This window comes from Nonomuraea sp. NPDC049129 (genome assembly GCF_040648495.1).
GTDB lineage: Bacteria > Actinomycetota > Actinomycetes > Streptosporangiales > Streptosporangiaceae > Nonomuraea.
Window position 1 is genome coordinate 1 of record NZ_JBEZDU010000048.1, and the last position, 43084, is coordinate 43084.

Here is a 43084-nt window from a genome sequence, read left to right on the forward strand (position 1 = left end):
CGCATGATCGAGGCGGGCACGGTGATGCGCGACCTGTCGCTGGAGAACCCGATCAGGGCCATCCGCGAGGTGTCGCACGACATGACCGGGCGGCGGCGGGTGCGGCTGGCCAACGGCCGTGAGGCGTCGAGCCTGGAGATCCAGCAGGAATACCTGTCCAAGGCCAAGGACTTCGTCGAGCGCCGCGGCGGCGACGCGATCGCGCGCCGGGTGCTGGAGCTGTGGGAGCGGACGCTGCACGCGGTCGGCACCGGCGACCTCGACCTGGTGGCGCGCGAGATCGACTGGGTGACGAAATACCAGCTCATCGAGCGTTATCGCAAGAAGTACGATCTGCCGCTGTCGTCGCCGAGGGTGGCGCAGCTCGACCTGGCCTACCACGACGTGCACCGCAAGCGCGGCCTGTTCTACCTGCTACAGCGCCGCGGCTTGGTGGAGCGGGTGGCCTCCGACATCAAGATCTTCGAGGCCAAGTCTGTGCCGCCGCAGACCACCCGGGCGCGACTGCGCGGCGAGTTCATCCGCAAGGCGCAGGAGAAGCGGCGCGACTTCACCGTCGACTGGGTGCATCTCAAGCTGAACGACCAAGCCCAGCGCACCGTCCTGTGCAAGGACCCGTTCCGCAGCGTCGACGAGCGGGTGGACAAGCTCATCGCCGACATGTGAGTCAGCGGCGCCGCTGACCACCATCATCGTGCGGGATAACCAGTCGACGGGTACGCGGTCCTGTCCGAGTTCGATGGGCGGCAAACATGGTCGCCGCAGATTGGCGAGATGGGTGTCACCGAAGGCTGTCGTTCCGGCGCGCACTCCACACTGCCAGACCGGCCGCCAGGACGAGAACGCCGGCGAGCCAGAGGATGCCCTGCAGCGGCAAGGCATCGACGATTGTGCCGCCGGCCAGCGCGCCGAGACCGATCGAGAGGTTGAACACCGCCACCCACAGAGCGGAGGCTTCCTCGACCGCTTGTGGCGCGGACTTGATCATCCATGTCTGGAGGCTCGTGGAGACCCCGCCGTACACCAGGCCCCAGACGACGAGCAGCGTTACCCCGCCCGCGGCGGTGAGCCCTGCCAGGGGGTAGAGCAGCACGGTAACCCCCAAGGCGGCGGAGATGGACAGGACCGTCCGATGGAGCCGTTTCGCCACGGCGGCACCCGCGACGAAGTTCCCTGCGACGCCTGCCAGGCCGAATCCGAACAGCAGTGGCCCGACGAGTTGCGCGTCGATGCCGGACAGATCCTGCAGCACGGGGCTGATGAACGTGTAGGCCGCGAAGTGGCCGGTCACGATCAGGAAGGTTGCCAGAATGCCGATCCGGACGCCCTGGTTGCGGAACTGGTCGGCCAGCCGGCGCAGGCCGACGGGTTGAGCAGCGGTCAACGGTGGCAGCACAGCCAGCAAGGAGACCAGCACGACCAGTGCGAGGGCGCTCAAGGCGCCGAACGCGATCCGCCAACTCGCCAGCCCGCCGATCACCGTGCCGATAGGGACGCCGAAGACGTTCGCGGCCCCGACACCGCCGAAGATGATCGCCGTGGCCCGCGGCACGAGCGGGGCGGGGACGAGCCGGACGGCCAGACCGCCGGCGATGGCCCAGAATCCGCCGATCGCCACCCCGACCAGCACGCGGGCGGTGATCAGAAGTGGATAGTTCGGGGCCAGGGCGGAGGCCAGGTTGGCGAGCGTCATGAGTCCCATCAAGGCGACGAGCAAGAGCCGGCGATCCATCCTGCCGACGAGTACCGGGACCGATGGTGCCGCGACGGCGGCGACGATGCTGGGGACCGTGACCATCAAGCCCGCCGCACCCTCAGAGACCGACAGCGCCGAGCCGACGGGGGTGAGCAGTCCGATGGGGAGCTGCTCGGCCGTCACCAGGAGAAATGTGCCGAAGGCCACGGCGGACACCGCGATCCAATGATTCTTCGCTGACGCGTCTCGCCGAGCCGTCGTAGAGTCCGTTGCCGTCACGTCGTGTCTCCCCTCTTATTCGGGAGCGATCGCTCCCATATGACGGCACACCCTAATACGGGAGCGATCGCTCCACAACCTTGGTAGAGTGGCGAGCATGGCACGGCCCAGGGAGTTCGACGAGCAAGACGTGATCGCCAAGGCGACCGACCTGTTCTGGCGTCGCGGCTACAACGCCACGTCCGTCCGCGACCTGGGCGCCGAGCTCAGACTCAAGCAAAGCAGCCTGTATCGGACCTTCAACGACAAGCGCACACTGTTCTTGCGGACGCTGGACCACTATCGGGCGACGGAGTCCACGCAAGCCGAAGAGCAGCTCAACGCCGCCGGTCCCAGCCTCGAAGTCCTGCGAGAGTGGTTGATCTGGATGATCAGCCACGAGGCCGGTCGCGGCTGCTTCGTGGTCAATACGGCTGCCGAACTCGGCACCACCGACCCCGAGGTCCAGCAGAGGACCGAGGCCGCGTTCGAAGTCACCAGGAAAACCCTGGCGTCACTGCTCCGCCGCGGCATCCGCGACGGCGACCTGCCCGCCGCATTGGACGTCGACGCCGCAGTGGAGCTGCTGTTCACGACGGTGCTCGGACTACGCGTACGCGAACGCACCGGACACGACGTCAAACGACTCGCCACAGCAATCGACTTCACCATCAAAACGCTCGCGACATCTGCGACCTGACCGGCAGAAGGGCACCTCGGCCGAGATCTCCGTGCAGGTCGCTGCGTGCCGCCACCGCTACGCCGGCGTCTCTAATTCGGTACCCCTGCGAGGGGTGCTGTGCCAAGGTTCTGCAGAAGATCAGGCGAACCGAGGGCTTCGATGTGGAATGGGCGCAGTGCGGTCGGAGGAATGGGATGAGCGAGAAATGACCGAGCTGGACCTGCCCCCGGCCGACCACCCCGCGCGCCTTGAGCAGGGGCACCCGTTCCGGCAGTGGAAGACCTGGCGGATGCCCGGCAGCGAGTTGACCCTCACCGGCTACTCTCGCGCGAACGACAAGACGTTCTTTCACATCCCCGAGCTGCGGTGCAGCCTCGACGCGGGGTTGTGCGAGGGGCGACAGGTGGACACGGTCTTCCTGACCCACACCCACCATGACCATGCCAAGGACCTTGATTACCTGGCCGCCAATCCCGCCGGGACGGACATCTACCTGCCCGCCGAGGCGGTGCCGTACGTGGAGTCCTACTTACGCGCGTCCGCGGAGCTCAATCACGGAGCGGGGTTCGATCCCGCTCTGGCGGCAGGACACCGCTTGCACGGGGTGCGGCGCGGCGACGAGTTCGGCTTCGGACGCCGGGGACATCACGTGCGGGTGGTGGAGTGTGAACACAAGGTGCCCTGTGTGGGGTACGCCTTCTCGGAGCGGAGCAAGGCGCTACGGCCGGAGTTCGAGCAGTTGCGACTGTCCCTGATGGAGCAGGGCAGGGGCGGTGAGTTCGGCCGGATCATGGCGCGGAACCGCAAAGAGGGGGTCGCAGTCGACCACGAGGTCCGGCGACCGCTGTTCGCCTTTCTTGGCGACACTCATGTGAATGTGTTCGCCCGCAACCCGTGGTTGTTTGAATACCCGGTCATCATCACCGAGTGCACGTTTCTGGATGACACCGAGTTGGAGCGCGCGGACCGGATCGGGCATACGGTCTGGAGCCGGCTGCGGCCCGTGGTCGAGGCCCATCCGCAGACGCTGTTCGTTCTGACCCACTTCAGCCTGCGCCACTCCGACCAGCAGGTCCTCGCGTTCTTCCGGCAGCAGTGGGAGCAGGCGTCGCGGCCGGACAACAACGTTTTCCTGTGGGTTCACCCGGACAGCCACCTGCCCGAGCAGCACCAGCACCGCACTTCCTAAACCCTGACACTCAAATGCCCACGGGTCCGCCCCCGGGATAAGGGGCGGACCCGTTCGTATCAGGGACCCGTTCGCATCAGTAGGGGAAGACCGGGTAGCCGTTGTAACCGCCGCCGACGCACGTGCGCCCGGTCGGGCTCAGCCAGTCAGGGACGACCACCCCGCCCGCGAACACGCACTGGGTGACGGTGATGTACTCGCGGGCGGCGGCCTGAGCGGTTGCGGCAGGGGCGAGTGTCAGCGCACCTGCCGCGGCCGCGGAGACGAGGGTGAGGGTGAGGAGCAGACGACGCATAGGACTCCTATCACGGAGGGTTATTGAGCCACTACCTATGGTTACCTACGCGCCCGCCCGCCAAACTGCGACAAGGCCGCTAACAGTTGCCGAAGGCCGGGAGGCCGAGGATGCGGAGTGCGAGCCATTCGATGGCCAGCGGCCCGCCCTCGATGGCCCCCGTCACATGGTTCGGAGCCGGGAGCGATGTCCAGCGGAGGTTGACGCCCGCCCGGCAGTACTCCGAGCGCAACGTGGCCGAGATCGCCTGCGGGATGATCTCGTCGCCCTGGGCGTGGTAGATGAACATCGGGACACGCGGCGCGATCGCCCCGAGGCGGTTCTCGGCGAGCCGGGCCAGCCACTTGGGCTGGTTCATCAGGTCAACGGGGCTCAGGTCGGAGAAGCGCAGGCCGGCGAGCTTGTCCAGGTCGCCCACGCAGTCGTCCGCCGCGTCCGCGAGCAGGGCGCGCCCGCGGTCGTTGAGGTCGGCGTTGAGATCGAGTTCCGGGTAGGCGGCGTCGAAGCCGACCCCGGCCGCGGCGGCCAGCCCGAAGTTGGCATCGCCGTCGAGGTGGTCCGCCACCGCGTGCAGGTCCGCCGGGACTCCGCCCGCGGCCACGCCCTTGAGCCGCAGCTCCGACGCGTACGACGGCTGGAGCTGGGCCGCCCAGGCGGCCGACGCGCCGCCCTGCGAGTAGCCCATGACCGCGACCGGCCCGCCCGTGGACAGGCCCGAGCCCGACACGCGCGTGGCGGCCCTGATCGAGTCCAGTACGGCGTGACCCTGTGAGATTCCCGCCATGTACGTATGCACGCCGGGTGTGCCGAGGCCCTCGTAGTCGGTGATGGCCACCGCGAACCCCTTGAGCAGGAACAGGCTGACCAGCGCGAGCTCCGCCTCGCCGCCCCGGCTCATGCTGGCCGAGGGCGCGCACTGGTCGCCGAGTCCGTGGGTGCCGACGGCGTACCCGATGATCGGGCGCTTGCCCAGCGGGTAGCTCGCCTTGGGCACGAGCAGGGTGCCGGACACGGCGTTCAGCGAGCCGGTGGCGGAGGTCGAGCGGTAGAGCAGGTGCCAGGCGTTCACCGGGACTTCGAGCAGCTTGCCCGGCAGCAGGTAGACGGTGGTGGGCTGGGCGGTGACCACGTCCCCCGCCGCGGCCGCGCGGGCAGGCGGCGCCGCGACGAAGGAAGCGATCAGTAAGAGGATCATGGTCATGCTGACGCGGACACGTAACCTCATGTGCCACCCCTCTCCGTGGGGTTCGCTCAGGGGAAGGCGGCGCCGCGAGCCGATCGTTACCCGGCAGTAACCTCGTGTCAAGGCCCGAAACGACGGCGAATCCGAGCCGTTGTCAGACTGCCTCCCGCGCCACATAACACTGGCCACGACCGCATCACCGGGCCGCCCCGAAACGGTGAACTCCACTGCGACGGTCGGGCACCATGGACGGATGGATGCTGGTTCGGTGACCTTTCTGCGCGAACTACTCGCCGAGACCGGCTGGGTGGAGCGCACCCGCGAGCTCGGCCTGGCGCTGCGGACCACCCGCTCGCCCGGCGGCCTGATGCTGGTGGGCACGCCCGACGACGAGCCGTGGCATCTGACTGCGCATCTCGCCGACGAGGCCCGGCTCTCCGAGCTGCCGCAGCTAGCCCCCACTCTGGTCCGTTGGAAGCCGCCCGCCGACGCCCCGGCCCACCTGCGCGTCGGCCTCGACCGGATTCAGCGGGCGGGGCGCGGCGAGACGCTGTTCGTGGTGGCCGAGCAGGACGCGCCCGTGCCGCTGCTCGAACGGGTCAACGACGCCCGCCGTACGGGGGCGACGATCCTGGCGCTCGAAGGCGGCGACACGGCGCTGGAGGGGCTGGCGCACGACGCGATCGCCGTGCCACGGCTCGGGCCGGTGACCTTCGACGGCGCCCAGCACCTGGTCAGCATGGCCGCGGGCGAGCTGCCGGCGCGCCCGGGGCTGCGCGAGCGCCTGGCCCGCCTGCTGGAGAAGGTCAACGGTCCCCAGGTCGCCGACTGAGGCTCATACCCCGGCGTTGGTGAGCCTTCTGGCGAGTGCCCGTACATGGTCCTTGAGCTCGGGCGGGTCAAGGACCTGGAAGTCGATGCCCTTGAGCGCGACATAGAGGGCGATGGTGTCGAGGGAGTCGCCGCCGGCGTAGAAGAGGCAGCTGTCCGCGTCGCGGTGTTCGAGACGGCCCGCGGTAGGTGAGGTGTGTTCGGCGACGACGTCGAGCGGCGCGTGGAACAGGATGGTCGCTCGATACCGGTACGGGGAACTCGTGAGGGCGTTGGAGACATAGGCGTGTACGCCCTCGGCGGGTTCGGCCCGAGGCGTGAAACGTGGCCCGGGCTGTGGAGCCGAGTCCATACGGTCGACGCGGAAGGTACGCCAGTCGTCGCGGTCGAGGTCGAAGGCGAGCAGGTACCACCGCCGGCCGGTGTGGACGACGCGGTACGGCTCGACGCGGCGGGTGCGCTGCTGGTACCCGAAGCGGATGCCTTCGTGGGCGCGGCAGGCGGCGGCCAGGGCGGTGAGCAGATCGGGATCCACCGTCGGGCCGGGGCCGGTCAGCGGCAGGATGGCCGACTGCATCGCACCGACGCGGTGGCGCAGCCGGGAGGGCAGAACCTGTTCGAGCTTGGCGAGGGCGCGGAGCGAGGTCTCCTCGATCCCGGTGACCGTGCCCGTGGCGGCGGCGCGCAGGCCGACCGCGACGGCGACGGCTTCGTCGTCATCGAGCAGCAGCGGCGGTAGGGCCGCGCCGACCCCCAGCCGATAGCCGCCGGTGATGCCGGTGGCGGACTCCACCGGGTAGCCGAGGTCGCGGAGCCGGTCGACGTCGCGGCGGACGGTACGGGTGGTGACACCGAGGCGTTCGGCCAGCTCCGCGCCTGACCAGTCGGGGCGGGACTGGAGCAGGGACAGCAGCCGCAGCAGCCGCGCCGAGGTTTCCAACATCCGCGCGCAACTCCCTCCGAGGGTATGAGGACCGGACCTGTCCTCAATGGTTCCTAGTGTTCCTCGTACCGGGGTCGCCCGGGAACCCTCGAAACCAAGGAGAGCTTCATGATCCTCGTCACCGGCGCCACCGGAAACGTCGGCCGCCACGTACTCGACGTGCTGGTCGCCAACGGCCACGCCGTACGTGCCCTGAGCCGGTCCCCGCAGCAGGCGGTGTGGCCGGCCGAGGTCGACGTCGTCGCCGGCGACCTGGCCGACCCGGCGTCGCTGAACGCGGCCCTGACCGGTGTGGAGTCGGTCTTCCTGTTCGCCGTACCGGGCTGTGGGCCCGCGTTCGTCGCCGCCGCCCAGCGGGCCGGCGTGCGCCAGGTCGTGCTGCTGTCCTCCGGCGGGGTCGACGACGACGCGGAGGTCCAGGACGGGCCGATCGCCGCCTACCACGCCGAGATCGAGCACGCCCTGCGCGGCTCCGGCCTGGCGTGGACCTTCCTGCGCCCGGACGTGTTCGCCGCCAACAGCCTCATGTGGGCCGGGCAGACCAGGTCCGGCGACGTGATCCGCGGCGCCTACGCCGACGCGGCGTCCGCCCCGGTGCACGAAGCCGACATCGCCGCGGTCGCCGTGGCCGCCCTCACCGAGGACGGGCACGCCGGTCAGGTCTACCGGCTGACCGGGCCTCAGTCCCTCAGCCACGCCGACCAGGCCGCCATCCTCGGTCAGGCGCTCGGCCGACCCATCAGCTACGCCGAACTACCCGCCGAGACCGTACGCCAGGCGATGAGCGCCCACGTGCCGGGCCCGATCCTGGACAGCATTCTCGCCACCTGGGCCGCCTCCGTCGGCCGCGTCGCGCCCACCACCACCGACATCGAGAAGGTCACCGGTCGTCCCGCGCGCGGCTACCACGAGTGGGTCCTCGACCACGCTGCCGCGTTCTAGCCACGAGACATCATTCAAGGAGACCTTGCGTGTCAGACATGAGCGAAACGATCATGCCGTTCCGGATCGACGTCCCCCAGTGCGATCTCGATGACCTGCACCGCCGGCTGTCCGCCGTGCGGTGGCCGAGCGAGCTGCCCGACGTCGGCTGGAGCCGCGGCGTTCCCCTGGCCTACCTCAAGGAGCTGGCCGAGTATTGGCGCACCTCGTACGACTGGCGTGGGCACGAGGCCGCGTTGAACGACATCCCGCAGTTCACCACCGAGATCGACGGGCAACGGGTGCACTTCATGCACGTACGTTCCCCGCACCCGGATGCCCTGCCCCTGATCCTCACCCACGGCTGGCCTGGATCGGTGGTCGAGTTTCTCAAGGTCATCGGCCCGCTGACCGATCCGGCCGCGCACGGCGGAGACCCGGCCGACGCCTTCCACCTGGTCATCCCGTCGCTGCCCGGCTTCGGATTCTCCGGCCCCACGCGAGAGACCGGGTGGAACAGCGGCCGGATCGCGCGGGCGTGGGCGCGGCTGATGAGCCGGCTCGGCTACGACCGGTACGGCGCGCAGGGCGGCGACCTCGGCGCCCTGGTCACCCCGGAACTCGGCCGCACCGCCACCGGGCAGGTCATCGGTGTCCATGTCAACGCGGCCTCCTTCGGGTTCATCCCGTTCGGGGAGGTCTCGGACGAGGAGCGGGCCACGCTGACCGACGCCGAGCGGGCCCGGCTCGGACGGGTGAAGGAGTTCATGGACGACCAGAGCGGCTACTTCAAGATCTCGGCCACCTGGCCGCAGACGGTGGCGTACGCCCTCACCGACTCACCGGTCGGCCAGCTCGCCTGGCTCGTCGAGAAGTTCAAGGAGTGGAGTTTCCCCGCCGCCGACCTGCCCGAGGCCGCCATCGACCGGGACCTGCTGCTGACCGACGTGATGCTCTACTGGCTCACCGGCACCGCCGGTTCCGTCGCCAACCTGTACTACGAGAACATGCACGCCAGCACCTGGCACACCAAGCCGGCCACCACACCCACCGGCGTCGCCGTGTTCGCCCACGACCTGCCCATCCGCCGCTACGCCGAATACGGCAACAACATCACCCACTGGTCGGAATTCGACCGCGGCGGCCACTTCGCCGCCGTGGAAGCACCCGACCTGCTCACCGCCGACATCCGGACCTTCTTCCGCCCGCTCCGCTAGCGGCGCCCGGCTACCCACCCCTTGAGGACCCTTCGTGCCACGCCTCACCACCCGCGCGACGCGACCCGGCCGCGCTGGCCCACGCGGCCCGCGCCTGGGTGCCGCTGGTACAGGTCCCGCCGCGGCGGCCACGCCTGGTCACCTTCCGGGACGAGCGGGGCCGTGAACTGTTCGACCTTCCCGACGCGCCGCGGCCGGATCCGGACACCCCGGCCCCGGTGCGTTTTCTCTACGACTTCGACAACCTGCTGCTCTCCCACGACGACCGCAGCCGCGTGGTCACTGTCAACTACGCCGACCAGGGCTTCGGCAGGACGAACGAACAGCCCCGGTCCGTACTGGTCGACGGCTACGTAGCCGCCACCTGGAAACTCGCCACCAACCGCGACACCGCGACCTTGACCGTGCGCCCATTCCGGAAACTGACCGCGGCCGAGCACGAACAACTCGACGCCGAAGGCGCCCGGCTACTCGCCTTCCTCACGCCCAGCACCACAGTCCACGACATCGTGCTCCATTGGCATTAAACCCGACAAATCGGACGCCAATGGTATTGCTGAACGAAGTGATTTCCTTACACATAGTTGACTAAACCAGCCAAACGGGAATACTAGATTTCCCGTTTGGCCGTCGTTCCACTGAGACCGAGGATGCCCATGTCGCCCGGCACCGCCATGCCTCCGGCAGAACCGCACCAGGCACGTAGCGGTACCGGCGTCGCGGAAGGGCTTGTACCACGCCGACCCGGCCCCCGTCGGCCGCCGCGTGAGACCGGCACGCGCCGCTAACGGGCCCTTCGGCGGTCGACACCCTCCCCGCCTGCTCTCCCCGACCCCAGGACTGTCATGCCGCCAGACTCTTTCAGCGTCCCGATAACGATCGGCGCCGCCGTTCTCGCCATCGCCCTCGCGGGCGTCGTCATCTTCCACATACGCCTACGCCGCGACCTCGCCCAGGTCCGTGGGGAGCTCGTTCAGGCCCGTCAGGCTCACGAGCACCTGACGCGCGAGACCAGCGCCAGGAACCAGTGGCAGGCGCAGGTGGAGCGCCAAGCTCAGGAGAGCGCGGAGCAGACCCGCGAGGCGCGCGCCCAGCAGGACCTCCTGCACGCCGAGACCGAGCACCTGATCTCGAAGCGGATACCCGCCCTGCTGTCCCACCTGCGTGCCCCGCACGTGATCGTGCCCGGCGTGCAGAACCCGGCGCTGGCCGGCACGGACATCGACAGACAGCACCGCGCCATCCTCGAAGCGCTCACCCGCGGCGTCCGCGAGGAAGGCGAGCGCATCGACGAGGCGGCCCAGGCCGTCGTCAGGGGCGCGATGTCCCGCGTGCAGACCCAGGCGCTGCGCGCCCAGGACCTGCTGGCCGGCGTGCAACAGCGCTACAGCGGTGACGAGCACACGGCGCTGCTGCGCGAGGTGCTGGGGCTCGACATGTTCAACGAACTGATGATCCGTCGCGTGCAGGTCACCGGCATCGCCTGCGGCGCCACGCCCGGCCTGTCACGTGACGACACCTACCTGGTGGACCTGATGGTGGGCGCCATCTCCCGCGTGGAGAACTTCGAGCAGCGCGTCGAGGGCCCGGCCAACCACCTGCGACGCCGGATCGGGGTCGCCGCCCGCGCCGCGGAGTCGATCCTGCTCATCACGGCCGAGCTGCTGGCCAACGCGGTCCACCACTCCCACGGCACGCTCAAGGTGACCATCGCCGTGCACGAGACCAACACCGGCGCCGCCATCGTCATCGACGACGCCGGTGTCGGCCTCAACGAGGACCAGTACGCCCGCGCGACCCGCCTGCTGAGCGGCACCCACCCGGTCCGCCTGGTCGACCTGGGCAACCCGCCCCACACCGGCTGGGCCGCGATCGGCCGTCAGGCCGCGCACTACGGCATGCAGGTCACGGTCAAGAAGAGCGCCTTCGGCGGCGTCCAGGCCGTGCTGAACATCCCCACCGCCCTGCTGGTGGAGATGCCGGAGGACAGCCGTCCGTCGGTGCTGGCGCCCGAGCCGATCCGCGCCGCCGTCCCGGCCGCCGCCACCGCCCTCCGGTCGGCGCACGTGGCAGCCGTCCCGGCCCCAGCACCGGCCCCGACCCCGGCCATCCGGCTGGAGCCCGTCACCTCCTCCGTACGACCCGAGCCCGCGGCGACGCCCCGTACGGAACCCGCGACGACCCCCGAGCAGCGACTGACCCCTGCGGGGGATCTCGCGCCACTGCCACAGCGCCGCCGCCAATCGCCGACCGGGCCGAGGCCCAGCAGAAGCCAGGGCGGCTCGGACGACAGGTTGCTCACCACCCCGGAGGAGGCCCAGAAGCGGTGGGGAGACTTCCAGGTCGGAGCCGAAGCGGGCCGCCGCGAAGCGCTCCCGCCGCAACAGCAGCATGACATCACCGAAGGGATTTGACCGCTCCATGGATGCTCACAGCGCTTCCAGCCGTGTTCAGACCAAGGGTCGCCCGTTGTCCCTCGACGTGTCCTGGGTCCTGTCGCCGCTGCTGGCAGTGCCCGGTGTCGCCCGCGGCGTGGTGCTGAGCCGTGACGGGCTCATCCTCGGCGGCTCCGCTGACGTGACCGCCGAGACCGGCGAGCGCGCCGCCGCCATGACGAGCTCCGTGCTGGGGGCGGCCCGCGCCCTGTGCGACGGCCTCAGCAACGGCGCCGACGGCGAGGTGGTGGACATCGTCATCTCCGCCGGCAGCGGCGGCTACTACTACATCGCCCCGGCCGGCGACCGCGCGGCCATCGTCGTCGCCGCCACCGGCACGGTCAACATCGGCGCGCTCGCCTTCGAGGTGCAGCTGCAGGTGCAGAAGCTGGTCAAGGCTCTCGACGAGGCCAGCGCGGCCAGGGTGCCGGGCGTCCGGACATGACCTCCGGACGGCGGCGGCGTGTCGTCCCGGACTACATGGCCGCCGCGAGGCTGACCGTGCCCGAGCACATCAACGTCGAGCGCACGACCCTGGTCTACATCGCGCCCGACGCCGCCACCAACGGGCTGGACCCGCCGGGGTCGCATCTGCTCGCCCTGCTGCGGGATGGGCCGTTGTCGGTGTACGAGTGCGCCGCGCACCTGGGCCTGCCGTACTGCGTGGTGCGGTTGCTGGTCGCCGGGCTGGTCGGGGGCGGAACGCTGCTGACCCGCGATCCGCCGGCCGCCGACCTGCCCGACATCGAGATCTTGGAGTTGGTGCTCAGTGGCCTCCGCGCTCTTTGACAGCGGCATCAGTACCGAACACATCCCGGTCAAGCTGGTCATCGCCGGGCCGTTCGGCGTGGGCAAGACGACCATCGTGAGCGCGCTATCGGAGATCGAGCCCCTCAACACCGAGGAGGTGCTCACCCAGGCGGGCACGCTGGTCGACGACCTCACCGGCGTGAACGAGAAGACGACCACGACCACCGCGATCGACTTCGGCCGCCTCACCCTGCCGGGCGTGGTGCTCTACCTGTTCGGAGCACCGGGACAGACCCGGTTCCAGGTCCTGTGGAACGAGCTGGTCCGCGGCGCGCTGGGGGTGCTGGTGCTGGCCGACACCCGCCGCATCGACGACAGCTTCGCCGTCCTCGACCTGGTGGAGAACGCCGGCATCCGCTACGCGGTGGCCGTCAACCACTTCCCCGACTCGCCGGACTACCCGCCGGAGGCCTTGCGCGAGGCGCTCGACCTGGGCCCGCGCACGCCACTGGTGGTGTGCGACGCCCGCGACCCCGCCTCCGCCCGCGCCTCGCTGATCGCGCTGGTGGAGCACATCAGAGAGCTGGTGCTGTCATGACTCTGCGCTATATGCCCGACGCCGGGCGCCTGTACGGAACTGAGTACGCCGGCGACCCGCAGGCGGTCTACGCGGATCTCCGCCGGCGGCACGGCGCGGTCGCCCCCGTGGAGATCGCCCCGGGCATCGAGGCCCACCTGGTGATCGACTACCAGGCCGCCCTGGACGTCCTCACCAATGTCGGCGGCGTCTGGAGCAAGAACCCCAGCGCCTGGCAGACGCGACTCCCCGACACCCCCGAGGCCGCGGGCATGATAGCCATGCTCGGCCACCGGCCCAACGCGCTGTTCTCCGACGGGGCCGAGCATGCCCGCTACCGCAAGGTGATCTCCGACTGCTTCCAGCTGGTCCAGCCGCACAAGCTGCGCCAGATGGTGATCGAGGTGTCGGACTCGCTCATCAGTCAGTTCGCCGCGAAGGGCGAGGCCGACCTGGTCGCCGACTTCGCCCGGCTCATCCCGGCCCGCATCTTCAACCTGCTCTTCGGGCGGCCCGACTCCGACAGCGCCGGCTTGATCCAGGCCCTGGCGGACATGATGGAGGCTGACGGCGAGACGGGCGCGCGGGGCAGCGAAGCGTTCGGCCGCTACATCGGCGAGCTGATCCAGGGCAAGTACGCCCAGCGGGGCGACGACCTGACCTCCTGGTTCATCGACCATCCGGCCGCGCTGCAGACCGACGAGCTGGCGCAGAACATCGTGCTCGTGATGGCCGCCAGCTACGAGCCCACGGCCAACCTGATCTCCAACACGATCTCCCGGATGGTCAGCGACGACCGCTACTACAGCTCGCTCACCAACGGCGCGCTCAGCACGTACGACGCCCTCATGGAAGCCCTGCGCGCCGAGCCTGCCATGGCGAACTACGGCCCGTACTTCGTACGCCAGCCGGTGCACTTCCACGGCACCTGGATCCAGCCGGCCGAGCTGGTCCTCGTCTCCTACGCCGCGGCCAACACCGAGCCTGCCAACATTCCCGAAGAGCTGCGCTCGGACGGCGGCGCGTACCTGGGCTTCGGCGCGGGGCCGCACCGCTGCCCGGCCAGCGACCCGGCCGTGCTCATCGCCATGACCGCGATCGAACGCCTGACCTCTCACCTGTGCGACCTGGAACTGACCGTGCCGCGCGAGGAGCTCCTGTGGCGGCCCGGCCCGTTCCACCGCGCGCTGGCGCACCTACCGGTGCGCTTCACCCCCATCCGTCCAGATCAGCCTGGAGAATCCCCTTGGGTAGTACAGCCTCCGTCGTCCTTGACCCCTTCGGAGCAGACCTCCCCGGTGAGGTCCGTCGGCTACGTGACCTCGGCCCCCTGGTCCTCGTAGAGCTCGCGGGAGGCATCCCGGCCTGGGCCGTGACCCGGCACGACCTGCTCAAGCAGCTGATCCTCGATCCGCGGGTGAGCAAGGACAAGCGGCACTGGCGGCTGCTGCCTCAGGCGCTCACCGAGCCGGGCTGGACCTGGATCATGACCTGGATCGGCGTGTCGAACATGCTCAGCGCCTATGGCGAGGAGCACCGGCGGCTGCGCAAGCTGATCGCCCCGAGCTTCACCGCGCGCCGTACCAAGGCCATGCAGCCGATCGTCGAGGGGATCGTCACGGAGCTGCTGGACGCCATGGCCGCGGTGCCGCCGGGCCAGGTCGTCGACCTGCGCGGCGCCTACGCCCACCCGCTGCCGATGCGGGTGATCTGCGAGCTGTTCGGTGTCCCGGCGGACATGCGGGTGGCGATGGCCCAAGTGATGGAGGCCATCATGGACACCACCGCCACCCCGGAGCAGGCGGCGGCCACGGCGGCCCAGATCGGCACCGTGCTGCCCGCCCTCGTCTCCTACAAGCGCGAGCACCCGGGCGACGACCTGACCACGGAGCTGATCAACGTCCGCGACAGCGGCGACTCGCTCAGCGACGACGAGCTGCGCGACACCCTGCTGCTCCTCATCGCGGCCGGGCACGAGACCACCGTCAACCTGATCGGCAATGCCGTACACGCCCTGCTCACCCATCCCGACCACCTTCGGCGGGTCCTGGCGGGAGAGATCTCCTGGGAGGCGGTGATCGAGGAGACGCTGCGCTGGGCGCCGTCGATCGCCAACCTGCCGCTGCGGTTCGCCATCGAACCGATCGAGATCGGTGGCGTACGAATCGAGGCGGGCGACGCGATCATCACCAGCTACCTGGCGGCCGGGCACGACCCCGACCAGCACGGCCCGGACGCCGACCGGTTCGACCCGACCCAGGATCGCGACGAAAATCTGGCCTTCGGCATCGGCGTGCATCGCTGCATTGGCGCTCCGCTGGCCCGCCAGGAGGCGCTCACCGCCCTGCCCGCGCTGTTCGCCCGGTTCCCGGACCTCCGGCTGGCCGTGGACGAGAGCGAGTTGCCGCACGTCCCGTCCTTCATCGCGCACGGCTGGAGCAGGCTACCGCTGCTGCACCGCTGATCCGCCTCGGCGACGCCCGGCCGGGACCGATTCGCCGGCCGGGCTAGGGGTCGATGGGCTCGGGGGTGTGCAGGTGGCCGACGAGGGTGGCGTCCAGCGCGGCGGTGGCGTCCTCGATCGCGCTGATCACGACCGACTGCACCGGGTCCGGCTCCCCCGATCTCGTACGGCTGACCCGCGTAACGGCGTCCAGCCGCCGCGCCCCCACATCCCGGATCTCACTGACCCGCACCTCCCCCTCCGGCACGTCCAGCAGGGCGAGCGACGGCACGATCGCCACCCCATACCCGGCCGCCACCAGCGCCAGCGTGGGATCGAACTCGGTGATGACGTGCACCTTGCGCGGCTCGAACCCGTGCAGCCCGGCCAGCCGATCGAGCGCCTGCCCGCACGCCTGGTCGGGCTCGCTGGCCACCCACGGCAGCTCCGCCAGGTCGGCGACCGTACGCGGGTCGGGCCCGTCGGGCGGCACCACGATGCGGTACTCGTCCACGTACAGGGGGCGGACGGCCAGCGACGGCTGCGCCGGCACCGGCAGGCTCATGTCCTGCTCGGTGATCAGCACGTCCACGGCCCCCAGCCGCAGCTCCTGGAGCGCGGGCTGGCCGTACACCTCATGGATGACCGGAACGATCTTGGGGTGGCGGACGGCGAGGTCGCGCATGGCGGGCACCAGAATGTGCTTGATCACCGTCGGGAAGGCGGCGATCCGCACCGGCCCGGCCAGCCGTTCGGTGAAGCGGGTGAGCTCGCGCCTGGCCTCGGCCAGCTCGTCCTCGACCCGCTCGGCGTATCCGGCGAGCACCCGGCCCGCCGGAGTGAGCGAGACGCGGCGCTGTGAGCGGTCGATGAGGGCCAAGCCCACCTCGCGTTCGAGCTGGGCGAGTTGCTGGGACACCGCCGACGGCGTCAGGAACAGGGCCTCGGCCGCGCGCATGACGCCGCCGCGGCGGGCGACCTCGTGCAGGACACGCAGGCGGCGGGGGTCGATGTCCATGCAGATCAGCTTACGTCAACCTTTAGCAATCTTTATTTGCGCTTCAGCACAATAAGTCCGGACAATTGCGCGCATGAGCTTCCTCGTTGACGCCCTCGGCTGGCTGGGCGCCGCGTTATTGCTGTTCGGGTACGCCATGGTCTCCTCCTCACGGATGTCCGGCGACGGCGCCCACTACCAGTTGCTCAACCTGGCCGGCTCGATCGGCCTGATGGTCAACAGCGCCGCGAACGCGGCCTGGCCCTCGGCGGGCCTGAACCTCGTCTGGGCCCTCATCGGCGTCACGGCCATCTACAAGCTCACCAGGATCGGATTCGCTCAATGATCGTCGAACTCAGCCACCGCATCACCGACGGCATGGTGACGTACCCGGGCATCCCCGGGCCGGTGATCGGCACGCACCTCAGCAGAGAGGCCTCGCGCGAGGTCTACGCGCCGGGTACGGAGTTCCACATCGGCACGATCGCGCTGGCCGCCAATACCGGCACCTATCTGGACACCCCCTACCACCGCTACCCCGACGGCCAGGACCTGTCGCAGGTGCCGCTGAGCAAGCTGGCCGATCTGCCGGGGCTGGTCGTACGGGCCGAGGGCGTCAGGCAGGTCGTCCTGGAGGAGGACCTGGACGTGCGCGGCCGGGCCGTACTGATCCAGACGGGCTGGGACCGGCACTTCGGCACCGACAAGTATCAGCGCGAGCACCCGTATCTGGCGCCGGAGTCGGCGGCCTGGCTGGCGGAGCAGGGTGCGGCGCTGGTCGGCATCGACTCGCTGAACATCGACGACACCCCGTCGCGCGGCCCGCGCCCGGCGCACTCGGTGCTGCTCCAGGCGGGCATCCCGCTGGTCGAGCACCTGACCGGGCTCGCGGCGCTGCCGGACGAGGGCTTCCGCTTCCACGCCGCGCCGCCCATGGTGGCGGGCATGGGGACGTTCCCCGTCAGGGCCTATGCGGTGGTTCCTTAACAGCGGCCCATTCACTAACGCATTCATTCATAAATGCCCACTATGACGGGCCACCGCCCGGTCAGCGGCCCGCCATAGCTTTACCATCCCCTGCTTCCTATCCCGTCCAGGCTCTCAGCGGAGCCCGCCGCGCATTACTTGCAGACGGACGCGATGCAGACGTTGATGTCCTTGATGATGACCGTCGGACTGAACGTGGCGTAGGTTTTGACGACCGAGTTCTTGATGGCCGCGACGTTCACCGCGGTCCCGTTGAGGTTGTTCTGCAGGACGCCGATCTCGTTACCAGTGAGAGTCCGGTTGCCCGTGATGTTGAGCTTCACCGGGACGCCCGCGACGACGTTGTTGCAGGTGACGACGTTGGCGAGGCCGTTGGAGCAGGAGTAGCCACCGGTGGCCTGAGCCATCGAGGCACCCCCCACCAGCGCGGAACCGAAGAGGCCGAGCATGAGTGCGACCGAGGCCACGCGCGTGTTCGTCTTCATGGAATTAGCCATCCCCTCTTTTGTGGTTTCTGACGGCCCATGCCTCCATGACCGGATGCCGTGGACCGCCGGCGTACGATGCGAGAACACTTCAATTTTTTACATCGGCGTCGTGCCCCCCTTTTTCGGTGACGTGGAATTTATATCCCACGCCCTTCGCGAACAACAAGTCCAGAGTTTCGCCCGCGGCCTTTTCGGCTAATCGCCTTCGGCGTTTCAACCGATGGCCTTATGCAAGCCGTACAAGTATTTTGAGAGCGCTTGTCCGCTAAGGGGATGGTTTGTTTTGGGGGCGTTTGTCAGCTGAAGCGAAATGGGAGTCCCAGGGAATCGGTCTTGCCCGTGGCAGCGGGCGACTCAGAAGACGACCACGACCTTCAGGCCGCCCCCTGGGTTGGGGCGTGCCCGCACGCCCGCCTCATGCGCCTTCGCGATCGACGCGACGATCGACAACCCGAGTCCGGCACCCTGCTCACGGGTCGTGTGGAGGCGCCGGAAGGGCTCGAAGAGATCGCCCATACGCTCACTCGGCACTTCCGGGCCGGTGTTCCGGACGGTCAGAGCACTGTGGGAGAGCGTCACCTCGACGCTTCCGCCGGGATGGTTGTAGCGGACCGCGTTATCGACGAGGTTGGTGACGAGCCGGTTCAGCAGGATCGGATCCCCATCGACGGTGAACGGCTCGATCCGTGTGGTCACGGCGACGCCGTCCGGGTCTCCTTCGGCCAGGACGACTCTCACCACCTCGTCCAGGGCCACCGGGATCCGCTTCTCGAGGCCGTGTTCCGCCTGGGCGAGGACCAGGAGGGCGTCGATGAGGTTCTCGGTGCGGTGGTTGTGGAACAGGAGCTTGTCGCGGATCGCGCCGACGTCCTCGGGCAGGCCGATCTCGATCGCCGCTCGCTGGACGGCCAGCGGGGTCCGCAGCTCGTGGGACGCGTTCGCGATGAAGCGCCGCTGCGCCTCGACGGAGAGTTCGAGGCGGTCGAGCATCGCGTCGAACGTGTCGGCCAGTTCCTTCAGCTCGTCCTTCGGCCCGCTGAGCGCGATGCGTTCGTGCAGGGTCGACATGGACAGTCGCTGCGCGGTCGCGGTGATCCGGTGGACGGGTCGCAGGATCCGCCCGGCGACCAGCCAGCCGACGATCACTGACACCACCGTCAGGAGTCCGACCGTCAGCTCGGTCACCCCCCACTGGTAGTCGATCACGTCGTCCACCAGATCGGGCAGCACCGGCGGCAGATCGGCCGGCACTCCCCGTATCGGCGCCTGTGGCGCCAGTGGCGCCCCCTGGATCCGCGAGACCCCCCTGTGCAGCGCCTGGCTCAGCAGCAGGTTGACCGTGATCAGCAGAACGGTCGAGGTCAGCAGGAACAGTCCGGAGTAGATCAGCGTGAGCCGCACCCGGATCGTCGTCACAACACGTATCCCGCGCCGGGAACCGTCTGGATGCAGGCCGGGTCGCCCAGCTTGGCGCGTAAGCGGCTGACCACGACCCGAACCACCGTGGTGAACGGGTCGACGTTCTCGTCCCATGCCTCGTCGAGCAGCCGTTCAGAGCTCACGACCGCGCCGTCCGCTCTCATCAGCACCTCAAGGACGGCGAACTCCTTGAGCGACAGGTGCAGATGCCGCCCGTCCCGCGACGCCTGCAGCCGGTGGGCGTCGAGCACGATCCCGTGCCGCGTCAGCACCGGCGGCACCTGCGCCTGGCTGCGCCTCCCCAGCGCCTGGACCCGGGCGACCAGCTCGGCGTAGTCGAACGGCTTGGGCAGGTAGTCGTCGGCCCCCATCCCGAGGCCGGCCACCCGCTCCGGCACCGCAGCGGCGGCCGTCATCATCAGGATCCGGGTACGGCTCCCGCGCGCCACCAGATCACGGCACACGAGGTCGCCGTGCTTCCCGGGCAGGTCCCGGTCCAGTACGAGGACGTCGTAGTCGCTCACCGCCAGCCGCTCCGCCGCGGCGGCCCCGTCGTAGACCACGTCGACGGCCATGGCGTGGCGGCGCAACCCCACCGCCACGAGATCGGCCAGATCGCGTTCGTCTTCGGCCACCAAGACCCGCATGCTGACGTTCGTACCCGAATCGGGGTAACAGCGGCGTTAACGGATCCGTTCACGGCCGTGCAACCCGCTTCCGGCCACCATGACAGCCATGATCAAAAACCTCTGCGCCGCCGTGCTGACGGCGGCCTGCGCCCTGTCCGCACCCGCGTCCTCGCCGGCCGCCTCAGACGACCGCTGCACCGCCGCCACGGCGCCGCCGCCGCAATCGGCGCCGCCCACCTCGGTGAACACACTCCGGCAGGCGTACTTCTGCGTGCTGGACAACTACTACAGCGGTCCGGTCATGGACCCGAAGGCCCTGCTGAAGAGCGCTTTCGCCGCCTACACCCAGGACCTGATGCGGCGCGACGCCGATCGGGCCGACCTCCGGTTGCCCGAGCTGACCGGGAACCGCGACACAGACTGGGCCGCCTTCGCGCAGGTCCTCGGCGCGGGTGACGTGTCCGCGCTGCGCGCCGCGATCACCGGAATGGTCGCCGGGCTGCACGACAACCACGCCCGCGCGGTCAGGCCGACTCCCCCGCCGGAAGGGGGGCCGACCGGAACGGGCATCGTGGGCGTGTCGGCCGAGCACGGCCCGGAACTCGACCCGGCGGCCAAGCCGCCGTTGTTCATCACCCGTGTCCTGCCCGGCAGCCCCGCCGCCAAGGCCGACATCAGACCCGGCGACATCATCGTCAAGGTCAACGGCGTGCCGGCGTTCATCGGGAACACCGTGAACCAGAGCATCGTCGACGCCTTCACCACCTCCGGCCCGGTGAAGCTCACGCTCAAGCGCCCCACGACGGGACGGATCCGCACCGTCGACCTCAAGGAGGGCCCCATCACGAGGCAGCCTCCGGTGGTGACATCGAAGACGCTTCCCGGCGGCGTCGCGTACGTCCAGCTGCCCGGTTTCTTCGAAGGGGCCGCCGATCAGGTCATCGCCAAGCTCCAGGGCGCACCGAAGGCGGTGGTCCTCGACCTGCGCGGCAACGGCGGCGGGTCGCCTCGTGAGGTGACCCGGCTGCTCGGCGCGTTCGCCCACGGCAAGATCACCAGCTACTTCTGCCCGCTCCAGGGAGACTGCGTGCCCAACCGGACCGACGACACCGTCCCGCTGCTCGGCCTGCGCCTCGTCGTCCTCACCGACCGGGGCTGCGCCTCGGCCTGCGAGGACTTCAGCGCGGCCGTCAAGGACAACAACCTGGGCCCCCTCATCGGGACCCGCACCGCGGGTGCCATCTCCGGCCCCGCCGAAGGTTATCTCCTCGACGACGGCAGCCTTCTGCTGCTGCCCAAGGTGCGGCACCTCGGGCCGGCCCGGGAGATCATCGACACGATCGGTGTGCCGGTCGATCACTACGCCCCGATGACCGCCCTTGACCTGGCCACCGGGCGCGACCCGGGCGTGGCGAAGGCGCTCGCGTCGCTGTAGGTCCGCGAGCCCGAACGTTGGATCTGCGGCCTAGTCGTCGTCCTCGTCGGCCTCGTCCCACGCCTTGTTGCGGTCGGCGGCACGCTGCAGGGCGCCGGCCGCCTCTTGTTCGGTCTCGTAGGGGCCCATCCGGTCCTTGTTAGGACAGCCCTGGTCGGGCTCGACGCGCATGTGCTTGAGGCAGAACCACCACTGGCCATCGCTCACGGGATCAATCCTGCCCCGTAGACTTGCCTTTCATGACGACATTGCTCCAGCCAGGGCGAGTTTCGCCCATTCGAAAGGTCCCCGCGCACATCCAGCGGCCGGAGTACGTCGGCAAGAAGCATCCCAAGACCGGCGAATCCGATGTCAAAACCCCGGAGATGATCGAGCGGATGCGGGTGGCCGGCCGGATCGCGGCGCAGGCGATGGCCGAGGTCGCCAAGCACATCCAGCCCGGTGTCACGACCGACGAGCTGGACCGGATCGGCCACGAGTTCCTTGTCGACCACGGCGCCTACCCGAGCACGCTCGGCTACAAGGGCTACCCCAAGTCGCTGTGCACCTCGATCAACGAGGTGATCTGCCACGGCATCCCCGACGACACCGTGCTGCGCGACGGCGACATCGTCAACGTCGACATCACCGCCTTCATCGGCGGCGTCCACGGCGACACCGATGCCACCTACCTGGTGGGCGAGGTCGACGAGGAGTCACGGCTGCTGGTGGAGCGCACCCGCGAGGCGATGATGCGGGCGATCAAGGCGGTCGCGCCGGGCCGGCAGCTCAATGTGGTGGGCCGGGTCATCGAGGCGTACGCCAAGCGGTTCGGCTATGGCGTGGTGCGCGACTTCACCGGGCACGGCATCGGCACCACCTTCCACTCGGGCCTGATGGTGCCGCACTACGAGGACCCGTCGCTGCGGGTCGAACTGGTGCCGGGGATGACGTTCACGATCGAGCCGATGCTGACGCTGGGCACGATCGACTACGACATCTGGCCCGACAAGTGGACCGCCGTGACCAAGGACCGCAAGCGCACGGCTCAGTTCGAGCACACGATCGTGGTGACCGACACGGGCAGTGAGATCCTCACCCTCGCCTAGGCACCACGCCGCTGACGGTGGTGCCCTCGCCCTGCGTGCCGGTGACCGACAGGCTCCCGCCTAGTTCGGTGAACGTGGCCCGCATCCGCGCGATGCCGCGGCCCGCTCTGAGCGTGGTGAAGCCCCGGCCGTGGTCGCGGATCGTCATCCGGAGGCCGTCCCTGCCCGAGGTCACCGCGACGGAGACAAGGCTCGCGCCGCTGTGCGCCTCGACATTGCCGAGGGCCTCGCGCATGGCGGCCAGCACGCCCGCCCCAATGCGGGACGGCACGTCGGTCGAGGGCAGCGCCCACGTCTCGACGGCGATGCCCGTGCGCTCCGACCACTCCGCCAAGTAGGTCTCCAGCGCCTCCGCCAGGCTTTGCCCCCCGCGCATGCGCGTCTCTTTCGACAACTCTGATCGCCTCTCTGAGCACATGGGGCACGCACCGGCCCCCATACCGATGTCCCCATGCGCGTGCGCGCACTTCCCCCCTCGGGCCTTACGCACACAGCTCATGAGGTTATGCCCGTCTCCCCTGCGAGCAAGGCTACCCGGCGGTTCGGTTACGCGCGGTGGAGGATAGAAGGCCGTGGCCGAACGGCTACTCGGCCCTGTCACTTCTGTTGAGCTTGGCGAGGTAGGCGTTGTAGGAGGCGAGTTCGGGGTCGCCCGCGGCGCTGCGATCGGCCTTGCGGTCCGCCCGCCGCGCCTGCCGCTCGTCGTCCTGGTACCACTGCATGGCGATCGCCAGCAGCACCATCAGGGTCGGGATCTCGCCGAACCCCCAGGCGATCGCGCCACCGTTCTGCTGCTCCTCCAGCAGCGGGCCGCCCCACGTACGGCCGAGCTGGTCGTACCAGCCGGAGGCCAGTACGGTGCCGGTCATCATCAGCGCGACGCCGAAGAACGCGTGGAAGGGCATCGTGACGAAGAGGACCAGCAACTTGCCCACGTACGGCAGGCGGTGCGGCGCCGGGTCGACCCCGATGATCGTCCAGAAGAACAGCGAGCCACTGAGCAGGAAGTGCAGGGTCATGAAGATGTGCCCGAGGTGTTCCTCCATGGCCGACTCGAACAGCGGCGTGAAGTACAGCGCGTACGTCGAGGCGATGAAGATGGCCGTCGCGATGCCCGGATGGCCGACGACCTTGACGAACCCGCTGTGCAGGATCGTCGTCAGCCACTCGCGCGGCCCCCGGTCGCCGCGCTTGGCGGCCGGCCTGAGCGCGCGCAGCGCCAGCGTGACGGGGCCGCCGAGGACCAGGAGGATGGGCACGACCATGGAGAGCGTCATGTGCTCGACCATGTGCACGTCGAACATGACCTTGGCGTAGCGGGCAACACCGCTCTGGGTGGCCACGACCAGCAGCGCCACCCCGCTGAACCAGGCGGCGGTGCGGCCCCACGACCAGCTGTCGCCGCGCCGCATCAGCCTGATGACCCCGGCGGCGTACAGGCCGCCCAGAACTGCGGCGACCACCGCGAAGAACAGGTCGAGCCACCACAGCGAGGCCAGGTTGCCGATCGTGATCGGCGGCGGCATCGGGAACCCGAGCAGGTCGAAGGCCCGGTCGGCGGGCAAGCTGACCGGCGGCGGCGCGGTGCGGGAGAGCACGACGGCCAGGCCCATGGTGGCGGCCATGAGCAGCAGCTCACCGCAGGCCAGCCGGGTGAACGCGCCATGGCGGCCGGCGCCCATCCCGGCCAGTGTGCGCTGCCGGTGCCACCAGCCCACGTAGCCGAGCAGGACGAACGCGATGATCTTCGCCACGATCAGCACGCCGTACGCCGACGTCCAGAGGTCGGAGACCGAGGTCAGCCGGGCCAGCACGCTGAACACCCCGGACGCGCCGACCCCGATGTAGCACCACAGGGCGAGCCTGGAGAACCTGGCCGCGGCGATCTCCAGCTGCGGCAGCTTCCGTACGGCGTGCAGGGCCACCACCGCGAGACCGCCCACCCACAGCGACAGCGTGAGCAGGTGCAGCGCCAGCCCCGAGGTGGCCAGGTCGTGGTTGGGCGAGGAGGAGGAGTGACCGGTGAGCGCGGGCGGCAGCAACGTGGCCAGCGCGAGCACCAGCAGGCCGGCCGCGGCCCCGGCGGTGATGGCACCCCGCGAGAACAGCGCGATGGCCACCCCGAACAGCACCACGAGCGTGAGCGCGATGCCCTGGCCGAACTGGGTGGCGAAGCCGGTCAGGTAGTTGGATTCGAAGATCTCCGTGACCGGACGGGCGAAGAAGTCGGCCGCCCCGAACATGATCGCGGCGAACGCGGCGGCGGCCCAGGACAGCGCGCTCCAGGAGGCGGCCTTGACATAGCCGAGCGCGGTCTTGCCCAGCAGGCCCTTGTCGTTGGGCAGCAGGAGGGCGGCGGTCAGCAGCAGGCCGATGGTGACCACGCCGGCCGCGTCCATCCACAGCTTGGAGACCGGCAGCCCCCATCGGGTGATCGGCCCGGCGTCGGGCAGGCCGGCGATGATCCGGGGGAACGCCGCGCCGCCGGCGACCATGGCGATCACCAGGGCGACGAGCGCCGCCCCCACCGCCGCGAGCGCGAGACGCGCGGCCCTGGTCACGGTTTCTTCTCGTCTCTGGGCGAATCTGTACGCGGGCCGGTCGGCCGCTTCTGCCGCGCGCTGAGCAGGAAGCCGATGCCGACGCCGACGAGCGCGCCGACCACGACGATCAGCCACACGGGGAACGACGTCGAGGCGGCACCCGCCTGTTCGGCCGGCGCGGCCGAAGCCGCAGCCTGGGCCTGGGTTTGGGCTGCCGGAGCCTCTGTGACGGGCGCCTGCGACTGCGCGCTCGCTGACGGCGCGCTCGGCGAGGACGACGGCGAGGGTGACGGCGCCCCCTTGACCGTGAACGGGATCTCGCCCTCGATCGGGTGCCCGTCGGAGGAGACGACGCGGTAGGCGATCGTGTATTTCCCATCGGGCAACGCGCCCTTGAGCTCCTGCGTCACCACCTTGCCGTCGGCACGGGGATCGCCGCTCTGGTGAGCGGTGCCTTCGGCGCCGCGGACGACCACGACCGGGATGCGCACGCCCGAGGTGAACTCGAGCCTGACTTCGTCGACGGACTCGACCGTGGCGCCCTTGGCCGGGTCACTGCTCTTGAGAGCGTCGTGAGCCAGGGCCGGTCCGGCGGTGCCCAGCAGGACCAGGGCGGCGAGGAACGCGGTGAGAGCCGCGAACGGGGATCTCTTCATGACATCCCCAAGGCTACCGACGTCGCCGCCCGGTCCTGACCTCGCTACAGGCCCGCGCAGGCCAGCGCGCGCTGGTAGGCCTTCACGGCGTTGTCGGCGTCGCCCAGCTGCTCCATGGTCTCGGCGGCGGCGTACCAGGTGGAGGCGACCTTGCCGGTGTCGGGCAGCGGGCTGATCCACTGGCGCACGATGTCGAGCTCGTGCTGCGCCTCGCCGAACCTGCCGACCCCACCGTAGGTGCGGCTGAGCATGAGGCGCAGCTCGGCGCCCAGGGTCTTGGCGGTCTCGGGCAGCAACTCGGTGCCGGCCCGCACGTACCTGATCGCCTGCTCATAGTTGCCGTCGAGGATCTCGGCGCGGCCGAGCTCCACCAGGCAGCCGGCGCGGTCGGCCGTGCTGGCGGAAGACTGGGCCAGTTCCTGGTCGGCCTTGATGAGCAGCTGGCGGGCCTCCTTGCGGGCCGACGGCCTGACCCTGAGCAGCAGCGCGGCGTACGCGTTGCGCATCCTGGCGAGGTTGCGCGGCTGACCGTACTCCGACTGGACGGCCAGCGCCCGCTCGGCGAAGCCCAGGGCCTCCTCGCCATGTCCGGTGGTCTCGGCGACGACGGCGGCATTCCAGCAGGCGGCGACCGTCGATCTCGGCGTGCCGAGCAGGTCGGCCGCGTTCAGCAGTTCGGCGGCGAACTGGCGGGCGCGCAGCAGATCCCCGCGCAGCATGTACGCGCCCAGCAGGGTGGCGCCCAGCTCGATGGTCAGGTCGGACCAGGCCGGCCGGCTCGCGCCGCCCAGAATGCCTTCACCGATCGCGACGGCCTCGGTCAGCCTGTCGCTCCTGTGATAGAGACGGCACAGGGCGATGGACACCTCGATGCGGCGGTCGGCCGGGATGTCCTCCTGGTTGATCCGATCGAGGATGGCGATGGCTCCGGTAAGGTCACCGCATGCCTCGGTGGCCAGGGCGAGCCCGAATTCGGTGTCTTGACGGAGAGACGTGAGACCTGTCAGGTTATTGTTCGCCATCAGCTCGGCGAAGCGGGTGCGGGCCTCGGAGACTTCACCGTTCTCCAGGGCCAGCCGCGCGTAGCCGAGGGCGAGTTCGATGTCCTCCATCTGCTCGGCCGTCACGCCGTTGACCAGATAGGAGAGCGAGCAGTCCAGCTTCTGAGCCAGCAACTCCAGGACCGCGGGAGTCGGGGTACGCTTGCCACTCTCAATCAAGGAGACGTAGCTATCCGAGAGTTCGGGGTGCGCGAGTTGCGCCTGCGACAGGCCACGCTGTCGCCGAACCGTCTTAATCCGGAGTCCGACCAGGTCAGATGTGGTCACAGTCGCCGCTCCTTGAGATGATGAAACGCTCTACCCATAGGCGAGGGAGACCCCACATGCGTATGCGTCTTATCTTGTCCGCACTTGCTGCCATGGCTGCGACCGTACTGGTCGCAGGAAGCAATGCTACGACTGCGAACGCCCAATCGTCTCCTGCTGTCAGCTTTGATGTCCCAATATGCTGCTAGGTGATCATTGACCGCTTGACCGGATGATGTCATCAGCAACTCAACGCGATCATGGCGTCGCTTGTCGTAATCGCTTCAGCCTGCCCGGAGGGCCAGGAAGAAGTCGACCCGGTCTGTCATCGTCGACAGATCGCGGCCGGTCAGCTCCTCCACCCGCTTGATCCGGTAACGGACAGTGTTGACGTGCACGTGCATCCGCTCCGCGCACGCGTTCCATGAGCCGGCGCAGTCGAGGAACGTGCCGAGAGTACGTACCAGCTCCGATTGGTGCCGCCCGTCGTAGTCGAGCAGCGGCCCGAGCAACCGACCGGCGAACGAGCGCCGCACGTCGCCAGGGGTCGTGGCCAGCAGCAGGGCGTGCGTGTAGATCTCGTCACTCGTCACCACCCCGCCGCCGCGCACCTCCGCCAGCCGCCTGGCGTGCCCGGCCTCCTCGACCCCGCCCTTCACGGCCACCGCGCCGGTGAGCGCGCCGCTCAACCCGACGCAGACCCGCGTGCCGGGCAGCGCGGAAAGCACCTCCACCCCGGCACTCAGCTGCTCGGCCACCCCGCTCGCCGTCGAGCCCCGCAGCGGCACCAAAGCCACCGCGCCGTCCGTCCATACCGCCGCGACGACCTCGCGGGCCAGCAGCTCCTCCACCACCTGCCCGCCCAGCGCCGCCGGACCCTGCTCGCCCGAGCTACCCATGGTGAGGCCTGGCCTACCCGCCGTGAGGACGGTAGCGTTCACGATCGCGTACGGCTCGGCGGCGTCGAGCCCGCAGGTGCGAAGCCTGGCGTCCAGCTCGGCCGGGCCCGCCTCCGCCAGCGCGGCCGTGACGAGCTGCTCGGCCAGCCGCCGTTCGACCCGGCGCCCCTCCTCCATCCGGCTGTGCTCGACCGCGACGCAGGCCGCCAGCTCGTAGCCGATGTCGGGCCGGTCCAGCAGGTCGCCGTCGCAGGCCAGCAGCCAGCCCGCGGCCCGGTGGCCACGCCCGACGCCGAAGATCGTGTGCTCGCCGACGCGGCAGGGCAGCCGGGACGCCGTCAGGTACGCGCGGGCCAGCCGTACCGGATCCTCGGCGGAACCCACGATCACCCGGCCGGTGGCGGAGACGACGGCGCCCGTGACGCCCAGCTCCGCGGCCGTCAGCGCGAACAGCTCGGGCAGCGCGGCGCCCTCGGCCACGGCGGTGAGCAGCCTGCGGTGACGGCCGAGCGCATCGCGCGCGTCGCCGGACAGGCGGGGCACGACGAGCTCCGCGAGCGTACGGAAGGAGACCTCGGTGGGCACCTCGACGAGCGTCAGCCCGGCCGCCGCGCACGCCGCCACGAGGTCGTCGGGAACATGACCGAGCCACGCCTGGCCCGCGCCGAGCGCGGCCACCCCGGCCTCGGCCAGCGCGGCGACGAAGCGGGCCGCGTCGTCCGGTGACGTGCGCCACATCATCCCCGTGAGCACCAGCTCGCCGCCCGACAGGTAGCGCCCCGGCTCGGGCAGGTCGGTGATGTGCACGCCGGTGAACTCCTTGGCCGGGTCGCCGGTCAGGAGCCTGAGGCGCAGCTCGCCGATGGCCAGCAGGTCACTGATGCGCACTTGGAGGAATATACAAGTCGGCCCGTCAAGCTCTGACCGGGATTTAACGTCACGCGCATAGGACCGCCGCCACGCTGGTGCTCTACTCGGAGAATGACCGAAACGTCGAGCGAGACGCGGCGGCTCGAGTCCATGGGCGTGGGTGAGAGCGCCCAGCGGCCGGACGCCACACTGAAGGTGACGGGCGAGTTCGCCTACGCCTCCGACCTGTGGCTCGATGGCATGGCGTGGGGCGTGACGCTGCGCAGCCCGCACGTCTCGGCGTGGATCCGCTCGATCGACGTGGGACCCGCGCTGGCGATGCCCGGGGTGTTCACGGTGCTGACGCACGAGGACGTGCCCGGCGAGAAGTTCTACGGCCTGGAGCTGAAGGACCAGCCCGTGCTGGCCATCGACCAGGTCCGCTACCAGGGCGAGCCGGTCGCGCTGGTGGCCGCCGACCATCCGGAGACCGCGCGCAGGGCCGCGGCGGCGATCGTGGTCGAGTACGAGCCCCGTCCCGCCGTGACAGACCCCCGTGAGTCCCGAAATTTCGTACGACATCAGCCGGTGCGGGTGGGCGACACCTTCGAGGCGGACGTCGTGGTGTCGGCCGAGTACGAGGTCGGCATGCAGGACCAGGCGTTCCTCGGCCCCGAGTCCGGCCTGGCCGTCCCCGCCGAGGACGGCGGCGTGGACCTGTACATCGCCACCCAGTGGCTGCACGTGGACCGCGACCAGCTCGCCCCCTGCCTCGGGCTGCCGCCGGAGAAGGTACGGCTGACGCTGTCGGGCGTCGGCGGCGCGTTCGGCGCCCGCGAGGACCTGTCGATGCAGGCGCACGCCTGCATGCTGGCGCTCCGGCTGAACCGTCCCGTGAAGATCGTCTACAACCGCGAGGAGTCGTTCTACGGCCACGTACACCGCCACCCCGCGTGGATGCGCTACGAGCACGGGGCCACCCGTGACGGCAAGCTCGTCTACGTCAAGGCCGACATCCTGCTCGACGGCGGCGCGTACTGCTCCTCCTCCCCCGCCGTCGTCGGCAACGCCGCCTCGCTCGGCGCCGGCCCGTACGAGGTGCCGAACGTCCGGATCGACGCCACCGGCGTCTACACCAACAACCCGCCGTGCGGGGCGATGCGCGGGTTCGGCGCGGTGCAGGCTTGCTACGCGTACGAGTCGCAGATGGATCTCCTGGCCGAGGCGTGCGGCCTGTCGCCGGTCGAGATCCGGGTGCGCAACGCGGTGTCGCAGGGTTCGTCCCTGGTCACCGGCCAGATCATCGACTCGCCCGCGCCGCTGGCCGGCATGCTCCGCGAGCTGGCCGCGATGCCGCTGCCGCCCTCCCGGGAGTCCGATCTGCGCGCGCTGCCGGGCGGCGTCTCGCAGACCACCCACGGCGAGTCCGTACGGCGAGGCGTCGGGTACGGCGTAGGCATCAAGAACATCTGCTTCTCCGAAGGCTTCGACGACTACTCCACGGCCCGGGTCCGGGCCGAGCTGATCGGCGGCGAGCCGCACGTCACCGTGCACACCGCGGCGGCCGAGGTCGGCCAGGGCCTGGTGACGCTCCAGGCCCAGATCGCCAGGACCGAGCTCGGCGTCGAGAACGTGACCGTGGCGACGGCCGACACCACGGTGGGCTCGGCGGGCTCGTCGTCGGCCTCGCGGCAGTCGTACGTCACCGGCGGAGCGGTGAAGGCGGCCTGCGAGGCGGTACGGGCGCGCTTCGAGGGGCTGCCGGCCAGGGAGGCACTGGAGAAGTACGGGCCGATCGAGGAGACGCGGGAGTATCGGCACCGGCCCACGTTCCCGATGGACCGCGAGACCGGGCAGGGTGACTCGCATACCCAGCTCGCCCTGTGCGTACACCGGGCCGTGGTGGACGTGGACGTCGAGCTGGGCCTGGTCAAGGTGGTCGAGCTGGCCGCCGTACAGGATGTGGGGCGGATCATGAACCCGCAGGCGCTGGAGGGCCAGATCCACGGCGGCTCGGCGCAGGGGCTCGGGCTGGCGCTGATGGAGGAGATCCAGATGCGTGACGGGCGGCTGCTGAACCCGTCGTTCACCGACTACCTGATTCCCACCATTCTCGACATGCCGCCGATGGCGCTGAAGATCCTGGAAAATCCCGACCCCGCCGCCCCGTACGGACTGCGTGGCGCGGGTGAGCCGCCCACGCTCTCGTCCACACCCGCCATCGCGGCGGCGGTGCGGGCGGCGACCGGACTGCGGTTGACGCGCGTTCCCATCAGACCGGAAGATATCGCCTTGGTTAATGGGCGGAGCGACTACGGGGAGGAATCCGATGACCAGCGCACGTGACGCGGCCAAGGCAGAGTTCGAGCGATTCGACACCGACGGCGACGGCCTGCTGTCGACCAGCGAGATCAGGCAGGTCAACGCGGCCCTCGGCGGGCACGGCGTCACCGACGCGGAGATCAGCGCGTTCATCGACGCCATCGACAAGGACGGCGACGGCCGGATCGGCCTGGAGGAGTTCGTCGGCCTGGTGGGTGGTGGCAAGCACGAGGCGTGATCGATGCCTTGCGAGGCGTGATCGGCGCCTTGTGGGACCGGCCGGAGGGATGATCACGTTCCCGGCCGGGTAGGGCATCCGGCACTCCCCCTTGATCGCGAGGGGGGATGGCCGTGCTCGACAGGTTCTTCGAGCTCTCCGGCCGGTCGACGACGGCCGGGCGTGAGGTGCGCGGCGGCATCACCACGTTCATGGCGATGGCCTACATCATCCTGCTCAACCCGATCATCCTGGCCGGCGCCCGCGACATCACCGGCGCCAGGCTCTCGATCGTCCAGCTCACCACCTCGACCGCCTTGGCTGCGGCCGTCTCGACGCTGCTCATGGCGTTCATCGGCAACGCGCCGTTCGGGCTGGCGGCCGGGCTCGGCCTGAACGCGGTGGTGGCCTACCAGGCCGCGCCCCACATGACCTGGGCCCAGGCGATGGGCCTGGTCGTCCTCGAAGGACTCGCGATCGTCATCCTGGCCGTGACGGGCCTGCGTACCCTGATCATGAACGCGATCCCGCTGGCGCTCAAGCACGCGATCAGCGTGGGGATCGGGCTGTTCATCGCGCTGATCGGCCTAGTCGACGCGGGCTTCGTGGCGGCGGGCTCCGGCACGCCCGTGCAGCTCGGCGCGACCGGGCACCTGGCGGGCTGGCCGGTCACGGTGTTCTGCTTCGGGCTGCTCCTGATGATCGTCCTGTATGTACGCAGGACTCCGGCGGCCATCCTCATCAGCATCGCGGTGACTACTGTCCTGGCCGTGGTCGTGAACTCACTGGCCACCATCGACCCCAGGACCTGGGGCGTGGTGACGCCCCGGGTGCCGAAGTCGCTGGTCGCGGCGCCCGACTTCGGGCTGGTGGGACGGTTCGACCTGTTCGGCGGGTTCGTGAGCGCGGGGGCGCTGACAGCGGCCGTGGTGCTGTTCACGCTGATTCTGTCCGGGTTCTTCGACGCGATGGGCACGATCATCGGCGTCAGCGACGAGGCCGGGCTGGTGGACGAGCAGGGGCGGGTGCCGCGGCTGGGCGCGATCCTGACCGTGGACGGCGTCGCGGGCATGATCGGCGGGGCGACCAGTTCGTCGGCGAACACCGTCTTCGTCGAGTCGGCCGCCGGTGTGGGCGAGGGGGCCAGGACCGGGCTGGCCAGCGTGGTGACCGGAGCGCTGCTGGGCCTGGCCCTGCTGTTCACGCCGCTGGCCGGGATGGTGCCCGCAGCCGCGGCGGCGCCCGCGCTGGTGCTGGTCGGGGCGCTGATGATGACGCAGAGCAGGAACGTGCCCTGGGAGGATTTGGAGCTGGCCGTGCCCGCGTTCCTGACGATCGCGCTGATGCCGTTCACGTACTCGATCACGAACGGGGTGGGGGCCGGGGTGATCTCTTACACACTGATCAAGGCGGCTCGGGGGAAGTTCGGCGAGATTCCGTGGCTGCTGTGGGTGGTCTCGCTGATCTTCCTGGCCTATTTCGGGATCACTGCGCTGGAGGAGCTGTTCGGGTAGCTGCTTGGCCGGCTGTCAGCGGATGTCGGCGGTGTTGCAGGCCACGTTGTTCTTGTCGAGGTCGGGGTACCAGGCGTACTCGGGGTGGACGCCCTTGGTGTACGGGCCGTCGCCGGCGGCGACGGCCGCCTTGCAGCTCGCGTAGTGGGGGTCCAGGGTGCCCCGGACGGGAGAGGTGGCATGGCTGGCCGGGGCGGAGGCGCCCGAGGTCGGCGCTCCCGCGTTGGGCACGCCCGTCGTGCCCGTGGGGGACTGGCCCGTGGTGGTCGGCGCTCCACCCGTCGGCGCTCCACCCGTCGGCGCTCCACCCGTCGGTACCCCCGCGGTCGGGGCGGCGTCGGTCGGCGCTCCGTTGGTCGGCGCTCCGCCGGTCGGTGCTCCGGGCGACGGCGAGGAGCCGAGCAGGCTCGCGGCCAGGGCCTCGGCCGCCGCCTTGTCGAAGCCCACGATGCTCAGGCTGTCGCCGTCCATGGGCTGCGTGACGATCGGTGCCGCCAGGACGGTCTTGGGCACCTGGACGACCGCCACCTGCCGCTGGTTCGTCACCAGCTCGTCGATGAGGTCCGACACCTTCTGCTTGAACGCGGGCGCGATCGCGATGCGCACCGAGTAGGTGCCGTCCTTCTCGCGTACCGCCTCGATCCGCTGCACGGCGTTGACCGTGACCCCGTCCTCCAGCAGGTAACAGGTGGTCTGCTCCTTGTCGAGCACGGCCGTGACACCCGGGCACGGCGCCGGCTTGGTGTCTCTGACCGGCGCGAAGTGGATCGGCGTCGCCAGCCGCTGCGGAGGGACGCCCCCCAGGAGCGGCGCGTCGGGGCTTCTGGTCATCAGGACGGCGACCGTCCCCAGCACGCCGGAGATGAGCACGACGATCACCAGCGAGACGATCAACACGATGGTGGTGAATCTGCTGGCCTTGGGTTCTCCGGGCTCTCCGGGCTCCGCGGGTGGCGGCTCTTCCGGCTTCTCCATCGTTGGCGACCCCATCCTGACGTTCGGGCTGCGGGTGAGCCTATCGAGGACCGGCTGTAGCGGGGTAATCAGGTGAACGATCCTCATCGTCCAGCAAGAAATGGGGAAGATGGGAGAAAGGGCTGCAGATTGTCGATGGATCCTTACGGCGGTCGAGAAGAAAGTGACGCCGCCTGAAGGCAGGGGTTTCCACGCTCAAGGAGTCTCGATGAAGGTCGGCGTTCCCCGCGAGGTCAAGGACAACGAATACCGCGTCGCGCTCACCCCCGCGGGCGTCCACGAGCTGGTACGGCACGGCCACCAGGTCCACGTCGAGCACGACGCGGGCCTCGGCTCGTCGATCCCCGACGCCGACTTCGCGGCGGCCGGTGCCGTCATACTCGACCAGGTCGACGACGTCTGGGCCGAGAGCGACCTGGTGCTGAAGGTGAAGGAGCCGATCGCCGAGGAATACCACCGGATGCGCAAGGGCCAGATCCTGTTCACCTACCTCCATCTGGCCGCCTCCCGGGCCTGCACCAAGGCGATGCTCGACTCGGGCGTCACCGGGATCGCCTACGAGACCGTACAGACGCCGAACGGCGCCCTCCCCCTGCTCGCCCCCATGTCGGAGGTCGCGGGACGACTCGCGCCGCAGGTCGGCGCGTACCATCTGATGCGCTCGCAGGGCGGCAGAGGCGTGCTGATGGGCGGCGTGTCAGGCGTGCGCGCGGCCCACGTCGTGGTGATCGGCGCGGGCGTGTCGGGCATGAACGCCGCCGCCATCGCGCTCGGCATGCAGGCCGAGGTGCTCCTCCTCGACAAGAACATCGACAAACTCCGCCAGGCCGACATGATCTACCAGGGCCACTGCCAGACGGTCGCCTCCAACACCCTGGAGATCGAGAGCGCCGTACGCGAGGCCGACCTGGTCATCGGCGCGGTCCTGGTGCCCGGCGCGAAGGCGCCCAAGCTGGTGACCAATGAGCTCGTCAGCCGGATGAAGCCCGGCTCCGTGCTGGTCGACATCTCGATCGACCAGGGCGGCTGCTTCGAGGACTCCCGGCCCACCACGCACGCGGAGCCGACGTACCAGGTGCACGAGTCGATCTTCTACTGCGTGGCCAACATGCCGGGCGCGGTCCCGTACACCTCAACGTTCGCCCTGACGAACGTCACGCTCCCGTACGCGCTGGCCATCGCCGACCGGGGCTGGGCACCGGCCATGCGCCAGGACCAGGCGCTCGCGCTGGGACTGAGCACGCACGAGGGCCGCCTGACCAGCCGGCCGGTGGCGGAGGCCCACGGGTTCACATGGACGCCGTTGGAAGACGTACTGACCCGAGCATGACGAGGCGACCGCCGAGCACCTCCCGGTGCCGGGCGACTCCTTCGACGCCGGCCTGGCGATCCTCATGGTCCACCGCTGGAGCGCCCTGACCTCCTGGACCAGGGGCACACTCCCGCGGCGATTTACTCACGACTACTGACCTATGCGGCCGTCGATGCGCTCGCGCAACAGGTCGGCATGACCCATGTGGCGGGCGTACTCCCAGATCATTCCGAGCGCCGCCTCGCGCAGCGACATCAACCCTCCACCGCTGCCATGCAGATTCGCGGCATCGTCGGCGGTGATGTCGAGACTGGGCGCCTCGGCCATGAACCGCTCGGCGAAGTCCACCTCCGCACGCCATGCCTCCCACGCCTCCGCCACGACCTTGGGGTCGGCGACAGCGCCGTCGAAGTCACCGTCACGGTCGGTCTCGGAGGTGAACAGCTTGGGGACGTCCTGTCCGGCCATCAGCACCCGGAACGTCCCACGCTCCACCTCGGCCAGGTGTCGCACCAGGCCCAGGAGCGACATCGTCGACGGCTCGACGGAACGCCGCGCCATCGCCTCCGCATCGAGATCCGCGCATTTCATCTCCAAGGTGAGGCGTGCGCAGCGCAGGTTTTCGATCAGCGTGGTGCGCTCGTCGCCCAACGTTGGCCCGTTCTCACGTGGGTCGTCGTCAGATGGCTTGCCGTCCGCGGTGAACATGTCGGCTCGTCGTGTCGTTGCCATGGCCGCCATCTTGGGCGAAGCGTCTGGCGGCCGACAACTGATTAACGGTCCCTAGACTCATGGCCATTCGCTGTAACTCACGGAAGGACGACAGTGGCCAAGACCGCTCTCCTGGTGATGGATGTCCAACGGGTCATCGTGGACCGCTACCCGGACCCCGCCTACCTGCCGCGCCTGCGCGAGGCGATCGACGCCGCCCGGGCTGCCGGCCTCCCGGTGATCTACGCGGCCGTCGGGTTCCGTCCCGGATATGCGGAGATCAGTCCCCGCAACAAGATGTTCGGCGCGATCGCCCGCATGGGGGGAATCGGCGGAAACGAGCAGGCCATGGAGATCCATCCGGACGTGGCACCGGAACCTGGCGACGTCGTCGTCACGAAGAAGCGGGTCAGCGCCTTCGCCGGCAGCGACCTCGACATGGTCCTGCGGGCAGGCGACATCGATCACCTGGTCCTCACCGGCATCGCCACGAGCGGCGTCGTGCTGTCCACCCTGCGCCAGGCGGCCGACCTGGACTTCCAGCTCACCGTCCTGTCCGACGCCTGCCTCGACTCCGATCCCGAGGTGCACCGGGTGCTCGTGGAAAAGGTGTTCCCCGGCCAGGCGGACGTCACCACCGTGGCCGAGTGGGTGGCGACGACCAAGTGATCCGAGGCCGCTTCCCTGACATCTGGGTGCCGGGCGGCCCAGTGATCCGAGGCTGTTCGCGTCCCTGACATCTGTTTTCCTGACACCCCGGCGGGTACGCCGGGGTGATGCACGAGCCCATGGCAGAGCGGATACGACGACGCGCCGAGCACCTGCTGCCCGAGGAACAGGCGGCAGGCAGCGACGACACCGAGAAGCAGGCGGCAAGCATCCTCGCCGACTCCGACGCCCGCGAGGAGTACGCGGAATCAACACCCGACCTGCGGATCGACCACCGCACGTCCGAGGAGACCGTCGACCCTTGACGCGCTCTCCGGTGTGAACGCCGGAGATCCAGCCCGTGCCGTCGCGGCTCACCTGGGACCGGACGCGCGCGCCTCCTCACCGAGGCGGTGTGTTCGAACTGGAAAACGAGGTTTTGGCGCGCATCGGCCGCGAGCCGATGCCCCGAGCCGTGCACCTGTCCACATGGGGGCAGCCCTTGCTCGAAGCGATGCCACAGCGTTCGCCCGGCCTTGACCTCACGACCTTCGCCCCTGTCTATCAGGCGGTGCTCCGGGAGTACGTGATGGCCGAGCGGCTGGATGTCGTCGCACCGGAGAACCTCCGGGCGCTCGATGAGCTCGCCGCCGCAGGACGCAGCCTCATGCAGCTGACCTCACGCACCGAAGCGGAGGTGGAGCACCTCCTGGCGCCGGACCATGCGCTCACCGGCCGGCTCGCCGCCGTTCGACGCGTTCCCCGACATGGTCGACGCCATAACCCACCTGAAGGGTAGGAACCCGAAGCGCTGCCTTGGCCCCGAAGATCGCGAGCTGTAGAGGCAGGGGTGTCGCTCAGACTCAGCCAGTGACCGGAAGCGCGTACCGCACAGCGGTCAGCTGTTCCGACAACTCCCACAGCCGGCGTCCGGTCTCGGCGTCGGCGGCGGCCGGGGCCAGTCGCACCCGTGTTGGCGCGCCACGCAATTCGCCCATGCCGTCCGGCCCGAAGAACTGCCCGCCGGACGCGTCCGGGGCGGTGGCCGCGTACAGCTGGGGCAGTGCGCCCCGGTCCGGGGGCTGTGCGAGCGGGGTGAGGATCCGGCCGTACAGCATTTTCACCATGCCGACCGGTGCGCTCGTCTGCAGGTTGGTGGCGGCGTAGCCGGGGTGGGCGAGCATGCTGGCCACCGGGCTGCCTGCGGCGGTCAGGCGGCGGTGGAGTTCCCAGCCGAAGACCGCGTTGGCGAACTTCGACTGGTTGTAGAACCTCATCGGCGCGTACGTGCGCTCGCCGGACAGGTCGTCGAAGAACAGGCGGCCCTGCCGGTGGTTGGTCGAGCTGACGGTGACCACGCGGGGGTCGTCGCCGTCGGCCAAGAGGTCGAGCAGCAGGCCGGTGAGGGCGAAGTGGCCGAGATGGTTGACGGCGAACTGCAGCTCGTGGCCCTGCGCGCTGAGGGTACGGGGTGGCGCCATCACACCGGCGTTGTTGATGAGCACGTCCAGCCGCGCGTGGTCGGAGCGCAACCCGTCGGCGAAGGCGCGGACGGAGTCCAGATCGGCCAGATCGAGGCGGCGTACCTCCAGGCGGGCGCCCGGCTGCTCAGCGACGATCTTCGCGACCGCCTGGCGGGCCTTGGGCTCGTCGCGTACGGCGAGGATGACGTGCCCGCCCTTGCGGGCGAGCGCTTGGGTGGTCGCCAGGCCGAGGCCGCTGGTGGCTCCGGTGACGACGAACGTCCGTGTGGTCTGGTCCGGAATGTGCGCGGAGGTCCAGGATTTTGTCACGCGGCACACGCTGCCCTTGTAGGCACTGAGTGTCAAGTCGCGCTTCCGTGCCACCAGCGGCATGGGATGTAAGATGGGCCGGTGACCATCCGCCCCGAAGTGAGCCTGGCCCAGCGCAAACGTCAGCTCGTCTCTGACGAGCTGACACAGGCGGCGCTGAATCTGCTGACCCGGAAAGGGTTCGACGCGGTCACGGTCGACGAGATCGTGGCCGCCGCGGGCGTTTCCCGACGCACGTTCTTCCGATATTTCGCTTCAAAGGAGGACGTGGTGGTCCAGTTCCTGGCCGAGATGGGCGCCGGCATGCGTGCGGAGTTGGCGGCCCGCCCCGCCGAGGAGCCGCCATCGGCCGCACTGCGGCACACCGTCTGGATCTCCGTCAATGCCTGCGCCGACCATGCCGACCGGGCGCTGCGCGTGGTGCAGCTGATTCTGAACACACCGGCCCTGCTCGCCCGTTTCCTGGAGCGCCAGGCGCAGTGGCGTGCGGAGTTGACGGCGGAACTGGCCCACCGGCTGAGGCTCGACCCCGCGACCGACCTGTATCCGCACATGGCGGCCGGGATGGCACTGACCGCCTTCGACGCCGTGCTGCGGCGGTGGAGCGACAGCGACGGTTCCGAGGCCCCCACCGCCCTGATCGACCAGGCTTTCGCCGTGATCGCGCCGGCGCTGGACACCGTCGATGGCGAAGGCTCTGGACCGCGAACCTTGGATGCGCCGCGGCACTGCGGTCAATCCCACCAGAAGGACCAGACAGGAGCATCCACGATCTCGGCCGCGTACTCTGCGAAGTCGTTGTCCTGACCCAGGTCGGGACAGAACGCGTAATGCTCGACGGCCTGCGGCGCGCGTGCGTGATCAGGCGGCCCCGCAGCCCGTCCGGCACCTGAAATCTGGTCATCCGCATGTCCTTCTCGTTGAATCCCCTTGCCGGGTGTAGCAGATATCCGCGGTGCCTACGGTCGCCTATGGTGTTTTTGTGACTGCCCGTCAAGGTCGCCGTGACCAGCTCAAAGAGTTCCTGCGCGCCAAGCGGGAAGCTCTCTCCCCCGCCGCCGCCGGCATGCCCGCCGGAGGACGCCGCCGTACTCCGGGACTGCGCCGGGAAGAGGTGGCAGTGCTCGCCGGGGTGGGTGTGTCCTGGTACACCTGGTTGGAGCAGGGACGCGACATCAAGGTCTCCGATGCCGTGCTGGACGCGGTCGCCCGTGTGCTGAAACTTGACGAGGCGGAACGGGCGCACCTGTACGTGCTCGCCGGGCTGAATCCACCGGACCCCGCAGGCCGGCCGGGTGCGCCGGTGAGCGAGCAGTTGCGCGCGGTGCTGGACGCATGGATGCCCAATCCGGCGCACGTCCTGGATCGCCACTACAACCTGCTGGCCATGAACGACGCGGCCAGGTGGGTGTTCGGATTCGATGACAATGTCCGGAACTGCATGGTGGCGTTCTTCACCCATCCGATCTACCGCGGCAGGTTCACCGAATGGCACGAGTTCGCCCCGGACATGGTGGCCGACTTCCGCGCCAGCGCCGCCCGCTATCACGACGATCCGGTGTTCGGTCAGATCGCCGAAGAGCTGTGCGGCGCCAGTGCGGAGTTCGCCGAGTTGTGGGCCCGGCCGGACGTACGCTCCCGCTCCCAGGGGATCAAGGCGATCACCCACCCCGAAGCCGGGAACCTCACCTTCGAGTATTCGCTGTTCCGGCTGCCGGATCGTACGGACCTCAACGTGGTGCTGCACACACCGCATCCCGACACCGACACCAAGCAGAAGGTCGAAAGCCTGGTGGTGGCACACCCAGGATGAGCTGACACTGCCTTCCCGAAAGCCTTCCCACCACGATGGAAGACATGAAGGCAATCACGATTCCCGAATTCGGCAGTGCTGATGTCCTCCGCCTCGACGAGGTCGAGCTCCCCGAGCCCGGGCCGGGGCAGGTCTCCATCGACGTGGCCTACGCGGGCGCCAACTTCGCCGAGATCCTCTACCGGCAGGGCGTGGTGGACGTACCGCTGCCCTTCGTGCCCGGCATCGAGGTGTCCGGCCGCATCCGGGCGCTCGGCCCCGGCGTCGAGGGGCTGCGCTTGGGCCAGTCGGTCGCCGCGCTGACGATCGTCGACAGCGGCGGCTACGCGGAGGTGGTGACCACCTCCGCCGACCTGGTGGCCCCTTTGGACGACTACGACCTGGGGCTGGGCATCGCGGCGGCGCTGCCCTCCAACAGCACCACCGCGTTCCTCGTACTCGACCGGGTAGCCCGCATCGAACCAGGCGAAACCGTGCTCGTGCACGCCGCCGCCGGAGGCGTGGGCAGCCAGCTCGGCCAGGCCGCCCGGTTGCTGGGCGCGGGCCGCGTGGTGGGCACCGTGGGCAGCCCCGCCAAGATCGAGACCGCCAAGGCGTTCGGCTACGACGAGGTCGTCCTGCGCGAGCAGGTGGCCGAGGCCGGTCGGTTCGACATCGTGGTGGACATGGTCGGCGGTACGGCCCGACGCACCAGCCTGGACCTGCTCGCGCCGATGGGCCGGATGGTGGTGATGGGCAACGCCTCCGGCGCCGAGGACGTCGGGATCTCGGCCGACGAACTGTGGTTCACCAACAAGACGGTCTCCGGGTTCAACCTGGCCGCGTTCTCCGCCGCTTTCCCGGCAGAGGCGGGTCGGGCGCTGAATCGGGCTGTCGCGGCGGCCGCTAGCGGGGAGCTTCGGGTGCAGGTGGAGTCACTACGGCTGGAGCAGGCCGCACAGGCGCACCGCCGCATCGAGTCCGGCCGTACGACCGGCAAGCTCGTGCTCGAAGTCGAACGAATCTGACGCCTAACTCAAAGAACATGAGCAGGTCGGAGGCGGTTCTCTGTGGATGCGCTCCGACGCCCGTTGTACGTCCCCGCTTGTACCCCCACCCCACGGCTTTCGGCCCCACGGGACAGACCCGCTGCACATGCGTGGCCTGCCGGTTCGGCCGCTGGCGGTGCTCCAGCCACTCGCGGGTCTCCATGACGACCGATCGGAAAAGCCGTGGCAGGCAGGCACGACGGACGACAGGATTCTTGACATGCGCTTGCACATCGACACCGACCTGGGCGGGGATCCCGACGACCTCTGCGCCCTGGCGATGGTTCTGGGCTGGCCCGGCGTGGAGATCGTCGGCATCACCACGACCGCTGACCCTGATGGCCGGCGGGCCGGTTACGTCGCGCACTGTCTCCAGCTGGTCGGGCGCCTGGACATCCCGGTCGTCGCCGGCGCAGGAAGATCGCTCACCACGGGCGGGCCTGTGGGCGCCCTACTCGATCACGAGCGGTACTGGGGCGTTCCCGTAGCCCCCCGTCCCGCACCACCGGAAGCAGCCATCGACCTGCTTGAGCGCAGCATCGATCTCGGCGCCACCATCGCAGCCATCGGGCCCTTCACCAACCTGGCTCTGCTGCACAAGGCCCGGCCCGGTCGTCTAGACGGGGTGCAGGTGGTGGCCATGGGCGGATGGCTGCACACCCTCGCCCCCGGACTGCCCGCGTGGGGCCCGGAGATGGACTGGAACACACAGTGCGACACCCAAGCCGCCCAGCTGCTGGCCGAGCACGCCCAGCTCACCCTGGTCACCCTCCCCATCGCCGTCAAAGCGCACCTGCGGGCCGCTCACCTGCCCCGCGTGGCCGCCTCTGGCCCCCTGGGCGAACTAATCGCCCGCCAATGCAGGGCCTACGCCATAGATGGCGGTATGACGGAACTCGGCCGCGCCCATGCGGGACTGCCCGATGACTTGATCAACATCCACTGGGACCCGGTCGCGTGCGCCGTGGCGCTCGGCTGGGGCGGGGCCATCGTCCAAGAACAACGCCTGCGGACCGTCCTCGAAGCAGAGCAGTTGTGCTTCACGAGCGACCCGAACGGGCGGCGGACGCAGGTGCTCACCGACCTGGACGACCGGACCTTCAACGAGACCTGGATCGATGCTGTCGAAAGGGCGCAACAGCAGTAGACCGAACCCGCTCGATCAAGCAAGGCGACGTGCTATGGGTGCACGTGCCGTTCATCGGGGTGGGCGGAGTGAAACTACTGGGCTGCCGGATCATGTCCGGTCGCGTCAAGCACTGGACGACCTCGACGGTGACGCATGTACCAGCGAGAGATAAGCCCGACCAACGTTTGGTTTCGCCGGAAGTGTCCGCCGAGTCACCGGTCGCATATTTCGCCGCGTCCGCGAGTGCGGAGGCCGTCAACGAGCGGCCCGTGATATTGGCGCGCGAGAATACCGTGCTCGCCACAGAAAGAGAGCCCTGTTTTCGCTGTCGCGGATGAGCACTACTACTTCAGTGACACTTCGCGATCATGGCTGGGATCCGTTGGTAGTGGCAGCGTCGAGCGGTGGCTTTATGGCTGTAGCGGATGAGCACGCCGAACGCCCTGGCCACTCCATGCCGCACCTTGCGGGAGTCGGTAGGCCTGCCGAAGCAGCCGCTGGCCCAGAGCCCGGGATCCGGTCAAGGTCATCGCAGGGAGGCAGGTGATCGAGCCGGCACCGACCAGGCGGCCCGGCACTCAGCCCACTTCGTCGAACAACCCTTGGAGGGTCTGTGCGGTGACCGCTCGGGCGAGCCAGGTTTCGAGTTGGGCGAGGTCCGTACAGGTGACGATCCGGGCGTGGATGTCGTTGGGAACGTCGAAGCCACGGGCAGCCAACACGAGCAGCACCGACCTACCAGCCTCTTCCGCCTTGCCCTCTGCCTTACCTTCGGCCTTGCCCTCCGCCTTGCCTTCTGCCTTGCCTTCGGCTTTGCCGCGGCCGTAGTGTTCGCGGGCGAAGGGGCTGTAGACCGGCCATTTGGTGGACGCGGACTTCATGATCTCCTCCATGAGGTGGCGGAT

The 43084-nt window shown here is 69.3% G+C and carries 45 protein-coding genes and 2 pseudogenes; 28 read left to right on the forward strand and 19 right to left on the reverse strand.

Annotation, left to right across the window (positions count from 1 at the left end; genetic code table 11):
- On the forward strand, window positions 1-666 hold a 666-nt coding region (locus AB0B64_RS58815), incomplete at its 5' end, for a proteasome accessory factor PafA2 family protein (RefSeq protein ID WP_358205483.1).
- Between the two features lie 115 nt (window positions 667-781).
- Here AB0B64_RS58815 and AB0B64_RS58820 read toward each other — a convergent pair.
- Complete coding sequence (locus AB0B64_RS58820) at window positions 782-1912, reverse strand: MFS transporter (RefSeq protein WP_358205489.1); 1131 nt, start codon at window positions 1910-1912, stop codon at window positions 782-784.
- Window positions 1913-2072: 160 nt separating this feature from the next.
- Between AB0B64_RS58820 and AB0B64_RS58825 the strand changes: the two genes are divergently transcribed.
- Window positions 2073-2654, forward strand: coding sequence for a TetR/AcrR family transcriptional regulator (locus AB0B64_RS58825; protein ID WP_358205494.1), 582 nt, complete (start codon window positions 2073-2075; stop codon window positions 2652-2654).
- A 187-nt stretch (window positions 2655-2841) separates the two neighbouring features.
- Complete coding sequence (locus AB0B64_RS58830) at window positions 2842-3825, forward strand: MBL fold metallo-hydrolase (protein ID WP_358205499.1); 984 nt, start codon at window positions 2842-2844, stop codon at window positions 3823-3825.
- 76 nt (window positions 3826-3901) lie between these two features.
- Here AB0B64_RS58830 and AB0B64_RS58835 read toward each other — a convergent pair whose 3' ends face one another.
- Together AB0B64_RS58835 and AB0B64_RS58840 are read right to left on the reverse strand one after the other, a co-directional pair.
- Window positions 3902-4120 (reverse strand): hypothetical protein, encoded by a 219-nt coding sequence (locus AB0B64_RS58835; protein WP_357961352.1) that lies wholly within the window; start codon window positions 4118-4120, stop codon window positions 3902-3904.
- Window positions 4121-4199: 79 nt separating this feature from the next.
- Window positions 4200-5345, reverse strand: coding sequence for a lipase family protein (locus AB0B64_RS58840; RefSeq protein WP_358205509.1), 1146 nt, complete (start codon window positions 5343-5345; stop codon window positions 4200-4202).
- A 211-nt stretch (window positions 5346-5556) separates the two neighbouring features.
- Here AB0B64_RS58840 and AB0B64_RS58845 point away from each other — a divergent pair, with 211 nt between their 5' ends.
- On the forward strand, window positions 5557-6135 hold the full coding sequence (locus AB0B64_RS58845; protein WP_357961346.1) for a hypothetical protein: 579 nt from the start codon (window positions 5557-5559) through the stop codon (window positions 6133-6135).
- Between the two features lie 3 nt (window positions 6136-6138).
- Here AB0B64_RS58845 and AB0B64_RS58850 read toward each other — a convergent pair whose 3' ends face one another.
- A complete protein-coding gene (locus tag AB0B64_RS58850; RefSeq protein ID WP_358205517.1) occupies window positions 6139-7077 on the reverse strand; it encodes a YafY family protein in 939 nt (312 codons plus the stop codon).
- 108 nt (window positions 7078-7185) lie between these two features.
- On the opposite strand from AB0B64_RS58850, the gene AB0B64_RS58855 reads away from it, so the two are divergent.
- The 9 genes and pseudogenes from AB0B64_RS58855 (at window position 7186) to AB0B64_RS58895 (ending at window position 15441) form a co-directional block, all read left to right on the forward strand.
- Complete coding sequence (locus tag AB0B64_RS58855) at window positions 7186-8019, forward strand: NAD(P)H-binding protein (protein WP_358205520.1); 834 nt, start codon at window positions 7186-7188, stop codon at window positions 8017-8019.
- 53 nt (window positions 8020-8072) lie between these two features.
- Window positions 8073-8594 (forward strand): annotated as a pseudogene (locus AB0B64_RS58860) (epoxide hydrolase); the annotation flags it as partial.
- A 287-nt stretch (window positions 8595-8881) separates the two neighbouring features.
- Window positions 8882-9742, forward strand: coding sequence for a crosslink repair DNA glycosylase YcaQ family protein (locus AB0B64_RS58865; RefSeq protein WP_358205608.1), 861 nt, complete (start codon window positions 8882-8884; stop codon window positions 9740-9742).
- A gap of 318 nt (window positions 9743-10060) precedes the next feature.
- Window positions 10061-11629 (forward strand): hypothetical protein, encoded by a 1569-nt coding sequence (locus AB0B64_RS58870; RefSeq protein WP_358205525.1) that lies wholly within the window; start codon window positions 10061-10063, stop codon window positions 11627-11629.
- A gap of 55 nt (window positions 11630-11684) precedes the next feature.
- Window positions 11685-12095: a roadblock/LC7 domain-containing protein gene (locus tag AB0B64_RS58875; protein WP_357961336.1), complete on the forward strand. Its 411-nt coding sequence runs from the start codon at window positions 11685-11687 to the stop codon at window positions 12093-12095.
- Window positions 12092-12439, forward strand: coding sequence for a DUF742 domain-containing protein (locus AB0B64_RS58880; RefSeq protein WP_357961334.1), 348 nt, complete (start codon window positions 12092-12094; stop codon window positions 12437-12439). Before AB0B64_RS58875 ends, AB0B64_RS58880 begins: the two co-directional genes overlap by 4 nt.
- Entirely contained in the window at window positions 12420-12998 is a 579-nt protein-coding gene (locus AB0B64_RS58885; RefSeq protein ID WP_357961331.1) for an ATP/GTP-binding protein, read from the forward strand. Before AB0B64_RS58880 ends, AB0B64_RS58885 begins: the two co-directional genes overlap by 20 nt.
- A complete protein-coding gene (locus AB0B64_RS58890; protein WP_357961328.1) occupies window positions 12995-14320 on the forward strand; it encodes a cytochrome P450 in 1326 nt (441 codons plus the stop codon). Before AB0B64_RS58885 ends, AB0B64_RS58890 begins: the two co-directional genes overlap by 4 nt.
- A gap of 29 nt (window positions 14321-14349) precedes the next feature.
- A complete protein-coding gene (locus AB0B64_RS58895; protein ID WP_358205532.1) occupies window positions 14350-15441 on the forward strand; it encodes a cytochrome P450 in 1092 nt (363 codons plus the stop codon).
- 43 nt (window positions 15442-15484) lie between these two features.
- Here the strand turns inward: AB0B64_RS58895 and AB0B64_RS58900 are convergent, their stop codons facing one another.
- A complete protein-coding gene (locus tag AB0B64_RS58900) occupies window positions 15485-16438 on the reverse strand; it encodes a LysR family transcriptional regulator (protein ID WP_358205537.1) in 954 nt (317 codons plus the stop codon).
- A 73-nt stretch (window positions 16439-16511) separates the two neighbouring features.
- Here AB0B64_RS58900 and AB0B64_RS58905 point away from each other — a divergent pair, with 73 nt between their 5' ends.
- Entirely contained in the window at window positions 16512-16763 is a 252-nt protein-coding gene (locus AB0B64_RS58905) for a hypothetical protein (protein ID WP_357961319.1), read from the forward strand.
- The gene (locus AB0B64_RS58910; protein ID WP_357961317.1) at window positions 16760-17404 is read left to right on the forward strand and encodes a cyclase family protein; all 645 of its coding nucleotides are present in this window, start codon (window positions 16760-16762) and stop codon (window positions 17402-17404) included. Before AB0B64_RS58905 ends, AB0B64_RS58910 begins: the two co-directional genes overlap by 4 nt.
- Window positions 17405-17538: 134 nt before the next feature.
- On the opposite strand, the gene AB0B64_RS58915 is transcribed toward AB0B64_RS58910, so the two are convergent.
- The 3 genes from AB0B64_RS58915 to AB0B64_RS58925 form a co-directional block, all read right to left on the reverse strand.
- Entirely contained in the window at window positions 17539-17889 is a 351-nt protein-coding gene (locus AB0B64_RS58915) for a hypothetical protein (protein WP_357961314.1), read from the reverse strand.
- Window positions 17890-18246: 357 nt separating this feature from the next.
- Window positions 18247-19308, reverse strand: coding sequence for an ATP-binding protein (locus AB0B64_RS58920; protein WP_357961311.1), 1062 nt, complete (start codon window positions 19306-19308; stop codon window positions 18247-18249).
- On the reverse strand, window positions 19305-19958 hold the full coding sequence (locus AB0B64_RS58925) for a response regulator transcription factor (RefSeq protein WP_357961308.1): 654 nt from the start codon (window positions 19956-19958) through the stop codon (window positions 19305-19307). Before AB0B64_RS58925 ends, AB0B64_RS58920 begins: the two co-directional genes overlap by 4 nt.
- An 88-nt stretch (window positions 19959-20046) precedes the next feature.
- Here AB0B64_RS58925 and AB0B64_RS58930 point away from each other — a divergent pair, with 88 nt between their 5' ends.
- Window positions 20047-21375 (forward strand): S41 family peptidase, encoded by a 1329-nt coding sequence (locus tag AB0B64_RS58930; RefSeq protein WP_358205549.1) that lies wholly within the window; start codon window positions 20047-20049, stop codon window positions 21373-21375.
- Window positions 21376-21405: 30 nt separating this feature from the next.
- Here the strand turns inward: AB0B64_RS58930 and AB0B64_RS58935 are convergent, their stop codons facing one another.
- Complete coding sequence (locus tag AB0B64_RS58935; RefSeq protein ID WP_357961302.1) at window positions 21406-21582, reverse strand: hypothetical protein; 177 nt, start codon at window positions 21580-21582, stop codon at window positions 21406-21408.
- A gap of 32 nt (window positions 21583-21614) precedes the next feature.
- On the opposite strand from AB0B64_RS58935, the gene map reads away from it, so the two are divergent.
- Window positions 21615-22463: a type I methionyl aminopeptidase gene (gene map, locus AB0B64_RS58940; RefSeq protein WP_357961299.1), complete on the forward strand. Its 849-nt coding sequence runs from the start codon at window positions 21615-21617 to the stop codon at window positions 22461-22463.
- Here map and AB0B64_RS58945 read toward each other — a convergent pair.
- The 5 genes from AB0B64_RS58945 to AB0B64_RS58965 all read right to left on the reverse strand — a co-directional run bounded on the left by AB0B64_RS58945 (window position 22450) and on the right by AB0B64_RS58965 (window position 28756).
- Window positions 22450-22839 (reverse strand): hypothetical protein, encoded by a 390-nt coding sequence (locus AB0B64_RS58945; RefSeq protein WP_357961296.1) that lies wholly within the window; start codon window positions 22837-22839, stop codon window positions 22450-22452. The two genes, map and AB0B64_RS58945, sit on opposite strands and share 14 nt — an antisense overlap.
- Window positions 22840-23047: 208 nt before the next feature.
- Window positions 23048-25024, reverse strand: a complete 1977-nt coding sequence (locus AB0B64_RS58950) for a cytochrome c oxidase assembly protein (RefSeq protein WP_357961293.1) — start codon at window positions 25022-25024, stop codon at window positions 23048-23050.
- Window positions 25021-25662, reverse strand: a complete 642-nt coding sequence (locus AB0B64_RS58955; protein ID WP_357961291.1) for a copper resistance CopC family protein — start codon at window positions 25660-25662, stop codon at window positions 25021-25023. Before AB0B64_RS58955 ends, AB0B64_RS58950 begins: the two co-directional genes overlap by 4 nt.
- Window positions 25663-25706: 44 nt before the next feature.
- A complete protein-coding gene (locus AB0B64_RS58960) occupies window positions 25707-26990 on the reverse strand; it encodes a helix-turn-helix domain-containing protein (protein ID WP_358205556.1) in 1284 nt (427 codons plus the stop codon).
- A gap of 263 nt (window positions 26991-27253) precedes the next feature.
- Window positions 27254-28756 carry a helix-turn-helix domain-containing protein gene (locus tag AB0B64_RS58965; RefSeq protein ID WP_358205561.1) on the reverse strand — a complete coding sequence of 501 codons (1503 nt, stop codon included), beginning with the start codon at window positions 28754-28756 and terminating at the stop codon, window positions 27254-27256.
- A 93-nt stretch (window positions 28757-28849) separates the two neighbouring features.
- Here AB0B64_RS58965 and AB0B64_RS58970 point away from each other — a divergent pair, with 93 nt between their 5' ends.
- From AB0B64_RS58970 to AB0B64_RS58980, 3 genes are all read left to right on the forward strand, one after another.
- Window positions 28850-31063: a molybdopterin cofactor-binding domain-containing protein gene (locus tag AB0B64_RS58970; RefSeq protein WP_357961283.1), complete on the forward strand. Its 2214-nt coding sequence runs from the start codon at window positions 28850-28852 to the stop codon at window positions 31061-31063.
- Window positions 31047-31277 (forward strand): EF-hand domain-containing protein, encoded by a 231-nt coding sequence (locus AB0B64_RS58975; RefSeq protein WP_357961280.1) that lies wholly within the window; start codon window positions 31047-31049, stop codon window positions 31275-31277. Before AB0B64_RS58970 ends, AB0B64_RS58975 begins: the two co-directional genes overlap by 17 nt.
- A 107-nt stretch (window positions 31278-31384) precedes the next feature.
- On the forward strand, window positions 31385-32770 hold the full coding sequence (locus AB0B64_RS58980) for an NCS2 family permease (protein ID WP_357961277.1): 1386 nt from the start codon (window positions 31385-31387) through the stop codon (window positions 32768-32770).
- 15 nt (window positions 32771-32785) lie between these two features.
- Here AB0B64_RS58980 and AB0B64_RS58985 read toward each other — a convergent pair whose 3' ends face one another.
- On the reverse strand, window positions 32786-33745 hold the full coding sequence (locus AB0B64_RS58985; protein WP_358205567.1) for an excalibur calcium-binding domain-containing protein: 960 nt from the start codon (window positions 33743-33745) through the stop codon (window positions 32786-32788).
- Window positions 33746-33953: 208 nt separating this feature from the next.
- Here AB0B64_RS58985 and ald point away from each other — a divergent pair, with 208 nt between their 5' ends.
- A complete protein-coding gene (gene ald / locus AB0B64_RS58990) occupies window positions 33954-35075 on the forward strand; it encodes an alanine dehydrogenase (RefSeq protein ID WP_357961271.1) in 1122 nt (373 codons plus the stop codon).
- A gap of 132 nt (window positions 35076-35207) precedes the next feature.
- On the opposite strand, the gene AB0B64_RS58995 is transcribed toward ald, so the two are convergent.
- Entirely contained in the window at window positions 35208-35765 is a 558-nt protein-coding gene (locus AB0B64_RS58995) for a DinB family protein (protein ID WP_357961268.1), read from the reverse strand.
- Between the two features lie 117 nt (window positions 35766-35882).
- On the opposite strand from AB0B64_RS58995, the gene AB0B64_RS59000 reads away from it, so the two are divergent.
- The 3 genes from AB0B64_RS59000 (at window position 35883) to AB0B64_RS59010 (ending at window position 37215) form a co-directional block, all read left to right on the forward strand.
- On the forward strand, window positions 35883-36437 hold the full coding sequence (locus AB0B64_RS59000) for an isochorismatase family cysteine hydrolase (protein ID WP_357961265.1): 555 nt from the start codon (window positions 35883-35885) through the stop codon (window positions 36435-36437).
- 107 nt (window positions 36438-36544) lie between these two features.
- Entirely contained in the window at window positions 36545-36742 is a 198-nt protein-coding gene (locus AB0B64_RS59005) for a hypothetical protein (RefSeq protein WP_357961263.1), read from the forward strand.
- A gap of 89 nt (window positions 36743-36831) precedes the next feature.
- Entirely contained in the window at window positions 36832-37215 is a 384-nt protein-coding gene (locus AB0B64_RS59010) for a hypothetical protein (protein ID WP_358205576.1), read from the forward strand.
- A 64-nt stretch (window positions 37216-37279) separates the two neighbouring features.
- Here the strand turns inward: AB0B64_RS59010 and AB0B64_RS59015 are convergent, their stop codons facing one another.
- Window positions 37280-38209, reverse strand: a complete 930-nt coding sequence (locus AB0B64_RS59015) for an oxidoreductase (RefSeq protein ID WP_358205582.1) — start codon at window positions 38207-38209, stop codon at window positions 37280-37282.
- Between the two features lie 81 nt (window positions 38210-38290).
- Between AB0B64_RS59015 and AB0B64_RS59020 the strand changes: the two genes are divergently transcribed.
- Entirely contained in the window at window positions 38291-39016 is a 726-nt protein-coding gene (locus tag AB0B64_RS59020; RefSeq protein WP_358205588.1) for a TetR family transcriptional regulator, read from the forward strand.
- Here AB0B64_RS59020 and AB0B64_RS59025 read toward each other — a convergent pair.
- Window positions 38944-39159 (reverse strand): DUF4253 domain-containing protein, encoded by a 216-nt coding sequence (locus AB0B64_RS59025; protein ID WP_358205614.1) that lies wholly within the window; start codon window positions 39157-39159, stop codon window positions 38944-38946. The two genes, AB0B64_RS59020 and AB0B64_RS59025, sit on opposite strands and share 73 nt — an antisense overlap.
- 32 nt (window positions 39160-39191) lie before the next feature.
- On the opposite strand from AB0B64_RS59025, the gene AB0B64_RS59030 reads away from it, so the two are divergent.
- The 3 genes from AB0B64_RS59030 (at window position 39192) to AB0B64_RS59040 (ending at window position 42197) form a co-directional block, all read left to right on the forward strand.
- Window positions 39192-40022, forward strand: a complete 831-nt coding sequence (locus AB0B64_RS59030; protein WP_358205594.1) for a helix-turn-helix transcriptional regulator — start codon at window positions 39192-39194, stop codon at window positions 40020-40022.
- Window positions 40023-40066: 44 nt separating this feature from the next.
- Window positions 40067-41029 (forward strand): zinc-binding dehydrogenase, encoded by a 963-nt coding sequence (locus AB0B64_RS59035; RefSeq protein ID WP_358205600.1) that lies wholly within the window; start codon window positions 40067-40069, stop codon window positions 41027-41029.
- A 241-nt stretch (window positions 41030-41270) separates the two neighbouring features.
- A complete protein-coding gene (locus AB0B64_RS59040) occupies window positions 41271-42197 on the forward strand; it encodes a nucleoside hydrolase (RefSeq protein WP_357961245.1) in 927 nt (308 codons plus the stop codon).
- A gap of 560 nt (window positions 42198-42757) precedes the next feature.
- Here the strand turns inward: AB0B64_RS59040 and AB0B64_RS59045 are convergent.
- Window positions 42758-43084: pseudogene (locus AB0B64_RS59045) on the reverse strand (hypothetical protein); the annotation flags it as partial.

Excerpts from the sequence above, each read along its gene's own strand:
- AB0B64_RS58825 (WP_358205494.1), top strand. The coding sequence starts at position 2,073 with ATGGCACGGCCCAGGGAGTTCGACGAGCAAGACGTGATCGCCAAGGCG.
- AB0B64_RS58830 (WP_358205499.1), top strand. The coding sequence starts at position 2,842 with ATGACCGAGCTGGACCTGCCCCCGGCCGACCACCCCGCGCGCCTTGAG.
- AB0B64_RS58835 (WP_357961352.1), bottom strand. The coding sequence starts at position 4,120 with ATGCGTCGTCTGCTCCTCACCCTCACCCTCGTCTCCGCGGCCGCGGCA.
- AB0B64_RS58840 (WP_358205509.1), bottom strand. The coding sequence starts at position 5,345 with ATGAGGTTACGTGTCCGCGTCAGCATGACCATGATCCTCTTACTGATC.
- AB0B64_RS58845 (WP_357961346.1), top strand. The coding sequence starts at position 5,557 with ATGGATGCTGGTTCGGTGACCTTTCTGCGCGAACTACTCGCCGAGACC.
- AB0B64_RS58850 (WP_358205517.1), bottom strand. The coding sequence starts at position 7,077 with ATGTTGGAAACCTCGGCGCGGCTGCTGCGGCTGCTGTCCCTGCTCCAG.
- AB0B64_RS58855 (WP_358205520.1), top strand. The coding sequence starts at position 7,186 with ATGATCCTCGTCACCGGCGCCACCGGAAACGTCGGCCGCCACGTACTC.
- AB0B64_RS58870 (WP_358205525.1), top strand. The coding sequence starts at position 10,061 with ATGCCGCCAGACTCTTTCAGCGTCCCGATAACGATCGGCGCCGCCGTT.
- AB0B64_RS58880 (WP_357961334.1), top strand. The coding sequence starts at position 12,092 with ATGACCTCCGGACGGCGGCGGCGTGTCGTCCCGGACTACATGGCCGCC.
- AB0B64_RS58890 (WP_357961328.1), top strand. The coding sequence starts at position 12,995 with ATGACTCTGCGCTATATGCCCGACGCCGGGCGCCTGTACGGAACTGAG.
- AB0B64_RS58900 (WP_358205537.1), bottom strand. The coding sequence starts at position 16,438 with ATGGACATCGACCCCCGCCGCCTGCGTGTCCTGCACGAGGTCGCCCGC.
- AB0B64_RS58905 (WP_357961319.1), top strand. The coding sequence starts at position 16,512 with ATGAGCTTCCTCGTTGACGCCCTCGGCTGGCTGGGCGCCGCGTTATTG.
- AB0B64_RS58910 (WP_357961317.1), top strand. The coding sequence starts at position 16,760 with ATGATCGTCGAACTCAGCCACCGCATCACCGACGGCATGGTGACGTAC.
- AB0B64_RS58915 (WP_357961314.1), bottom strand. The coding sequence starts at position 17,889 with ATGAAGACGAACACGCGCGTGGCCTCGGTCGCACTCATGCTCGGCCTC.
- AB0B64_RS58925 (WP_357961308.1), bottom strand. The coding sequence starts at position 19,958 with ATGCGGGTCTTGGTGGCCGAAGACGAACGCGATCTGGCCGATCTCGTG.
- AB0B64_RS58930 (WP_358205549.1), top strand. The coding sequence starts at position 20,047 with ATGATCAAAAACCTCTGCGCCGCCGTGCTGACGGCGGCCTGCGCCCTG.
- map (WP_357961299.1), top strand. The coding sequence starts at position 21,615 with ATGACGACATTGCTCCAGCCAGGGCGAGTTTCGCCCATTCGAAAGGTC.
- AB0B64_RS58945 (WP_357961296.1), bottom strand. The coding sequence starts at position 22,839 with ATGCGCGGGGGGCAAAGCCTGGCGGAGGCGCTGGAGACCTACTTGGCG.
- AB0B64_RS58955 (WP_357961291.1), bottom strand. The coding sequence starts at position 25,662 with ATGAAGAGATCCCCGTTCGCGGCTCTCACCGCGTTCCTCGCCGCCCTG.
- AB0B64_RS58970 (WP_357961283.1), top strand. The coding sequence starts at position 28,850 with ATGACCGAAACGTCGAGCGAGACGCGGCGGCTCGAGTCCATGGGCGTG.
- AB0B64_RS58975 (WP_357961280.1), top strand. The coding sequence starts at position 31,047 with ATGACCAGCGCACGTGACGCGGCCAAGGCAGAGTTCGAGCGATTCGAC.
- AB0B64_RS58980 (WP_357961277.1), top strand. The coding sequence starts at position 31,385 with ATGGCCGTGCTCGACAGGTTCTTCGAGCTCTCCGGCCGGTCGACGACG.
- AB0B64_RS58985 (WP_358205567.1), bottom strand. The coding sequence starts at position 33,745 with ATGGAGAAGCCGGAAGAGCCGCCACCCGCGGAGCCCGGAGAGCCCGGA.
- ald (WP_357961271.1), top strand. The coding sequence starts at position 33,954 with ATGAAGGTCGGCGTTCCCCGCGAGGTCAAGGACAACGAATACCGCGTC.
- AB0B64_RS58995 (WP_357961268.1), bottom strand. The coding sequence starts at position 35,765 with ATGTTCACCGCGGACGGCAAGCCATCTGACGACGACCCACGTGAGAAC.
- AB0B64_RS59005 (WP_357961263.1), top strand. The coding sequence starts at position 36,545 with ATGCACGAGCCCATGGCAGAGCGGATACGACGACGCGCCGAGCACCTG.
- AB0B64_RS59035 (WP_358205600.1), top strand. The coding sequence starts at position 40,067 with ATGAAGGCAATCACGATTCCCGAATTCGGCAGTGCTGATGTCCTCCGC.
- AB0B64_RS59040 (WP_357961245.1), top strand. The coding sequence starts at position 41,271 with ATGCGCTTGCACATCGACACCGACCTGGGCGGGGATCCCGACGACCTC.